This window comes from Nonomuraea rosea (genome assembly GCF_039539705.1).
GTDB lineage: Bacteria > Actinomycetota > Actinomycetes > Streptosporangiales > Streptosporangiaceae > Nonomuraea > Nonomuraea rosea.
The window spans coordinates 1-53,234 of the sequence record NZ_BAABDQ010000033.1; the positions used below are offsets into that span (position 1 = coordinate 1).

At 71.3% G+C, this 53,234-nt stretch carries 62 protein-coding genes; 31 read left to right on the forward strand and 31 right to left on the reverse strand.

Going from position 1 to position 53,234, the window contains the following annotated elements; genetic code table 11:
* Positions 1-173: 173 nt before the first annotated feature.
* A complete protein-coding gene (locus ABEA43_RS47950) occupies positions 174-1,472 on the reverse strand; it encodes an MFS transporter (RefSeq protein ID WP_345572776.1) in 1,299 nt (432 codons plus the stop codon).
* Between the two features lie 54 nt (positions 1,473-1,526).
* Positions 1,527-1,817, reverse strand: coding sequence for a hypothetical protein (locus ABEA43_RS47955; protein WP_345572777.1), 291 nt, complete (start codon positions 1,815-1,817; stop codon positions 1,527-1,529).
* 148 nt (positions 1,818-1,965) lie between these two features.
* Here ABEA43_RS47955 and ABEA43_RS47960 point away from each other — a divergent pair, with 148 nt between their 5' ends.
* Genes ABEA43_RS47960 through ABEA43_RS47970 form a run of 3 tightly spaced genes read left to right on the forward strand, consistent with a single transcriptional unit; the run spans position 1,966 to position 3,925 of the window.
* Positions 1,966-2,409: a hypothetical protein gene (locus ABEA43_RS47960; RefSeq protein WP_345572778.1), complete on the forward strand. Its 444-nt coding sequence runs from the start codon at positions 1,966-1,968 to the stop codon at positions 2,407-2,409.
* The gene (locus ABEA43_RS47965; protein ID WP_345572779.1) at positions 2,406-2,726 is read left to right on the forward strand and encodes a transcriptional regulator; all 321 of its coding nucleotides are present in this window, start codon (positions 2,406-2,408) and stop codon (positions 2,724-2,726) included. The genes ABEA43_RS47960 and ABEA43_RS47965 overlap by 4 nt, the downstream gene beginning before the upstream one ends.
* Positions 2,723-3,925: a pyridoxamine 5'-phosphate oxidase family protein gene (locus tag ABEA43_RS47970; RefSeq protein ID WP_345572780.1), complete on the forward strand. Its 1,203-nt coding sequence runs from the start codon at positions 2,723-2,725 to the stop codon at positions 3,923-3,925. Before ABEA43_RS47965 ends, ABEA43_RS47970 begins: the two co-directional genes overlap by 4 nt.
* Before the next feature lie 164 nt (positions 3,926-4,089).
* Here the strand turns inward: ABEA43_RS47970 and ABEA43_RS47975 are convergent, their stop codons facing one another.
* Both ABEA43_RS47975 and ABEA43_RS47980 read right to left on the reverse strand, forming a co-directional pair.
* Positions 4,090-5,079 carry an SDR family NAD(P)-dependent oxidoreductase gene (locus tag ABEA43_RS47975; protein ID WP_345572781.1) on the reverse strand — a complete coding sequence of 330 codons (990 nt, stop codon included), beginning with the start codon at positions 5,077-5,079 and terminating at the stop codon, positions 4,090-4,092.
* 34 nt (positions 5,080-5,113) lie between these two features.
* Positions 5,114-6,166 (reverse strand): aldo/keto reductase, encoded by a 1,053-nt coding sequence (locus ABEA43_RS47980; protein WP_345572782.1) that lies wholly within the window; start codon positions 6,164-6,166, stop codon positions 5,114-5,116.
* Positions 6,167-6,294: 128 nt separating this feature from the next.
* On the opposite strand from ABEA43_RS47980, the gene ABEA43_RS47985 reads away from it, so the two are divergent.
* Both ABEA43_RS47985 and ABEA43_RS47990 read left to right on the forward strand, forming a co-directional pair.
* Positions 6,295-6,951, forward strand: a complete 657-nt coding sequence (locus ABEA43_RS47985; RefSeq protein ID WP_345572783.1) for a TetR/AcrR family transcriptional regulator — start codon at positions 6,295-6,297, stop codon at positions 6,949-6,951.
* A 207-nt stretch (positions 6,952-7,158) separates the two neighbouring features.
* On the forward strand, positions 7,159-7,989 hold the full coding sequence (locus ABEA43_RS47990; RefSeq protein ID WP_345572784.1) for a class I SAM-dependent methyltransferase: 831 nt from the start codon (positions 7,159-7,161) through the stop codon (positions 7,987-7,989).
* 2 nt (positions 7,990-7,991) lie between these two features.
* On the opposite strand, the gene ABEA43_RS47995 is transcribed toward ABEA43_RS47990, so the two are convergent.
* From ABEA43_RS47995 to ABEA43_RS48030, 8 genes are all read right to left on the reverse strand, one after another.
* The gene (locus ABEA43_RS47995; RefSeq protein ID WP_345572785.1) at positions 7,992-8,402 is read right to left on the reverse strand and encodes a VOC family protein; all 411 of its coding nucleotides are present in this window, start codon (positions 8,400-8,402) and stop codon (positions 7,992-7,994) included.
* A 5-nt stretch (positions 8,403-8,407) separates the two neighbouring features.
* A complete protein-coding gene (locus ABEA43_RS48000) occupies positions 8,408-8,857 on the reverse strand; it encodes a helix-turn-helix transcriptional regulator (RefSeq protein WP_345572786.1) in 450 nt (149 codons plus the stop codon).
* A 55-nt stretch (positions 8,858-8,912) separates the two neighbouring features.
* Positions 8,913-9,329, reverse strand: a complete 417-nt coding sequence (locus tag ABEA43_RS48005) for a VOC family protein (protein ID WP_345572787.1) — start codon at positions 9,327-9,329, stop codon at positions 8,913-8,915.
* Between the two features lie 10 nt (positions 9,330-9,339).
* Complete coding sequence (locus tag ABEA43_RS48010) at positions 9,340-9,777, reverse strand: helix-turn-helix transcriptional regulator (protein ID WP_345572788.1); 438 nt, start codon at positions 9,775-9,777, stop codon at positions 9,340-9,342.
* Positions 9,778-9,809: 32 nt separating this feature from the next.
* Positions 9,810-10,604: a VOC family protein gene (locus tag ABEA43_RS48015; protein WP_345572789.1), complete on the reverse strand. Its 795-nt coding sequence runs from the start codon at positions 10,602-10,604 to the stop codon at positions 9,810-9,812.
* Positions 10,605-10,713: 109 nt separating this feature from the next.
* The gene (locus ABEA43_RS48020; protein WP_345572790.1) at positions 10,714-15,894 is read right to left on the reverse strand and encodes a DNRLRE domain-containing protein; all 5,181 of its coding nucleotides are present in this window, start codon (positions 15,892-15,894) and stop codon (positions 10,714-10,716) included.
* 115 nt (positions 15,895-16,009) lie between these two features.
* Positions 16,010-16,963 carry a hypothetical protein gene (locus ABEA43_RS48025; protein ID WP_345572791.1) on the reverse strand — a complete coding sequence of 318 codons (954 nt, stop codon included), beginning with the start codon at positions 16,961-16,963 and terminating at the stop codon, positions 16,010-16,012.
* 126 nt (positions 16,964-17,089) lie between these two features.
* The gene (locus ABEA43_RS48030) at positions 17,090-17,701 is read right to left on the reverse strand and encodes a TetR/AcrR family transcriptional regulator (protein ID WP_345572792.1); all 612 of its coding nucleotides are present in this window, start codon (positions 17,699-17,701) and stop codon (positions 17,090-17,092) included.
* A 118-nt stretch (positions 17,702-17,819) separates the two neighbouring features.
* On the opposite strand from ABEA43_RS48030, the gene ABEA43_RS48035 reads away from it, so the two are divergent.
* Positions 17,820-18,185 carry an ester cyclase gene (locus tag ABEA43_RS48035; protein ID WP_345572793.1) on the forward strand — a complete coding sequence of 122 codons (366 nt, stop codon included), beginning with the start codon at positions 17,820-17,822 and terminating at the stop codon, positions 18,183-18,185.
* 216 nt (positions 18,186-18,401) lie between these two features.
* Here the strand turns inward: ABEA43_RS48035 and ABEA43_RS48040 are convergent, their stop codons facing one another.
* Positions 18,402-18,695 carry a DUF1905 domain-containing protein gene (locus ABEA43_RS48040; protein ID WP_345572794.1) on the reverse strand — a complete coding sequence of 98 codons (294 nt, stop codon included), beginning with the start codon at positions 18,693-18,695 and terminating at the stop codon, positions 18,402-18,404.
* Entirely contained in the window at positions 18,688-19,326 is a 639-nt protein-coding gene (locus ABEA43_RS48045; RefSeq protein ID WP_345572795.1) for a maleylpyruvate isomerase family mycothiol-dependent enzyme, read from the reverse strand. The genes ABEA43_RS48040 and ABEA43_RS48045 overlap by 8 nt, the downstream gene beginning before the upstream one ends.
* Before the next feature lie 84 nt (positions 19,327-19,410).
* Here ABEA43_RS48045 and ABEA43_RS48050 point away from each other — a divergent pair, with 84 nt between their 5' ends.
* Positions 19,411-20,052 carry a TetR/AcrR family transcriptional regulator gene (locus ABEA43_RS48050; protein ID WP_345572796.1) on the forward strand — a complete coding sequence of 214 codons (642 nt, stop codon included), beginning with the start codon at positions 19,411-19,413 and terminating at the stop codon, positions 20,050-20,052.
* A 54-nt stretch (positions 20,053-20,106) separates the two neighbouring features.
* Positions 20,107-20,958: a class I SAM-dependent methyltransferase gene (locus tag ABEA43_RS48055; RefSeq protein WP_345572797.1), complete on the forward strand. Its 852-nt coding sequence runs from the start codon at positions 20,107-20,109 to the stop codon at positions 20,956-20,958.
* Here the strand turns inward: ABEA43_RS48055 and ABEA43_RS48060 are convergent.
* Positions 20,893-21,651, reverse strand: a complete 759-nt coding sequence (locus ABEA43_RS48060) for an SDR family NAD(P)-dependent oxidoreductase (protein WP_345572798.1) — start codon at positions 21,649-21,651, stop codon at positions 20,893-20,895. The two genes, ABEA43_RS48055 and ABEA43_RS48060, sit on opposite strands and share 66 nt — an antisense overlap.
* A 197-nt stretch (positions 21,652-21,848) precedes the next feature.
* Positions 21,849-22,739, reverse strand: coding sequence for a winged helix-turn-helix transcriptional regulator (locus tag ABEA43_RS48065; RefSeq protein ID WP_345572799.1), 891 nt, complete (start codon positions 22,737-22,739; stop codon positions 21,849-21,851).
* Between the two features lie 24 nt (positions 22,740-22,763).
* Here ABEA43_RS48065 and ABEA43_RS48070 point away from each other — a divergent pair, with 24 nt between their 5' ends.
* The gene (locus ABEA43_RS48070) at positions 22,764-24,044 is read left to right on the forward strand and encodes an MFS transporter (RefSeq protein WP_345572800.1); all 1,281 of its coding nucleotides are present in this window, start codon (positions 22,764-22,766) and stop codon (positions 24,042-24,044) included.
* Between the two features lie 382 nt (positions 24,045-24,426).
* Entirely contained in the window at positions 24,427-24,669 is a 243-nt protein-coding gene (locus ABEA43_RS48075; protein WP_345572801.1) for a hypothetical protein, read from the forward strand.
* Between the two features lie 3 nt (positions 24,670-24,672).
* Here the strand turns inward: ABEA43_RS48075 and ABEA43_RS48080 are convergent, their stop codons facing one another.
* Complete coding sequence (locus ABEA43_RS48080; protein WP_345572802.1) at positions 24,673-25,020, reverse strand: DUF1330 domain-containing protein; 348 nt, start codon at positions 25,018-25,020, stop codon at positions 24,673-24,675.
* Positions 25,021-25,155: 135 nt separating this feature from the next.
* Positions 25,156-25,875, reverse strand: coding sequence for a TetR/AcrR family transcriptional regulator (locus ABEA43_RS48085; RefSeq protein ID WP_345572803.1), 720 nt, complete (start codon positions 25,873-25,875; stop codon positions 25,156-25,158).
* Positions 25,876-25,960: 85 nt separating this feature from the next.
* On the opposite strand from ABEA43_RS48085, the gene ABEA43_RS48090 reads away from it, so the two are divergent.
* Positions 25,961-26,488 carry a DUF1707 SHOCT-like domain-containing protein gene (locus ABEA43_RS48090; protein ID WP_345572804.1) on the forward strand — a complete coding sequence of 176 codons (528 nt, stop codon included), beginning with the start codon at positions 25,961-25,963 and terminating at the stop codon, positions 26,486-26,488.
* A 47-nt stretch (positions 26,489-26,535) separates the two neighbouring features.
* A complete protein-coding gene (locus ABEA43_RS48095) occupies positions 26,536-27,069 on the forward strand; it encodes a hypothetical protein (protein WP_345572805.1) in 534 nt (177 codons plus the stop codon).
* A 61-nt stretch (positions 27,070-27,130) separates the two neighbouring features.
* Here the strand turns inward: ABEA43_RS48095 and ABEA43_RS48100 are convergent, their stop codons facing one another.
* Together ABEA43_RS48100 and ABEA43_RS48105 are read right to left on the reverse strand one after the other, a co-directional pair.
* Positions 27,131-27,367: a DUF6289 family protein gene (locus ABEA43_RS48100; RefSeq protein WP_345572806.1), complete on the reverse strand. Its 237-nt coding sequence runs from the start codon at positions 27,365-27,367 to the stop codon at positions 27,131-27,133.
* 395 nt (positions 27,368-27,762) lie between these two features.
* Positions 27,763-28,080, reverse strand: coding sequence for a hypothetical protein (locus tag ABEA43_RS48105; RefSeq protein ID WP_345572807.1), 318 nt, complete (start codon positions 28,078-28,080; stop codon positions 27,763-27,765).
* Between the two features lie 240 nt (positions 28,081-28,320).
* Here ABEA43_RS48105 and ABEA43_RS48110 point away from each other — a divergent pair, with 240 nt between their 5' ends.
* Complete coding sequence (locus ABEA43_RS48110; RefSeq protein ID WP_345572808.1) at positions 28,321-32,034, forward strand: nSTAND1 domain-containing NTPase; 3,714 nt, start codon at positions 28,321-28,323, stop codon at positions 32,032-32,034.
* Between the two features lie 10 nt (positions 32,035-32,044).
* Here ABEA43_RS48110 and ABEA43_RS48115 read toward each other — a convergent pair whose 3' ends face one another.
* Positions 32,045-32,650, reverse strand: coding sequence for a TetR/AcrR family transcriptional regulator C-terminal domain-containing protein (locus ABEA43_RS48115; protein ID WP_345572809.1), 606 nt, complete (start codon positions 32,648-32,650; stop codon positions 32,045-32,047).
* A gap of 41 nt (positions 32,651-32,691) precedes the next feature.
* Between ABEA43_RS48115 and ABEA43_RS48120 the strand changes: the two genes are divergently transcribed.
* Positions 32,692-34,140: an FAD-dependent monooxygenase gene (locus ABEA43_RS48120; RefSeq protein ID WP_345572810.1), complete on the forward strand. Its 1,449-nt coding sequence runs from the start codon at positions 32,692-32,694 to the stop codon at positions 34,138-34,140.
* Here the strand turns inward: ABEA43_RS48120 and ABEA43_RS48125 are convergent.
* Entirely contained in the window at positions 34,118-34,894 is a 777-nt protein-coding gene (locus ABEA43_RS48125; protein WP_345572811.1) for an LLM class flavin-dependent oxidoreductase, read from the reverse strand. The genes ABEA43_RS48120 and ABEA43_RS48125 overlap by 23 nt on opposite strands.
* On the opposite strand from ABEA43_RS48125, the gene ABEA43_RS48130 reads away from it, so the two are divergent.
* A complete protein-coding gene (locus ABEA43_RS48130) occupies positions 34,893-35,030 on the forward strand; it encodes a hypothetical protein (protein WP_345572812.1) in 138 nt (45 codons plus the stop codon). The genes ABEA43_RS48125 and ABEA43_RS48130 overlap by 2 nt on opposite strands.
* 67 nt (positions 35,031-35,097) lie before the next feature.
* The gene (locus ABEA43_RS48135) at positions 35,098-35,790 is read left to right on the forward strand and encodes a leucine-rich repeat domain-containing protein (RefSeq protein WP_345572813.1); all 693 of its coding nucleotides are present in this window, start codon (positions 35,098-35,100) and stop codon (positions 35,788-35,790) included.
* 33 nt (positions 35,791-35,823) lie between these two features.
* Here the strand turns inward: ABEA43_RS48135 and ABEA43_RS48140 are convergent, their stop codons facing one another.
* On the reverse strand, positions 35,824-36,774 hold the full coding sequence (locus ABEA43_RS48140; RefSeq protein WP_345572814.1) for an NADP-dependent oxidoreductase: 951 nt from the start codon (positions 36,772-36,774) through the stop codon (positions 35,824-35,826).
* Positions 36,775-36,823: 49 nt separating this feature from the next.
* On the opposite strand from ABEA43_RS48140, the gene ABEA43_RS48145 reads away from it, so the two are divergent.
* Positions 36,824-37,438 carry a TetR/AcrR family transcriptional regulator gene (locus ABEA43_RS48145; RefSeq protein ID WP_345572815.1) on the forward strand — a complete coding sequence of 205 codons (615 nt, stop codon included), beginning with the start codon at positions 36,824-36,826 and terminating at the stop codon, positions 37,436-37,438.
* Between the two features lie 48 nt (positions 37,439-37,486).
* On the opposite strand, the gene ABEA43_RS48150 is transcribed toward ABEA43_RS48145, so the two are convergent.
* A complete protein-coding gene (locus tag ABEA43_RS48150; protein WP_345572816.1) occupies positions 37,487-38,680 on the reverse strand; it encodes an RNA-guided endonuclease InsQ/TnpB family protein in 1,194 nt (397 codons plus the stop codon).
* 33 nt (positions 38,681-38,713) lie between these two features.
* On the opposite strand from ABEA43_RS48150, the gene tnpA reads away from it, so the two are divergent.
* Entirely contained in the window at positions 38,714-39,130 is a 417-nt protein-coding gene (tnpA, locus tag ABEA43_RS48155) for an IS200/IS605 family transposase (RefSeq protein WP_345572817.1), read from the forward strand.
* A 136-nt stretch (positions 39,131-39,266) separates the two neighbouring features.
* Here the strand turns inward: tnpA and rox are convergent, their stop codons facing one another.
* The gene (gene rox / locus ABEA43_RS48160) at positions 39,267-40,694 is read right to left on the reverse strand and encodes a rifampin monooxygenase (protein WP_345572818.1); all 1,428 of its coding nucleotides are present in this window, start codon (positions 40,692-40,694) and stop codon (positions 39,267-39,269) included.
* A gap of 253 nt (positions 40,695-40,947) precedes the next feature.
* On the opposite strand from rox, the gene ABEA43_RS48165 reads away from it, so the two are divergent.
* Positions 40,948-41,505, forward strand: a complete 558-nt coding sequence (locus ABEA43_RS48165; protein WP_345572819.1) for a DinB family protein — start codon at positions 40,948-40,950, stop codon at positions 41,503-41,505.
* Between the two features lie 17 nt (positions 41,506-41,522).
* On the opposite strand, the gene ABEA43_RS48170 is transcribed toward ABEA43_RS48165, so the two are convergent.
* Positions 41,523-41,759 (reverse strand): aromatic-ring hydroxylase C-terminal domain-containing protein, encoded by a 237-nt coding sequence (locus ABEA43_RS48170; protein ID WP_345572820.1) that lies wholly within the window; start codon positions 41,757-41,759, stop codon positions 41,523-41,525.
* Positions 41,648-42,073: an FAD-dependent monooxygenase gene (locus ABEA43_RS68350; RefSeq protein ID WP_425570537.1), complete on the reverse strand. Its 426-nt coding sequence runs from the start codon at positions 42,071-42,073 to the stop codon at positions 41,648-41,650. Before ABEA43_RS68350 ends, ABEA43_RS48170 begins: the two co-directional genes overlap by 112 nt.
* Between ABEA43_RS68350 and ABEA43_RS48175 the strand changes: the two genes are divergently transcribed.
* Positions 41,974-42,639 (forward strand): TetR/AcrR family transcriptional regulator, encoded by a 666-nt coding sequence (locus ABEA43_RS48175; RefSeq protein ID WP_345572821.1) that lies wholly within the window; start codon positions 41,974-41,976, stop codon positions 42,637-42,639. The two genes, ABEA43_RS68350 and ABEA43_RS48175, sit on opposite strands and share 100 nt — an antisense overlap.
* Here ABEA43_RS48175 and ABEA43_RS48180 read toward each other — a convergent pair.
* The gene (locus ABEA43_RS48180) at positions 42,597-43,073 is read right to left on the reverse strand and encodes a hypothetical protein (protein WP_345572822.1); all 477 of its coding nucleotides are present in this window, start codon (positions 43,071-43,073) and stop codon (positions 42,597-42,599) included. The genes ABEA43_RS48175 and ABEA43_RS48180 overlap by 43 nt on opposite strands.
* A gap of 163 nt (positions 43,074-43,236) precedes the next feature.
* Here ABEA43_RS48180 and ABEA43_RS48185 point away from each other — a divergent pair, with 163 nt between their 5' ends.
* Together ABEA43_RS48185 and ABEA43_RS48190 are read left to right on the forward strand one after the other, a co-directional pair.
* Positions 43,237-43,836, forward strand: a complete 600-nt coding sequence (locus ABEA43_RS48185; RefSeq protein WP_345572823.1) for a hypothetical protein — start codon at positions 43,237-43,239, stop codon at positions 43,834-43,836.
* 70 nt (positions 43,837-43,906) lie between these two features.
* The gene (locus ABEA43_RS48190) at positions 43,907-44,734 is read left to right on the forward strand and encodes a class I SAM-dependent methyltransferase (protein ID WP_345572824.1); all 828 of its coding nucleotides are present in this window, start codon (positions 43,907-43,909) and stop codon (positions 44,732-44,734) included.
* A gap of 7 nt (positions 44,735-44,741) precedes the next feature.
* Here ABEA43_RS48190 and ABEA43_RS48195 read toward each other — a convergent pair whose 3' ends face one another.
* Positions 44,742-45,089, reverse strand: coding sequence for a hypothetical protein (locus ABEA43_RS48195; protein WP_345572825.1), 348 nt, complete (start codon positions 45,087-45,089; stop codon positions 44,742-44,744).
* Positions 45,090-45,316: 227 nt separating this feature from the next.
* On the opposite strand from ABEA43_RS48195, the gene ABEA43_RS48200 reads away from it, so the two are divergent.
* From ABEA43_RS48200 to ABEA43_RS48230, 7 genes are all read left to right on the forward strand, one after another.
* Entirely contained in the window at positions 45,317-45,892 is a 576-nt protein-coding gene (locus ABEA43_RS48200; protein WP_345572826.1) for an FAD-dependent oxidoreductase, read from the forward strand.
* A 75-nt stretch (positions 45,893-45,967) separates the two neighbouring features.
* Positions 45,968-46,333 (forward strand): hypothetical protein, encoded by a 366-nt coding sequence (locus tag ABEA43_RS48205; RefSeq protein WP_345572827.1) that lies wholly within the window; start codon positions 45,968-45,970, stop codon positions 46,331-46,333.
* On the forward strand, positions 46,330-46,905 hold the full coding sequence (locus ABEA43_RS48210; protein WP_345572828.1) for a hypothetical protein: 576 nt from the start codon (positions 46,330-46,332) through the stop codon (positions 46,903-46,905). Before ABEA43_RS48205 ends, ABEA43_RS48210 begins: the two co-directional genes overlap by 4 nt.
* A gap of 122 nt (positions 46,906-47,027) precedes the next feature.
* Positions 47,028-47,354 carry a hypothetical protein gene (locus ABEA43_RS48215; protein WP_345572829.1) on the forward strand — a complete coding sequence of 109 codons (327 nt, stop codon included), beginning with the start codon at positions 47,028-47,030 and terminating at the stop codon, positions 47,352-47,354.
* A 4-nt stretch (positions 47,355-47,358) separates the two neighbouring features.
* A complete protein-coding gene (locus ABEA43_RS48220) occupies positions 47,359-48,432 on the forward strand; it encodes a DUF6745 domain-containing protein (protein ID WP_345572830.1) in 1,074 nt (357 codons plus the stop codon).
* Positions 48,433-48,445: 13 nt separating this feature from the next.
* Positions 48,446-49,333 carry an MBL fold metallo-hydrolase gene (locus ABEA43_RS48225; RefSeq protein WP_345572831.1) on the forward strand — a complete coding sequence of 296 codons (888 nt, stop codon included), beginning with the start codon at positions 48,446-48,448 and terminating at the stop codon, positions 49,331-49,333.
* A 104-nt stretch (positions 49,334-49,437) separates the two neighbouring features.
* Positions 49,438-50,385 carry an NAD(P)-dependent alcohol dehydrogenase gene (locus ABEA43_RS48230; RefSeq protein WP_345572832.1) on the forward strand — a complete coding sequence of 316 codons (948 nt, stop codon included), beginning with the start codon at positions 49,438-49,440 and terminating at the stop codon, positions 50,383-50,385.
* A 23-nt stretch (positions 50,386-50,408) separates the two neighbouring features.
* On the opposite strand, the gene ABEA43_RS48235 is transcribed toward ABEA43_RS48230, so the two are convergent.
* Positions 50,409-51,146: a GAP family protein gene (locus ABEA43_RS48235; protein WP_345572833.1), complete on the reverse strand. Its 738-nt coding sequence runs from the start codon at positions 51,144-51,146 to the stop codon at positions 50,409-50,411.
* 85 nt (positions 51,147-51,231) lie between these two features.
* On the opposite strand from ABEA43_RS48235, the gene ABEA43_RS48240 reads away from it, so the two are divergent.
* Positions 51,232-51,855 (forward strand): TetR/AcrR family transcriptional regulator, encoded by a 624-nt coding sequence (locus tag ABEA43_RS48240; protein ID WP_345572834.1) that lies wholly within the window; start codon positions 51,232-51,234, stop codon positions 51,853-51,855.
* 2 nt (positions 51,856-51,857) lie between these two features.
* Here ABEA43_RS48240 and ABEA43_RS48245 read toward each other — a convergent pair whose 3' ends face one another.
* The gene (locus ABEA43_RS48245) at positions 51,858-52,721 is read right to left on the reverse strand and encodes an alpha/beta fold hydrolase (protein WP_345572835.1); all 864 of its coding nucleotides are present in this window, start codon (positions 52,719-52,721) and stop codon (positions 51,858-51,860) included.
* 192 nt (positions 52,722-52,913) lie between these two features.
* On the opposite strand from ABEA43_RS48245, the gene ABEA43_RS48250 reads away from it, so the two are divergent.
* Positions 52,914-53,063, forward strand: coding sequence for a hypothetical protein (locus tag ABEA43_RS48250; RefSeq protein WP_345572836.1), 150 nt, complete (start codon positions 52,914-52,916; stop codon positions 53,061-53,063).
* Positions 53,064-53,234 lie beyond the last annotated feature (171 nt).

Here is a 53,234-nt window from a genome sequence, read left to right on the forward strand (position 1 = left end):
TCGGCAGCCGATCGCCCTCGCGCAGCACGCCGAGCCGTAGCGCGTGGCGTACCTGCTGGACGAGCTGCAGATACGGCGCGACACCGGACTTGCCGTCCAGATGGAACTCGATCACCGGTTCCTCCATGCATCTAATGTCCTAGGACCTTAGATATTTGCATGTATGGAGCCGGTTAACGAACACCCCGCTTCAGAACGCTCACCGCCGCGATGGGCACCAGCAGCAGGGTGAGGAGGCCCGAGACGACCAGGCCGGTGCCGGTGCCGGTGAGCTGGATGAGCGGGCCGCCGGCCACGAGGCCCAGCGGGGCAGCGAGCGCCGACCCCGTCGTCCAGAGCGTCACGACCGGCTGCTGCTCGCTGGGCCGCAGGCCGGACTGCAGGAAGCTGTACGAGACAGGGGTGAACGGCGCCCAGACCAGGCCGCCCAGCGCGAACACGATCATCGCGGCGGTCAGGTCGTCCACGGCGGCCAGGGCGATCGGGCACAGCGCCCACAGGCCGATGATCGCGACCAGCAGGTGGCGCTGGGGGAGGCCGCGCATCAGGTTGACCAGGGCGGCGCCCGCGATCGCGCCGGCTCCCAGGGCGCCCCAGAGCAGGCCGAGGCCGGACGCGCCGCTGTGCAGGGTGCCCTGGACGTACAGGGGGAGTGCCACCTCGATCGGCATGTAGAGGAAGTTGAAGAAGAACACCACGACCAGCAGCCGGGCGGCCACGGGGCGGCGGCGCAGGATGCGCCACCCGGACTCGTCCTGCCGCGCGTCCGCGGAATCCGTCGGCGCCGCCGTCCCTGCCGTCCTCGCCTCCGCCGTCCCCGTTCCTGTCTCCGCGTGGGCCCCCGTTCGCGGCACCCAGCGCAGTACGCAGGCCAGGAGCAACAGCGCGCCGCACGCGTCGGCGAACAACACGACGCCGGGGCCGCCGGCCGCCACCAGGAGCCCGCCGGCCACGGGCCCCAGCACGTAGAGTGCGACGTTGCCGTTCAGGCCCAGCAGGGCGTTGACGCCGTACCGTTCCGGCTCCTCCGCCATCGAGGTGGCGAGCAGCCGGCGGCTGCCGGCAGCGGCCATCCGGCAGGCCGCGCCCAGCAGCAGCCCGCCGATCAGCAGCGACAGGCTGAGCCTGCCGGTCACGGCGGCCAGGCCCAGGCCCGTGAAGGTCAGCGCCCGCAGCACGCAGTCGGCGATCAGCAGGGTGCGGGGCGGTATCCGCACCCTGCCCAGGCCGATGCCGAGTGCCACGACCGTGGACAGGATGAACGGCGCCGCCTCCACCATCCCGATGGCGATCGCCGGGGGTATGCGCCCGTGGATGCGCAGGGTCTGCACGGGCATGGCCACGATGATCATGCCGGTGCCGATGTTGGCCAGCAGGTCGCCGAGGAGCAGTCCGGCCACGCGCTTGTTGCGCAGCACGTCACGATACGAGCGGTTCGCCGTCGCGGAGGGAACGCCGGTCGACTTGGACACGTGGTGGGACTCCTCACCGGTGGAGTTCGCGAGCAGGGTACCGGTCCGATCGGCTCAGTGCTCGTCGACGACCCGGCCGTTCTGGGCGGTGGCGTCCTTGGTGAGGGCCATGGCCGGCGGCGCCTCCGCGAAGGTGCTGATGGCGGCCAGCGCGGCGGCCAGCTGCTCGGCGCGCTCCCAGTACCAGGTGTCGGTGTACGTGCCGTCGTCGAGCCGGATCAGCGCGACGCGGGTGAGCCCGGGATGTCCCTTCCTGATGGCCGTGACCAGGGACCTGCGGCGGGCCAGGAACTCCTCCAGGTCGGCGTCGGCGACGGAGTAGCGGTGCGAGCGGACGGCGGTCATGTCGGCGTCTCCTTCTCTCGGTTCGTGTGACATCAGGGTGGCCGCCGGGATCAATACATTCGCTATGCGTGGACGATGTGGCGGTGGCGAGGCCTGACCTGGGGTCGCGCATTGACTTTCCAAGTTGGAATGTGATTGACTTTCCATTATGGAAAGTAATGGTGCCGAGAGTCTTTCCGTCATCGCGGAAGCCCGTGCGGCCGTCGCCGACCGCCTGATCACTCCGTGGTGGTATCACCCGACCTACGGGCTGCTGCTCGCCGGTTGCGTGCTCGCGTGCGGGTTCGGCGGCACCGCGGTCAAGGTCGGGGGCGTCGTGCTGCTCCTCGTCGGCAGCGGTGCGCTCACTCGCGTCTATCGCAGCCTGACCGGGGTCTGGGTGTCCGGCTTCGAAGCCGGGCCCGCCGGGCGGTGGCTCGCCGCGATGGGCGGGTTGACGGTCTTGTCCGTCGTCGCGGCTCTCGGCCTCGGGACCCTGACCGGCCTGCGGTGGCCGGTGTGGTGCCTGGCTGTGGCAGGGTTCGCCGCCACGATCGTCCTCGGCCGGCGGTTCGTCACCGCGGTGCGGGCCCATCTGCGGGCGGGCGCATGAGCGAGCGGTTCGACGAGGTGGTGCACGCGCCGAACCGGTTGCGGATCTGCGCGGTGCTCGCCGCCTCGTCCAGCGCGGAGTTCGCGGTGCTGCGGGACGTTCTCGGCGTGGCCGACTCCGTGCTGAGCAAGCATCTGAAGGTGCTGCAGGATGCCGGTTACCTCACGATCTCCAAGCCGACCGGCCGGGGCCGGGTGCGGACCTGGGTGAGCCTCACCGCCGAGGGACGGCGCGCCTATGCCGGGCACGTCCAGGCGCTCAAGGCGCTTTTCGACGCTCCGGGCGTACCGGCCGGCTCACCGGACGCGGCCGGATGAACCTGATCACGACCGTGGCGCAGCTCGAAGCGATCATCGGCCGCCCGCCGGCGCTGGTGAGGATGAAGGAGCTCCCGGAGCTGGACGAGGCCTGCCGGCGCATGCTCGCCCTCGCACCGCTCGCGGGCTTCGGCTACCGCGACGGCGACGGGCGGCCCCGGACGACTGTGGTCGGCGGGAGGCCCGGCTTCGCCGAGGTCGAATCGCCGGCGCGGATCGCCTTCGACTCCGATGCGGAGGCGTCGGGCGCGGTCTCCTTCGTCTTCCTGCTGCCCGGCGTCGGCGAGACCCTCCGGGTGAACGGCTCGGTCGCCGGGCGATCCCCCGGCCGGATCGTCGTCGCCGTCAGCCAGGCGTACGTCCACTGTGCCCGCGCGATCCTCCGATCCCGGCTGTGGTCCCCGATCGTTCCGCCCACGTCCGCCGCAGGACCGCCGACTCCCACCGCCGACGATGACGGGCTGTTGTCCGGCGCCGCCGTCGCCGACGGGTGGCTGTCTGGCGCCGCCGTCGCCGACGGGTCGCTGTCTGGCGCCGTTGTCCCCGGTGGCCCGTTGTCCAGTGCGGGCGTCCTCGGCTTCCTGCGGGCCACGCCGTTCTTCGTCGTGTCCTCCTGGGACCGCGACGGCGGCGGCGACACGAGCCCGCGCGGTGACACGCCCGGCTTCGTCCGGGTGATCGACGGGCACACGCTGGCCATCCCGGACCGGCGCGGCAACAAGCGCGCGGACACCTCCCACAACCTGCTCGCCGACGACGGGTTCGCCGCGGCGATGCTCGTTCCCGGCCGTACCGACGTGCTGCACGTGAGCGGCACCGCCGTCGTCACGGACGACGCGACGCTGCTGGCGGACATGGCGCTGGGCAGCGCCGTCCCGCAGACCGCCCTCATCGTCACCGTGGAACGGGCCGAAGTCCGGCCGAACCAGGCCGTCGCCGCCGCGAACGTCTGGGACCACGCCAACCGCGCCGACGCGGCCACGCGCTCCGAGCTGATGGCGGCGACGACCCGGCAACTCGGCGTGCAGAAGCCGGCGCTGCGCTGGCTGGCCAGGTCGCTGGCCGTGTTCGCCCGGCCGATCCGGCGGATCATGGACGCCGCCTACCGCCGTGCGCTCAAGAAGGAGGGCTACGACGCCGCGCCCGACACCCCCCGGGCGGCCGGTACGGGCGACCGACCTGATCCGGGAGACGCCTGATCCAGTCACGTGGGATCCGGGAGGCGTCTGACGCGGTCACGCGGGATCCGGGAGGCGCCTGACGCGGTCACGTGAGGTCCGGGAGGCGCCTGACCCGGTCGTCGGCGCCTTCGGCCGCATGGCCGCCGCGGTGGGCGCCGCCGCCTACTGCGTGGCGCAGGACGTCACGCCTTGATCAACTCTTCGCTCAGCTCCCAGAGCCGCTGGGCGGACCGCGGGTCGATGGAGTGCGACGTGATGTCGGCCGGGACCTCCGCGTCGGGGCCGACGGGGAAGGGCTTCGGCTCGTCGTCCAGCGGTGAGATGTCGTTGTCCTTGAGGTAGACACCGCCGATCCCGGCGAGGAGCGGGCTGGCCGCCGCGAACACGATGGTGCCCGCCCCCTGCTGCGGGCTCTTCTTCCCGCGACCGGGGTCGATGATCGGCCGGCCGGACTCGTCGATCAGCCCCATGGCCCGCAACTGCTCCTCGCCCGCCGTGCTGTTCAGGGCCGTGCCGGCGACGATGCCCGGATGCACGGCGTAGCCGCGGATCCCGTCGTCGGCCCAGCGGCGGTCCAGCTCGACGGCGAACAGCACGTTGGCGGTCTTGGACTGGGCGTAGGCGGCCTGACCGTCGTACCCGGTGGTGAAGTGCGGGTCGTCCCAGCGGATGCCGGAGAACCGCTGGGCACCGGACGACACGTTGACGACCCGGGCGCCGTGGGCGGCGCGCAGCGCGGGCAGCAGGCCCAGGGTCAGCTGGAAGTGGCCGAGATGATTGGTGGCGAACTGCGCCTCATAGCCGCGCGCGTCCCGGATCGGCCCGCCGGAGCCGGCGAGGGCGGCGTTGTTGACCAGGATGTGCAGCGGACGGCCGGAATCGAGGTAACGGGCCGCGAAGGCGTCGATCGACGCGGGGTCGAGCAGGTCCAGCCGGCTGACCTCGACGCGCTCGATCCCGGCCAGCGCGACCGCGGCGCGGTCCGGGTCGCGCGAGCCCACGGTGACGGAGGCGCCGGCGTCGCTGAGCGCCCGGGTGGTCGCCAGGCCGAGCCCGGCGTGGCCGCCGGTGACGATGACGTTCGTGCCGGTCAGGTCGATGCCCGCGAGGACGTCGGCGGCCGTGGACGCGGCGGTGAACCCGGTCCCGATGGGGTGCTGCTTGTGGGTCATGAAGATCAGTCCTTCCGAGCTGGGCGTGCGGCGGTCAGGCGGCGGCGCGTTCGCCGGCGGGCCGGCGGCGCAGGTGCGCGTGCACGATGGCGGGCGGGTTGTAGGCCATGTCGAGCGTGCCGATGTCGGTGCCGGGCGGCACGATCTCGTCGATCCGGTCGAGGATCTCGTCGGTGAGCGTGACGCCGAGGCCGCCCAGGAGGTCGTCGAGGTGCTCCATGGTGCGCGGCCCGATGATCGCGGACGTGACACCGGGGTGGGCGATCGCGAAGGCCAGGGCCAGGTGGGTCAGCGGGATCCCGGCGTCCTGGGCGAGCGGGATGAGCTGTTCGACGGCGTCCAGGCGGCGCTCGTCGCTCAGGTGCCGGAAGCCGAACCGGGAGCGGTGCGTGGCGTTCTCCTGGTTCTTGCGGTAGCGGCCGGTGAGCAGGCCGCCCGCGAGCGGGCTCCAGACCAGGGCGCCCATGCCGTACTCCTGGACCGCGGGCAGGACCTCGCGCTCGATGCCGCGGTTGAGGATCGAGTACGGAGGCTGCTCGGTGCGCAGCCGGGTCAGGCCACGCCGCTCGGCGACCCAGTGGGAGCGGACGATGTCCGAGGCGGGCAGGGAGGAGGTGCCGACGGCCCGGACCTTGCCTGCGCGGACCAGGTCGGTGAGCGCCGAGAGGGTCTCCTCGATGTCGGTGTCGGGGTCGGGCTGGTGGATCTGGAACAGGTCGATGTAATCGGTGCCCAGGCGGTGCAGCGAGTCGTCCAGGGCGCGGATCAGCCAGCGGCGTGAGGCGCCCGACCGGTTGGGGACGACGGGGGTGGCGCCTCTGGGGTCGAAGTCCACGGGGAACCGGGCCTTGGTGGCGAGCACGACGTCGTCGCGGCGCCCCTTGAGCGCCTTGCCCACGATCTCCTCGGACTCGCCGCTGGAGTACATGTCGGCGGTGTCGATGAAGTTGATCCCCGCGTCCAGGGCCCTGTGAATGATCTTGATCGAGTCGTCGTGGTCGGGGTTGCCGACGGCTCCGAACATCATGGCGCCGAGCGCGTACGGGCTGACCTTGATGCCGGTCCGGCCGAGGGTGCGGTACTGCATGCGGTTTCTCCTGAAGAGTGTGGTCGAGGTGTGGCAGGTGTTCTTGGATGCCGTATCCTGGACCGAAGTGGAACGTCTTTCCGGAACTATACGGAAAGGCTTTCCGGTTATGCAAATGGAGGAGGGTCGTGACGGAGAACACGGCGCCGGCCGGCTCGATAGGTCAGGGCGTGGGCCAGGGCGTGGGTCAGGATGCACTCGGACGCGCGCCGCGCAGGCTGCGCGCCGACGCGCAACGCAACGTCGACTCCCTGCTGGAGGCGGCGAAGGCCGTCTTCGCCACGTCGGGCGTGGACGCGCCCGCGAAGGAGATCGCGGACCTGGCCGGCGTCGGCGTCGGGACCCTGTACCGGCACTTCCCGCAGCGCTCGGACCTGGTCAAGGCCGTGTTCCAGCGCGAGGTGGACGCCTGCGCCGACGCGGCCCCGGCGCTGAGCGCGGCGCACGAGCCGGGGGAGGCGCTCGCGAGGTGGCTGCACCGCTACACCGAGTTCCTGGCGACCAAACGGGGGCTCGCCACGGCCCTGCACTCGGGCGATCCGGCGTTCGACGCCCTGCCCGGCTACTTCATGCAGCGGCTCGGACCCACCCTCGGGTCGCTGCTCGACGCCGCGGCGGCCAACGACGAGATCCGGGCCGACTTCAGCCCCAGAGACCTCCTGTACGCCGTCGCCCACCTGTGCATGCCCGTGGCCGAAGAGGGAGTCACGTACAGCAAGCGCATGGTCGCGCTCCTCGTCGACGGGCTGCGCTACGGAGCCGATCCGAGCCGCCCGCGCTCCTGAGCTCGGGCGAGGCTACTTCCCGCGAGGTAGGCGGGCGATTTCTCCTCCCGGTGTCGTAGCGGCCGGAGTCTCCCCTGGCAGGACGCCCGGCGGCCCGCGACCGGCGATCATTGCGGACACGCGAGCCGTCGCCGGGCGCTCACATCGCGATAAGCGCCGCAGGGTCCGCGAGATAATAAGCCTTACCTAACTCATCTAGGGGTGGGTATGACCGAAGACAAGATCGACGGAACGACTCTCGACGGCGTGGCGGCCACCTGCCTGTGGACGCTGCGCAACCGCGCGGAGGAGTCGATGCACCCCGGCTCCGCGTTCCACGACCCGCTGGCGGAGCGCCTCTACCGCAGGATCGACTACGACTACGAACAGTTCGGCAAGCCCAGCCAGACCCATCCGCTGCGCGCCCTCGCCCTGGACATCGCCATCCGCGCCTACCTGGACCGGCATCCCGCCGCCACCGTGGTCGCACTCGGCGAGGGCCTGCAGACCACCTACTGGCGGCTGGGACAGCCCGGCGTCGACTGGCTGTCGGTGGATCTGCCACCCGTCATCGGCCTGCGCGGACGCGTGCTCCCTGAAGAGCCGCGGATGACCGCGATCCCGGCCTCGGCGCTGGACCGCACGTGGATGGACGCCGTCGATCCGGCGCGTGGCGTGTTCATCTCGGCCGAGGGCCTGTTCATGTACCTCGAACGCGACCAGGTGATGTCCTTGATCGCCGACTGCGCCGCGCGCTTCCCCGGCGGCCGGCTGTTCTTCGACTCGATCCCCGCCCCGTTCCGGAACCGGACGATGAAGGGCTACCGCACGTCCGACCGCTACACCGTGCCGCCCATGCCGTTCAGCCTGTCGGTGTCCGAGGCCGCCCGCCTGCCCGCGCAGATCCCCGCCGTGGCCACCGCCGAAGACCTGCAGCCGCCGCCCGGCCGCAAGGCCTGGGGGTCGAGAACGCTCAGGAAGATCTCGGTCCTGCCCGGCCCGCGCGATCTGCGCCCGTCGATCACCCTGCTGAGCTTCGCCGCCCGCCGGGAACAGTAGGCTCAGCGCAGCTGCTGGATGCGGATCATGTTGCCCGCCGGGTCGCGGAAGGCGCAGTCGCGCACCCCGTACGGCTGCTCGGTCGGCTCCTGGACGACGTCGGCGTCGCCGGCCTGCAGCCGCTCGAACGTGCCGTCGAGGTCGGCGGTGGCCAGGAGGATGCCGGCATAGGTGCCCTTGGCCATCATCTCGGTGATGATGCGGCGCTCGTCCTCGGTGATGCCGGGGACGGCGGCCGGCGGCTCCAGGACGATCGACATGCCCGGTTGGTCGGCGGGCCCGACCGTGATCCAGCGCATCCCGTCGTAACCCACGTCGTCGCGGACCTCGAAACCCAGGACGTCGCGGTAGAAGGCCAGGGAGGCCTCCGGGTCGCTGTGCGGGAGGAAGGTCGCGTGAATGGTGATGGTCATGCCGATCAGGCTAATTGCGGCTCGGTGACCGGCGCTTCTCGATTCCTGACCGGCCTGGTCACCTGCTTCGCCACGCACGACGGCATCCCCGCCGTGGTGCGCGCCGCCCGGCGCCGGTAGACGCTCGGCGGCACGCCGACCAGCTCGGTGAAGCGGGTGCTGAAGGTGCCGAGCGACGAGCAGCCGACCGCGAAACAGACCTCGGTGACGCTGAGGTCGCCACGACGCAGCAGCGCCATCGCGCGCTCGATGCGCCGCGTCATCAGATAGGAGTAGGGGGACTCGCCATAGGCGAGCCGGAATTCGCGGCTGAGGTGCCCGGCCGACATGTTCACGCCCCGGGCGAGCGCCTCGACGTCCAGCGGTTGCGCGTACTCCCGGTCCATCCGGTCGCGGACACGGCGCAGCCGCGCGAGGTCGCGCAAGCGTTGCACCGCGGCGGGTCTGCTGGTCACCTGCGCGATCGTGCCACGTCGCACCGGAGTTGCCAAGCGCCCCCCTTTCTCCGCTCTACGACGACGCCTTGGGCGCCTGCTGGAGCCGGATCATGTTGCCCGAGGGGTCACGGAACGCGCCGTCGCGCGGCCCCCAGGGCTGATCGATGGGCTCCTGCAGCACCTCGGCGCCGGCCGCCCTGACCCGCTCGAAGGTCGCGTCGAGGTCGTCGGTGCTGAAGATGGTCATCGGCAGGACACCCTTGATGAGCAGCTCCTGCAGGGCGTCGCCGTCGGCCTGCGAACGGCCGGCGTGCGGCTCCGAGAGCACGAGCTCGACACCCGGCTGCGTCGCGCTGCCGAGGGTGACCCAGCGGAACCCGCCGGAGGCGACGTCATTGCGTACCTCGAAGCCGAGCCCGTCACGGTAGAAGGCGAGCGACTCGTCCACGTCGTTGACGGTGATGTGGCAATACTGGAGTGCGATGGTCATGCCGCCCACGTTATGCGGCGGCGTGGCCCTCTTCGCGGACCTTGCCCGGCACGTTTCTCGTCGGCCGCGTGCGCACCTTCGCCACGCACGTGGGCATCGCCGCCACCGCCTGATGGTCGCGGCCGCGGTACGCGCTCGGCGTCTCACCCACGACCTCGGTGAACCGCGAGCTGAACGAGCCGAGCGAGGTGCAGCCGACCGTCATGCACGCGTCGGTCACGCTCATGCCCCCGCGCAGCAGCGCCATCGCCCGCTCGATCCGGCGGGTCATGAGATAGCTGTAGGGGGTCTCGCCATAGGCTGCCCGGAATCGCCGCGAGAAGTGCGACGGCGACATGAGCGCGTGGCGGGCCATCGTCGGCACGTCGAGCGGCTTGGCGAAATCCCGGTCGATCAGGTCCCGCGCCCGGCGCAGGCGCGCGAGATCGGCGAGGTCCTCCCTGGTCATGGAAAAACGCTATCACCGCGCCGCCGGTGTCCTCACGCGGAGACCACCTTCCACAGGAAACCGTCCGGGTCGGTGAAGTGCCCGGAATAGCCCTGCTCCGTCTCACCGGCCGCGACGGCGACACGGCCGCCCGCGGAGACCGCCGCCGCCACGAGGGCGTCCACCTCCGCGCGGGACCCGGTCTCGCACGTGAGGACCATCGCGCGGAAGCCGGTGCCGGCCTCGCCGACGCCCGCGTCCTTCGCGAGGACCTGGCGGGGCAGGAGACCCAGCCGGCACGTGCCAGGGGCCAGGCGGAAGTCGACGTACTTGCTGCCGTAGTCCCTGTCGACGATCATGCCCAAGGCCGTGTAGAAGACCTTGGACACGTTCGGCTCGGCGACGCCGAGGAAGAGCGCGGTCTCGGTCGGCAGCGGGGGCTCTCCCGCGGGACCGGTGTCCTTCCTGATGGGCGCCGCCAGCTTCCAGATGGCGCCGTCCGGCGCCTGGTAAACCGCGGAGAAGCCGGCGAACAGCGACTTCTTCGCCGGCTTGAGGACCCTCGCGCCGTTCTGGAAGGCGGCGTTCAGTACGGTTTCCACCTCCCTGGGCTGGCTGACGATGAAGGACAGGACGTAGCCGCGGAAACCCGAGGTCGCGGGCTCCGCCTGCGCGTCCGCGGCCAGCGCCTCGATCCCGTGCAGAGCGACCTGTCCGGCACCGTGCAGGTCGAGGCGCACGTGCCGGCCGTGGTCCGCGGCGGTGGGGGAGAACGCGGCCTTGTAGAAGATGTGCGCGGCCTGCACCTCCGGCACGCCGAGCGTGACTACGTCGAGCGAGAGCGTCATGGTCGTCTCCTCAGGGGCCGTCGGACGGTGATGTCCATGACGATCACGCTAGGTGCGGCCAGGTGACCGGCGCTTCTCGATTCCTGACGAGCCGGTCACCGCGAAGCTGTCAGTACGGCCGCTGCAGGAAGCGGCCCAGCGACGGATCGTACAGACGCCCCGCCACCAGGACGGTCCCGTCCAGCGTGGCCGGGTTGAGCGCGCCTCCCCGCCAGCCGTAACGGCGCGGCTGGGAGGCCACCCCGAACTCGTCGTAGCCGATCACGGTCGCCAGGCCGTCGTCGAGCGCCAGCTCGGTGCCGACGTGCCCGTCGACGGTGAGCAGCTGGAGGCGTACCGCCCCGGTCGCGCCCGTGAGTGCGGCCAGGTCGCCGCCGGGGCCGGCCACGTGCCGGACGACCGCGCCGCTCGCCACCGCCCAGGACGGCCGGTCGCCGTCGGAGCCGTAGTGGTGCACGGTGACCGCGCCCGCCTCCGTGGTCTCCGACCTGATCCGGCCCGCCGGGTCGCGCGTCCACGTCAGGGTGCTCCCGCCGGAGGTCTGCTTGGCGGGCAGGCCGTCGGCGAAGTAGCCGACGCTCCGCCCGCCGGGCAGCGAGGTGGTGCGGCCCGCCGGGTCGTGGCCGTAGCCGTCGCCGGTCAGCCGGCCGTCGGCGGCGTAGGCGTACGCCGTGATGCTCGCGGCGGAGTCGTCGGCCACCGGGCAGTCCTCGTCCGACGCCTGTACGGCCAGCCGGACCCGGTTGCCCGCGCCGTCGTGGTCGTAGCGGCGCAGCGTGCACATCGGGAACGCCATCTCCAGCGCCGAGGTGAGCTGGCCCGCCTTGTCGTAGCCGGACTGCCGCTCGATCATGGCGTCCGTACGCATGCGCAGCAGCTCCTGCCCGTGGACGTTCCGGCCGATCTGATCGATCATCACCGGCCCCTCGAGGCCGTCCCGCGTGTAGATCTGGGCGTAGATCTGCCCGCGCTCGTCGTACGGCGACTGCACGTGCAGCCCGCCCGGCAGGCCGCCCTCGATCTGGCGGCCCTCGGCGTCGTACCGGGCGGTGAACGTGCCCGCCACCGAGTCGGTGACCGACGTGAGCAGGCCGCGCGGCTCGGCCGTGTGGTCGTAGGCGTAGACGCGGGTGGACGGGGCCGAGTCGATGACCTTGGCCGGGCGGCCGAGGTCGTCGTACTCGGTGCGGGTGGCGCCGCCGTCCGCGTCGGTGTGGGAGACGGCCCGGCCCAGCCGGTCGTAGGCCGTCACGATCTTCTCCGTGCCGCGCCACCGCTCGGCGGGCCGGCCGGACGCCGGGCTGTAGCCGATGGAGATCGCCGCCTCGCCGCCGGCCTGGATCGTGACGGGCCGGTCGGCCTGGTCGCGCCCGATCGTGGTGACCGTGCCGCCCTCGGTCACCGTGCGCGGCAGGCCCGAGGCCGTGTAGGTGTAGGTCCGCCCGCCGTCCTGGCAGACCAGGCCGGCCCACTCGGCGTGCCCGCCGCAGGGTGCGGCGCCGGTCGCCGTGTAGAGCGCGGGGGCGGCCGTCTCGGCGGTGACCGCCAGGCCGCCCGGGTCGCGGACCGTCCTGAGCCGCCGTCCCGTGGCCCAGTCGTAGGCCATGGCAGTGGTCCTGACGTCCACGTCCGGCTTCGACTCACGCCCGACGATCACCGCGCCGGCCCTGGTCGTGGTCGGCAGGTCGCGCGCCGCCGCGGCGGCAGGCCGGCCCTCGTCGTACGTGCTGACGGTGCGGATCCTGGCGCCGATGGCGTACCCGGCGGGCAGGTCGTCCACGTCGGACTCCAGGTTCACGATGTGGACCGGGCCCAGCTCCTCCACCTTGCGGCGGCCGGTCGCGTCATAGGCCGAGAGGGTGGACAGCAGCTCGGCGCGTTCGTCCGGGCCGTAGCCGGTGATGGCCAGCTCGACGAGCCGGTAGTCGGTCTCGGGCCGCTGCGACAGCTCCCTGTTCGCGGCGGTGAGCACGCGCACCGGGTGGCCGTGCCGGTCGTAGCCGGTGGCGGACAGGTGCCCGCCCGGGGTCAGCACGTTGACCGGCCGGCCCGATTCGTCGAGGTAGGTGACGGTGGGGCGGTTCGTGGAGCCCGGCGGGTGGATCGCGGTGGCGGTCACGGGCGCTGCGGTCTGGCCCCAGGCGGCCACGTGCCGGAGCGTCACGTCCGCCGGGCCGCCGCCCGCCGTGGTGAGCGGCACGCCGTACCCGATCACGGTCTTCGCCTCGCCCGCGACCTGGTCGGCGGTGCCGGGCTTGAGCGTGGCGCGGGCGACGGAGCGCAGGCGGCCGTCGGTCTCGTACGCGAAGGTCCACGGCAGCTCGCCGGGCGGGGTCAGCGTGGCCAGGCGGCCGGCCGCGTCGTACCCGTAGAGCGTTTTCAGCGGCGGGCTGAGCCGCGGGTCCCACGCCTCGGCGAGCCGGCCCGCGCCGTCGTAGCCGTACTGGGTGATCACCGCGCCCTTCAGCGAGACGGTGGCCAGGCGGCCGGCGGCGTCGTAGCCGAGCTGGAGGGTGTGCCCGGAGCGGGTGAGCGACATGAGCCGGTCGCCGGCCTGCTCGTAGGCGTGGCCCTCGGGGACGTACACCTGCCCCTGCTTGGTGAAGGCGGTGACCTCGCCGCGGGCGTCGGTCAGCGTGTACGCGCCGGTGAGGGTCAGGTCCTCGGCCCCGGGCTCCGGCCGCCAGCCGTCCCTGGTCCTGGTGAACTGCACCAGCGTGCCATCGGCCCTGGTCAGCTCGACGGAGGTGGCCGTGGTCTCCTTGAGCTGGGTCAGGACCGGCGACCACGCCGTGCCGGGGTCGCGCGAGGAGGCCGCGCGGGTGAGCGTCAGGCCGAAGGGGCCGCCCGCCGTGGTCCGGAGGAGGTAGTCGCCGGTGAGCAGGTTCAGCACGCCGGGGCCGACCTCGCCGGTGGCGGCCCGGGTGGCGCGGCGGTCCACGACGACCTCGGCCGTACGGGACTCCACCGGATCGCCGGACGCGCCCGAGACGAGCGCCCGCACCTGGACGGCGGCGTCGCCGAGCTGCGTCCCGGCGTCCCAGACCAGGCCGGACACCCCGTTGGGGGCCGCCACGGGCCAGGCGGTCAGCGGCTTGCCGTCGGCGCCCGTGACGTTGGCCACCGGCAGGTCCGCCCAGGCGTCGGTATCGGACCGGCGGTACTGGAAGCTGACCTGGGTGAAGCCCGTCCCCGTCACCGCGAGCGGCACCTTGCCGATGCTGCGCAGGCCGTCCGAGGGCGCGGCGAGCGAGGCCACGGCCGCGCCGGAGCCCACGTTGAAGGTGTGGGCCGTGACCGGCGAGGCGTTGCCCGCCTTGTCGATGGTGTGCACGCTGAGCGTGTGCGCGCCGGTCGTGGCCGGGGTCAGCGTGGCGGTGACGGCCGCGCCGGTGGTCAGCACCTTCGTGGTGGCGGCGCCGTCGAGCTTGTACGCGATCCACCCGGTGTCGGTGCTCGCCGGGGTGAGGGTGAACGTGCCCGCCTTGCCCGCGTCACCGTGCCAGCCGCCGTCGTCCGGATAGAGGGCCGAGGTCACCTTGGGCGCGGGCGGCTTGGCCGTGTCCACGGAGAACGCCTTCGTCTGGTACGCCTTCGAGGTCAGCGAGCCGTCGTCGGCCCACGACCGGATCGTGTACGTCTTGCCGTTCGCCAGCTTGCCGGCGGGCACGTTCGCGCCGGAGAAGCCGTTGCTGGCCACGTACCCGCCGTAGAGGTTGTCGATCAGCAGCGTCGTGCCCGCGTACACGTCGAACAGGCCGCGCACGTTGCCGCCGTCGGGGTCGCGCACGTGATCGCGCAGTTGCGGGGTGAGCGAGCTGGTCCAGTGGGTGCCGTCGTAGTCGCTGAACGGCGAGACCCAGGTCGAGACCGGGGTGCTCGGGTAGGAGTTGTACGTGAGTGAGACGACCGGCACGTGCGACGAGGCGTTGCCCGAGTTGAACCGCTTCCAGGCGTACTCGTCGGTCTCGCTGGTGGCCCGCAGGCCCATGCCGGACTCCTTGTAGGCCATGTCCGCCCAGTGCTGCGCCAGCGAGGTGACGTTGGCGGTGACCCAGCCGTCGGCGCAGCCGGTGCCGTACCCCTTCGTCTGGCTGGAGGAGGCGTACTCCTTGACCATGGCAGGGCCGGGCCAGCGCGACGCCGTGGAGGACTTGTTGGCCGACCACACCTCCCACGAGCGGGCGCCGCACGACCACGAGTGGTGGTTCCAGAGCTTGAGCGTGGCCGAGAGGATCTTCTTGCCTGCGATGCCGGGCGTCTTCCACGTGATGAACGACCGGGCCACCTGGCCGCTGCCGTTGTCGCCGATCTTGAGCTCGGTGGCGCCCGACTGGTCGGTGCCGTAGCCCTCCTGCACGAACGTGTCGAAGACCTGGCCCAGGTTGAGCGACGGGTCCACGGTGACGGGGTACGTCGTGGCCGGGTCGTTCAGGAAGGCCGGGTCCGGGGTGAGGACGAGGTCGCGGCCGGAGACCTTCATGGCCACGGGGACGCGGCGCAGGTGCTCGCCGGAGACCGGATGCGTGGAGGCGTCCCACATGACCGGCGCGGGGATGGTGACGGCGGTCCTGCCCGAGGCGTCGACCAGCGCCACGCCGCCGTCCGCCGACCGGCGCGGTTCGAGGCCCGGGGCCTTCAGGCCCAGCGTGTACGTCAGCGGCGCGGCCGGGCGAGACCTGAGCGACAGGAACTGCTCGGCGCCCGTCCTGGTGGCGGTGACGACCAGGTCGGCGCCCGGCATGACGTCCGGGTACGTGGCCGTCTCCCCGGACAGGCGCGGCACGGGCAGCGCGCCCTTCCACTGCAGGGTCACCTTGGTGGCGCCCGCGCCGATCGTGATCAGGTCGGAGGCTCCCGCCGCGCCGGCGGTCCGCGCCGCGCCCGTGCGTCCGCCGCCGAGCCGGAGCGCCCGGCCGTGGCCCTTGGTCACGATCTCGCCCGACGCCGCCCTGGTGAGCGAGATGTCCACCGGGGCCCACGCGCCGTCGCGGCGGAACCTCACGGGACCGGCGAACGAGTCGGCCGTGAGCGTGCCGTCCGGATTGGCGTAGGTGGTGGTGGTCTCGGTGCGGGCGTCCGCGACCTCGACCCGGCGGCCGGTCAGGCGGGCCGACAGCCGGGCGGAGGGCTCGTCGGGCGCGCTCGGCTCGGCCGCGAGGGCGGCGGGGGCGCTCGGATCGTCGCCCGGCTTCTGGATGGGGACGGCCGCGGCCGATGAGGGCGCCGCCAGGGGGAGAAGCAGGAGGGCGAGGCCACCGGCGAGGGCCCGTGACAGGAGGGCAGGCATGGGTGCTCCGGGAGGGAGTGCGCGTAAGCGGACGGGGCGCGCGTAAGGGGAGGGAGGGCGCGCGTAAGGGGACGCCCCCGCCGGACCCGGGCGGGGGCGTCAGGACGGTGCGGGCCTACTTGCTCTGGCAGCTCTTCTTGCGGACCTCGTACCAGACGATGCCCGGCGCCTGGAACCGGACGGCGAAGCACTGGTTCTTGTTGGCGGCTTCACGGACCTTGTAGATGGCCGACGCGCCACCCGCCGTGTAGGCGATCTTGCAGATCAGCTTGGCCTTGCCCTTGAGCTTGTCGCAGGCGCCCTTCATCGCCTCGATGGCGCCGGCGACGCCGGCGACGAACCAGGCGCCATAGATCTTCTTGGTGAGCTTCTTCGAGAAGATGAGCCGGCACATGGCCTTCCACCACTCGCACTGCAGCTTGAGCGCGGGGTCGGCGACCACGGGGTACGCGGCGCCCACGTGGCTGACCGTCTGGACGAGCGTCATGCCCTCCACCCGGTACGAGGTCGGGACGGCGTTACCGGCGGCGTCCTTGGCCCAGGGCAGGTCGATCTCGGCGAGATAGAAGTCGTTGTTGTAGATCAGGACGGTGCCGTCGTCCTCCTCGACCTCCAGCATGCTGCCCTCGGGGGCGGAGATCGGGAACCGGTACTCGGTCGGCGCCGAGGCGTCCTTGATGATGGTCATCGCCCGGGCGATCTGGCCGGTGCGCTGGTGCGCGAAGGCGACACTGGGCGACTTCGCGGCGTAGGTGACCAGGCCGGGCAGCGGCTGGTTGCCGGTGCCCGCCGCCTCCGGCATGCCGATGCCGATGTCGCTCTCGCCGACGGTCGCGACCAGGGTGCGGTCGGGGTCCGTCGCGACGGCGAAGGGCCGCTGGACGTCGCCGTCGGGAATCTCGGTCGGCGGGGTGGTCCTGGCCTCCTCGACGATCTCGGGAACCACTTGGGTGAGGGCTGCCAGGGCGGGGTCCACGTCCGCGAAGGCCGGGGTGCCGGCCACGTTCGCGGAGCTGAGAACCAGGCCCGTCGCTAAGGCGACGATGAATGCCCGAGCGGAAATGCGCATTGATGTCCTTCCACGTGCGGTGGGGGGCATTGCACAAACGTCGTAAACGTAAAGATCACCAGCGTCCAACCGGGTGATCTTGGATGGATGATCCGTAAACGTTTGCCGTCTACCCCGCGGGGGCGGTCAGGACGTGGTGCGGGGGCGCAGCCCGTCGAGGATGAGCCGGGCGATGCGCGCCGAGCGTTCGGGGCTGCTTTCGGCATTGGCGTGGCGGATCGCGGCGAAAGCGCCGGCGACGAGTGCCATCACCTCGTCGGCGGTGAGGTCGGGGCGCACGACGCCCACCGCGTGCGCGCGGCCGAGCAGGTCCGCGACCCGGCTGGTGAGGTCGGCCGCGACGTCCGGGGCGGCGGTGCGCACGTCGAACTCGGCGGCCAGGAGCGCGCTCTTGACGGCCGCGTTCTCGGCGCCGCTGGACATCATCCGGGACAGCAGCGTGAACAGGGCCGCGGGATCGCCGGTGGCGGCGAGCGCTTCGCCCTCCGCCGCCAGCTGCTTCAGCTGATCGATCGAGACGGCGAGATACAGGGCTTCCTTGCTGGGGAAGTGCCGGTGGACGGTGCCGGGGCCGACGCCCGCGCGGCGGGCGATCTCGTCCAGCGAAACGCCGAGACCCTCCGCCGCGAACAACCGCTGCGCGGTGCGGAGAACCTGCTCACGATTGCGGCGCGCGTCGGCTCGCAGCTCGCGGTCACTCCCGGGAGCTGCCGGCGGCTTCGGCGATCGGCTGGCCATCGTGTTCCTAGCATAACCGGGGCGGCGCACCGTATACTCCGGAAAGGTAACCGGGGCGGCGCACCGCTTAGAGGCTCGCGCCGCTCGCCGATCCACCGGCCTTGAGGAGATCACGCCCATGACCACACGCGAGGACGCACGGGCCCTGGTGCAGCGGATGCAGGAGTGCTTCAACACCCGGCAGTTCGACCAGGCCGCCGATCTGTTCACCCCCGCCTACTTCAGTCACCCGCTCGGCACCACCGGGTTCGAGGCGGGCAAGGACGTCTGGCGCCAGGTCACCACGCAGTTCCCCGACATGCGCGTCGTCGCGGAGGACATCCTGGTCGACGGCGACCGAGTCGCCATCCGCTCGACCGTCGAGGGGATCGCGGCCCCGGGCGGCGATGCGCGGCCGACGCTGATCGAGATCTTCCGCATCGACGACGGCCGCCTCGCGGAGATGTGGGGGATCACCGAGGGCCCCGACCCCCGTCTCGGCTGACCTCGGCCCGTGATCGTTTAATATCTCGGGAGTGGCGGACATACCTGAAGATCTCGCACTGCCCACGGCCCTGGCCGAGGTGGCCCGGGCCGGCACGACCGGCCCGGCCGCCGCCGTGACCCCGCCGCGATCGTGGCCGCCGCACGAGCCGAGTTCCCGCACTTTTCCGACCTCATCGACGCGATGTGCCGCTGAACGCGCGGCCGGGAGGCCCGCTCAGGAGAACCGGTGCGTCAGGTGCACCGTCACCTCGTCGCCGAGGTCCTTGCCGATGGCCTTCCTGAAGGGTGCGCGAAGCGGCAGCATGTGCGTTCCTCCGCCGATCGGCAGCAGGGTCGCCGCATAGGCGTGCCCGTCCACGGTGCCCGCCACCTTGACGGCCTTGCCGGTGCCGAAGACGTCCGCGGAGCCGGGCAGCCGTACGCATGGCCAGCCGCTGTTGGCATCGGGAACGATCGAGGCGGTGAACGTGGCATCGAGGTCGCGCGACGTTCTCCGGGTGTCAACCATGGTGAAGCCCTCCATCTCGGGTCAGTGCCGGGGCGCCGGGCCCCGTGAGCTCATCTGCGTGAACGGGCCGCCCGGACACGGCCAGCAGCAGCGCCAGAGCGGTGCCGCGCACCTCGGGACCTTCGCCGGTGTCGGAACCGGCGTCGGTCACGATCAGGCGCAGCCCGCGTGCGCGCTCCTTGCCGCCGCCGAACGCCACGGCGGTGCCGAGCTGGAAACGCAGCGCGGTGGCGACGTGCGCGGCCGGATAGTCCCGGCTGAGGCCGAGCGGCCGCCGGATGTCCTCTCCGTGGACGAACGCCTCGACCAGCCGGCTGGCCTCGGCCACCGGCGCGCTGGTGGTCCGGTGGCTCGCGGCGCGGAACGAGGCGAGCGTGAGCAGCGGGTCGCCGGCCCGCTCCCGCGTGACTCCCGCGTTGTTGTAGCGGTCGAAGTCGAAGCGGGCGGCGGCGAGGCGGAGCAGGAAGCTCAGGCGGGTGGTCTTGGCGTCATCGGTGAGATGGGCCATGACGTCGTGAACGTCCCACCCCGCACACAGCGACGGTGTGGCCCACCGCTCGGCGGGAAGGGCCTCCAGGTCTCGGATCAGCGCCGCGCGTTCGGCGTGGACCACGTCCCAAATCTCGCTCACGTTCATCCTTTCCTCTAACTGAACTGAACAGTACAGGACAGTTGATCCTGTACTCAAGAGTTCAGTTAGAGGTAATATGCGGATGTGGGCAGAGACAGCGCCAGGTCGCCGGCGCCGACGGGCAAGCGCGCCGAACGCAACCGGCAGGCCATCGTTGCCGCCGCGCGCGAGACGTTCATCCGCGAGGGATACGACGCCGGCATGGACCTGATCGCCGCGGCGGCGGGCGTGTCCAAGGTGACCGTGTACAACCACTTCGGCAGCAAGGAAGAGCTGTTCACCGAGGTCGTCGGCCAGGCGATGGGGGAGGCGCACACGACGATGGCGGAGGTCCGTACCAGCCTCGCCGGCACCGGGGACATCCGCGAGGCCCTGCTCCACACCGCCCGCGCCCTGACGGTCGCGGCCACCGATCCGTCCAGGATGGCGCTGCGCAACCTCGTCACCGGCGAGCTGCGCCGCTTTCCGCAGCTCGGCCAGGCCTATCAGGAGCACGGCCCGGCCCACTCCGCCGTCGCGCTGGGCGAGCTGTTCGGCGATCTGTGCGCGCGCGGCCAGCTGGCGATCGCCGACATCGAGCTGGCCGTCCTGCAGTTCTTCAGCCTGACCATCTACCCTCATCTGATCGTCGGCTCGATCGGCGCCGGCCTGCCCCGGGATCTCGCCGACCGCCTCCTCACCGACGGTGTCGACCTGTTCCTGGAGCGGTACCGGCCGCGCCGCTGAGGGCGTTAAGCCTTTGCCCGCGATCTCCGCCCTCCGGCATGATCGAGTATGGCGATGACGAAAGAGCTGCTCGCGTACTACGAGCAGGACAGAGAGCACGACCGCCTTCGCGAAGGCCGCGGCCGGCTGGAGTTCTGGCGGACACAGGATGTCCTGCGCCGGCTGCTTCCTCCTGCGCCGGCACGTGTTCTGGACGTGGGCGGCGGCCCGGGCGTGCACGCCGAATGGCTGGCCGCCGACGGCTATGACGTCGAGTTGCTGGATCCGATCCCGCTCCATGTGGCGCGGGCCGCCGAGCTGACCGGGGTGACGGCGCGGCCCGGCGACGCCCGGCACCTGCCGGCGCCCGACGAGAGCGCGGACGTGGTCCTGCTGCTGGGCCCGCTCTACCACCTGCCCGACCGGGCCGAACGGGTGCTGGCTCTCACGGAGGCGCAACGGGTGGTGCGGCCCGGCGGTCTGGTGGCGGCGGCGACGATCAACCGCCACGCGGCCGTACTCGACACCGTACACCTGGGCCATTACCTGCACGAACACCTACGGCAGGCCGCCCACGCGGCCGCCGCGAACGGCATCATGCTGTCGCCTGTCCGGGGCTTCAGCGCTTACCTGCACGACCCGGACGAGGTCCCGGGCGAATTCGCCGACGCCGGGTTCCCCGTCGTCGAACGCTACGGGCTGGAGGGAGCCTTCTGGCTGTACGGCGACGTCAACGACTGGCTTGACGACCCGGAACGCCGGGCACTCCTGCTGGACGCCCAGCGCTCCATGGAATCGGTGCCGTCGCTGCTCGGGGTCAGCGGGCACCTGCTCACCATCACCCACCGCGCGGTGCTGCCCTCAGACCAGCACCGCGCCACCGGCGATGTCGATGATGACGCCGGTGATCCAGCTCGAATCGTCTGATGCGAGGAACAACGCGGCCCGGGCGACGTCCTCAGGGGTGCCGAGCCGCCGCAGCGGGTGCGCCTCGGCGAGCGAGCGCTGGACGTCGGCCGGTATCCACCGCTGGTTCGTCTCGGTGAGGACCGTCTCGGGGGCGAGGCAGTTGGCACGGATCCCGAACGGCCCCACCTGGGCGGCCAGATCCTGCGTGAAGACCTGCACGCCCGCCTTGGCCGCGGCGTAGGCGACGATCGTCCGTTCGCTCGGCTTGCGCCCGGCCGCGGAGGACAGCGTGATGATGTTGCCGGTACGGCGCCGCTTCATGTCGGGCAGGAACGTCTTCACGGTCAGGAACGTGCCGGTCAGGTTCCGGTCGACGTCGGCCCGCCAGCTCTCCTCCGTGATGTCCTCGATGGGGGTGGGCCGGCTGTCCGAGCTGCCGGCGTTGGCGACCAGCACGTCGACCTGGCCGTAGCGTTCGAGGATCTGCTCGCGGATCAGGGCGAGGTCGGCGGCCACGGTCACGTCGCCCCGCACGCTGGTGGCCTCGCCGCCGAGCCCGGCGATGCGCGCCTCGACCGCGGCGAGCGCGGCTTCGTCCCTGCCGTGCACCGCGACGCGGGCGCCGGCCTGCGCGAACGCGATCGCGATCGCCGCGCCGATCCCTCGTGAGCTGCCGGTGACCAGGGCCACCCGATCCTTGAGAGCGTTCATCAGCCGTCATTCCTCTCAGCGCCAGAAGACCGCGACCGCCGCGTTGAGCAGAGCGACGCCCACCCAGTGGATGTACCGCGGCGGCAGCCGAAGGAACTCCACACCGGCCTCCGCGTCTCAAAGCGATCGAGCGGCCAGAGCTTCGCATGCCACGGCTTCATCCCGGCTTCATCCCGGCTTCATCCCGGATCCCGCGATCAGCTGTGTTCGCGCTGCCGGCCGCGGAGGAGGGTGAGCATCTCATCCACCGACCCGGCCGGATCGCTGATGGGGAACTGCACCGCCCGGATGGTCGCGCCGGGATCGACCAGCAGGGAGAGGCGCTTGAAGCGGTCGACGCCGGCCGCCCGGAACGTCGGGAGCAGCAGCCCGGCCGCGAGCTTGCTGTCCTGGTCGGACAGGAGAGGGTAGGGCAGTCGCGCATGCGCGGCGAACGCGGCCAGCTGGTCGGGCCGCTGGGTGCTGACCCCACGGATCGAGGCGCCGGCCGCCTCGAAGTCGGCGTGCCGTGCGGCGTAGGTCAAGGATTCGAGGGTGCAGCCCGTGGCGCCCGGGATGTCGGCCCAGCCGGGCGGGTAGTCCTGGGCGCCAGGGGCGAAGGCGCCGGGGAAGAAGTAGAGGACGGTCCATGCGCCTCCCGGCGCGCCGGGCGCGACAGGCTCGCCGTCGTGCCGCCGCAGCACGACGTCCGGCACTCTCTTGCCGGCCAGATCGTGCACCCGGCGGGTCTCGGCGGATCCGTCCTCGCTGGTCGCGGTCATCGACCCATCGCCCATCACATGCCTGGTGCCCCAATCCTGCAGCGCGATGAGCGCCGGCAGCAGGCCCTCGCCCTTGGCGGTCAGCAGGTAGTCGTAGCGCGGCGGGCGATCGGAGTAGGGGCGCTTCTCCAGCACGCCGTGCGCGACCAGGCTCGCGAGGCGTTCGGTGAGGGCCCGGCGGCTGACGCCGAGCTCACGCTGAAGGCCGTCGAAGCGGGTGGTGCCGCCGGCGATGTCACGCACCACCAGGAACGTCCACCAGTCGCCGATCACTCCGAGCGCTTGCGCGATGCCGCAGTCGGCTTGGGGGAGATCGGTGCGCTTCACGTCTTCAGTATAGTGCGTTCCAATATGGAACTAACCACGAGAGGTGGCAGGATGGCGTTCGGCGGCACGCATGGTGCGAGTGTCTTCTGGCGGTGGTGGACGGCAGGCGCCACCAGCGCGCTCGGCTCGGCGGTGGGCGCGGTGGCGCTCCCGCTGACGGCGTTGACGGTGTTGGACGCCTCCGCGTTCGAGATGGGCCTGATCGTCGCCGCCAGCTACGTCGCCTGGATCGTGATCGGCCTGCCCGCCGGGGTGATGGTGCAGCGGCTCCCCATGCGAAGGGTTCAGATCGGCGCCGACCTGGCCCGCGCGGCGGCGATCGTCTCCATCCCGGTGGCCTGGTGGTCGGACGGCCTGACGGTCGCCCAGCTGGTGATCGTGGCCCTGGTGATCAGCTTCGCGAACGTCATCTTCGACGTCGCCAACGCGACCTTCCTGCCGTCGATCGTGAGCAGCGACCACCTGCAGTCCCGTAACAGCCTGACCTCCGGCACCCACGCCACCACCGAGCTCGGCGGTCCGTCCGTCGGCGGTCTCGTCGTCCAGGTGCTCGGGGCGGTCCCCACCCTCCTGGTCGACGCCGCGAGCTATCTCGTCTCGGCCCTGCTGCTGCGAACCCTGCCGGAACGCCGCGCCGAGGCCCCCGACCGCTGGCCGCCGATGCGGGCGATGATCGGCGAGGGCTGGCGGTTCGTCGTACGTCACCCGGTGATGGGCCCCTGCATGTGGACCGCCACCGCGGCGAACCTGGTGTGCGGGGCACAGCACACGCTCTACGCGCTGTACCTCGTGCGCGAGCTCCACGCCGAACCAGGCCTCGTCGGGCTTCTGCTGGCGGCGGACGGTGCCGGCACGCTGATCGGCGCGGCTCTGACGAACCGGATCACGGCCAGGCTCGGCACCGCCCGCGCACTGATCGCCGCCGGATTCGTCGCGGTCGCGGGGGCGCTCGTGGTGCCCTTGGGCACCGGCTGGCCGGCCTTCGCCGCCTTCGCCACCGGCAGCGCGGTCTTCGCCGCCGGCGTGGCGGTGCTCAGCGTGGTGACCCGCACCTACCGGCAGATCGCCAGCCCGCCCGAGCTGCTGTCCAGGGTGATGGCGACGGTCCGCTTCGTCTCCTGGGGCGCGATCCCGCTGGGCGGGCTGATCGCCGGAACGATCGCCGGGCTCCTCAGCGGACGGGCCGCCCTGGCCGTCTTCGTGGTCGCCGCCGCCGGCATGCCGCTGATCCTGCTGACCTCGCGCGTCCGCCACCTGCGCGACCTCACCGACCACCAGCAGAGCGGCGAACCGGCGGCCGCTTGAGCCGCACGCCTCATCGGAGGTCCGCCGTGTGGCCGGCCTGTGCGGGCCGCGTGAGGAGCAGCACCAGGACCAGCACGGCCGCGCCGACGAGGCCGACGACGTTGAAGGCGCCCGTGAAGGCCGCCCGGACGCTTCCCAGGAGCTGAACGGGCCGCCGAGCCGGCCGATCCGCGCGCCGCGGCCCTCCTCGCGGTGGCGCGGGCCTGGCATCAGGGCGGCCTGGAGCCCGCCCGCTCCGCCGTCGGCAGCGCTCGCGAATGCGGCGACCCCGTCGTTCTGCTGGGCGCGCTGGACGTTCTCACCCTCGCGAACGCGCGGGCCGGTCACATGCGCACCGTCCAGGAGATCTGCCAGGAGCGGCTCGCGCTCATCCTCCTCGCCGGTGCTGGCGGCCGTCGCCGCCTTCGCCGACGCCAGGGTCGCCGTGCACACCCGCGATCACGACCAGGCCGCCGCGCTGGTCGAGCGGGCCTTCGCGCCCTTCTCCATCCGCTGGTACGAGGCCGCGGTCGAACGGTGGACGTCGATCGACGCCCGGTTCGAGCGCGCCTGCACGCTGCGCCTGCTGCCCGGCCGGGAGCAGGAGGCCGCCGACGAGCTCCGGGCCATCGGTTGCCGGCCCTGACGGTTACTCGGCGGGCAGGGCGTCCCGCATCGCCTTCGCGGTGGAAGCCGGGTCGTAGCCCTCGGGGACGCCGTCGACCAGGATGATGTCGCCCTCGATGTGCCGGGAGCGCAGCGGCGCGATCTCCTGGTACGCGGGGGAGTCCCACCAGCTCCGCGCCTCGGCGATCCCGGGGAAGCCGATCACCACGACGTGCCCGGGCCAGCGGCCCTCCTTCACCTCGTGCTGCGTGACGTGCACGAGGAAGCGGCCGCCGTACGGCTCGAAGGTGCCGGGAATGCGCTCGATGTACTCGGCGATCTCCGGGTGCGGGGCCGCCTCTTGCAGGTGAGCTATGACGTAGGCGGGCATGGTGTCCTTTCGGCCGGTCGGGCTCCGTACACCGGCGATCATCGCAGGCGGACGCGCCGGGATCGATGACCTGACGGGTAAGCGTTCCCGGCGCGGCTGCTGACCTGCCGCTCCATCCACCGGTCGGTGCACCCGTTAAAGGCCCGCCAGCGCCGCGGCGATGCAGTCGAGGACGCGCTCCAGCCCGTAGCGGAAGTGGTCGTCACGGCTCATGTGCGGGGGGCGCGCCTGTGTCGCGATCTTGGTGAAGATCGGGTATTTGCCGCTGGCGAGCAGTTGCTGGAGGTAGGGGTAGCTGCGCGCCATCCACGCCGACTCGTCGAGCCCGCTGCGGCGGACCTCCTCGGCCCAGCTGACCTCGTCGCGGACGGCGCTCTCGACGTAGCCGTTCAGGATGGCCATGAGGCCGAGGTTCTCGTCGATGGGCACGTGAGCGTCGAGGACTCCCATGACCCGTTCGATCAGGAGCAACTGGTTGGGGCCGTAGCCGGGGAGCGACCGCCGCACGGTGGTGATCCAGGGGTGCCGCAGCCACATCGCCCGCTGCTCGCCGGCGTAGCGCGCCAGGTCCGCGCGCCAGTCGCCGGAGGGCAGTCCCGCGACGTCGATCTCGCCCATCAGCCGGTCGGCCATGAGCACGATGAGGTCGTCGCGGCTCGGGACGTACCGGTAGAGGGACATCGCGCCCGCGCCGATCTCGGCGGCGATCCGCCGCATGGTGGCGGCCTCCAGCCCCTCGGCGTCGGCGATCCGGACCGCCGCCTCGGCGATCTGGGCGCGGCTGTAGGCCGGTTTCGGCCCGCGGGCCGGGTGCTCGGGCCGCATCCAGATGCTCACGTACTCGGCGTCGGTCATGGTTTCACCTCCCAGTTGCGTACATCGTACTCAGTAACTAGTCTGGCGGCACATAACCGCGTACAACGTACCCAGTGGAGGGGTCATGACCGACCGCGACGCGGCCGTGCGGCGCCTGCAGGAGGCGTACGCCGACGGGCACTTCACCCACGAGGAGCTGGACGAACGCCTCCACCAGGTGCTCACCGCCGAGACGGACGGCGAGCTCGCGTCCGCGCTGGCCGCGCTCCCGGAGGAGGCCGCGGGCGCCACGGCCACGATCGCCGCGGTCGGCGGGCGGATCCGGCGGCGCGGCGCTTGGCGGGTGCCTCGGACCCTCAAGGTCGAGTCCGCGCTCGGGAGGGTGCATCTGGACCTGTCCCGTGCGGTCATCGAGCATCCCGTGATCGACATCGAGCTGCGACTCGGCACCGGCGGGGCGGTGATCACGGTGCCTCGCGACGCGATCGTGGACGTCGAGGGCCTGTACGCCGGGTGGAAGGACACGCGCTACAAGACCCGGCGGGGCGCCCGCTCCGGCGGGCCGCGGATCCGGATCTCCGGGGCCATGGGGATGGGGCGGTTGAAGATCCGGCACGCGCGGCGCCGGGGCCCGCAGCCGATCTTCCGGTAACCGGGGTTACCGCGCAGCACGCCGCCCCATGGCTACGATTCCGCCCCATGAAGGGACCCTTATCCATCGCGCTCTTGACCGCCGTGGCCGTCTTCCCCGCCGTCGTGCCCGCGCCCGCCTTCGCGGCGCCCAAGACGTACATGATCAGGAACGTCGGCACGAACACGTGCCTGACGTGGGGCCTGGCCCCGGCCGACAGCGGCGCGAAATACTCCCTGCGCACCTTCCACTGCCAGCCCAGAGGCACCAGGGACGGCTACGTGTGGACCAGGAACTCCCGCTCGGAGCTGCGCAGCCTCTACAGCAAGAACAAACTCTGCGCCGGCCGGCCGAACAAGGACCCGGCCCTGGTGCGGATGGAGCGCTGCGGCATCGACCTCAAGAACCACCGCTTCGCCTTCGTCACGGTGGAGAAGGCGTGGGGAGAGGACCGCATCGTGATCAAGTGGAAGGGGCGGCCGGTGAAGTGGCAGGGTCCGGTCCAGGAGACGTGCCTGCACGCCGGCCTGCGGAACCAGGTCTTCGCCAGCCCGTGCGACCCCGCCAACGGCGACCAGACCTGGACGCTGCGCCCATTGTGATCGAGCACGGTGTGATGCGGCGGCATCCGGCAGGGCCGCGCGCCCTGCCGGATGCCTTCTGTCAGGAGCAGGCGCTCGTCGACCAGTTGAGGTAGCCGGTGACCCGGCCCCAGGTCGAGACCTCGCCACTGCAGAATTCCGTCTTGACCCCGACCAGGTTGGTGCGGGCGGCGTCGGAGAAGAATTGGGAGTTGCACATGTAGCCGGCTCGGCAGGCGGGGAGGGCTTGAGCGGCGGTCGGTACGGTGGCGAGCACGGCGGTGGCCAGGGCCGCGACGGCCAGCACGCGACGGATCATGGATCGTCCTTCCTGATCGCGGGAATGCGGGGGGAATGCCGTAACCGGCGGGTTGGGCGACGAGGGTCCGCTCGGAGAAGGGCCGGTCGGCAGAACGACGAGGGTGGTGGCGGCCTGGGCTGCGCCGACAAGCGCGCGACGGATAATCAATGGTCCTTCCTGAGCACGAAACAGTACGAAAGTCCCGCGACTTCATGGGCGGCCCAGCCGATGATCGAAATGATCCGTCCTGGGCGAAGAAAACGCAAGAGGGGCTCATATTCGACCACGCCCTGTAGAACGACGATCACGCTTATTGTATTTACCGCGACATATCCATTGGCACGTCGGCCGGGCCGGGCGGCGGCTGCTGGCCACCGCCCGGCCCGGCTGATCACGCGGGCCGGCTCGCGACGCTAGTCGGCGTGCAGGTCGGTCTTGCCGTTGCTCGGGTTGTACGTGCAGTAGGTGTCCAGATGGTTGACCTCCCGGAGGCGCACCGCTTTGGCGAGGCAGTCGTAGCAGTTCTCGAAGTTCGGGGGGATCCAGATGCTGCCCGGGTTGGCGTAGGTCCGCAGGTTGCAGCGGTTGGGCGCGAGGAGCGTCGCGGCGCTCGACGCGGACGCGGACGCTGAGGTGGCCGCGGACGCGGGGGTGTACATGGTCACCGTGAAGGCCGTGGCCAACAGGGCGGAGGTGAGGAGCCCCAGTCCTCTGGCTGCTGGAATTTTCATGCTTTCCTCCCGTGAACGTTGGTTCGCGGATCGACCGCGATACCGGCGTTGGACCCTCCCAGTACTAGCCGCCGCCAGAGTTGTCCAGTTCGCGGCGTTCTCGTGGACAAACAACGGCTGGCGCGCCTGACCTGTCGTCCCTGCATAGACGGTGGCGGGGATTTGTCCGGGACCTCTGATTTGGCGGGCAGTTTCGCGGAATCAAGCAATTCGGTATGGTTCGTCCAGCGAGTTCGCGATGTGCTGGACAAACAAACCGGGGACGACATGGGGCGCCCTGAACGCCGCTTGGACTCCGAGGCGGGACCGGTCCAGCGGTTCGCGCACGAGTTGCGCGCTCTGCGTGATTCCGCGGGCCGGCCGAGTTACCGCGAGCTGGCCCGGCGCGCGCATTATTCGGTCACCGCGCTGTCCGACGCCGCGGGCGGGGAAAGGCTGCCGTCCAAGGCCGTCACGCTCGCGTACGTCCAGGCCTGCGGCGGCGATGTGGCGGCGTGGGAGACGCGCTGGCACCAGGTCACGGCCGAGCTGGGCGAGGCCGCCGGGAGCGATGACGGCGGGCGGTCACCGTATCTGGGGCTCACCACGTTCGAGCCGCACGATGCCGCCCTGTTTTTCGGTCGTGCGGAAATAGTCGGGGAGCTGTGCGAACGGCTGGCCGATTCGCCATTCGTCGCGGTATTCGGCGCGTCCGGAAGTGGCAAGTCGTCGATATTACGGGCCGGCCTGCTGCCCGCGGTGTGGAACGGCGTCGTCGCCGGCGGCGGCACGTGGCGGACCATCCTGCTGACTCCGGGACGGCATCCCGTGGAGGAGCTGGCCGTGCAGCTCGGCAACGCGGTCGGCCTGTCCGCCGGCTCCGTCCAGGCCGATCTGGCCAGGCAGCCCGCCACGGTGAACCTGGTCGCGCGCCAGATCCTCGCCGCGCGTTCTGCGGAGTGTGTGCTGATCATGGTCGACCAGTTCGAGGAGGTCTTCACGCTCTGCCCCGACGAGCGGGAGCGGGCCGCGTTCATCGGCTGCCTCGTCGAGGCCGCGGCCGGACAGGACGCCTCGGTACGGGTGGTGCTCGGCGTACGGGCGGACTTCTTCGCCCGCTGCGCGCAGTACCCGGCGCTGGTCGCGGCCCTGCGCGACCGGCAGGTGCTGATCGGCCCGATGGAGGCCGCAGGACTGCGGGCGGTCATCCGCGAACCCGCCGCCAGCGCCGGCGTGAAGGTCGAGGCGGCGCTGGTCGAGGCGATCATCGCCGACGCCGAAGGCGAACCGGGCGCGCTGCCGCTGGTCTCACACGCGCTCTACGAGACATGGAAGCGGCGCACCGGCGACACGATGACACTCGCGGCCTACCGCCGCGCCGGAGGAGTGCGCGGCGCCATCGCCCAGTCGGCCGAGCGGGTGTACGAGGCGCTCGACGCCGACGCGCGAACGTGGGTGCGCAACATCTTCCTGCGCCTGACCGCGCTGGGGCAGGGCACCGAGGACACCCGCCGCAGGGTGGCCAGGAACGAGCTGACCGGGGAGAACGTGCTGGCCGAGCTCGTGGCGAGCCGGCTGGTGATCACGAACGAGGACACGGTCGAAGTCGCGCACGAGGCGTTGATCCGATCGTGGCCGCGGCTGCGCGCCTGGCTGGCGGAGGACCGCGAGCACCTGCTCACGCACAGGCGGCTGACCGACAACGCCATCGAATGGGAGCGTCACGGCCGCGATGACGGCGTGCTGTACCGCGGTGCCCGGCTGGCGGCATGGGAGGGCCTGGACACCGGCGCGCTGAACCAGCTGGAGCTGGACTTCCTGGAGGCCGGCCGGCGGCGCGCGGCGGCGAAGCGGCTGACGGCCAGGCGCAGGACCCGGCTCGCGGTGGCCGCCCTCGTGACGGCCGTGGTGACGCTGACCGTGCTCACGATCGTCGCGCTCGACCAGGCCGGCCGGGCGGCGGCCGAACAGCGGCTGGCCTTCACCCGCCAGCTCGTGGCCGACGCCCGCGCGCAGCTGTACCTCGATCCCGAGCTCGCGCTGCTGCTGGCCGGACGCGCGTACGCGATCCGGGCCGGCGAGGAGACCGAGGCCGTCCTGCGGCAGGCCACGCTGGAATCCCGGGTCCGGTTCGTCGTCGCCGGCCACGACGGAATGATCAGCGGCGTCTCCTACAGCCCGGACGGGCGGCACGTCGCCACGAGCGGCCGGGACGGTGCGATCCAGGTCTGGCGCAGGGAACCCGACGGCGCACTGCACGATCCGGCCGTGCTCAAGGGCCACGTGAGCGACGTGTGGAGCCCGGTCTTCAGCCCGGACGGCAAGCTGCTCGCCGCGGCCGGCATCGACGGCGCGGTCACGCTGTGGGACTGGGCGTCCGGCAGGAAACCGCTGACGTTCACCGGCCACGAGGGCAAGGTGTGGAGCGTGGCGTTCAGCCCGCGCGGGGACCGCGTGGCCAGCGCCGGCGACGACGGGACGATCCGGTTCTGGAACGTCGGCGGGACACCGGGGCCCGTGCTGCGGGGCCACGACGAGCGCACGCTGGGCGTGGCGTTCAGCCCCGACGGACGGCGGCTGGCCAGCAGCAGCGGCGACCGTACCATCCGGATCTGGGACCTGGCCGGAAGTCGGCCGCCGGTCGTGCTGCGCGGCCACCAGGACTCCGTGGAGGCCGTCGCGTTCAGCCCGGACGGGCGGAACCTCGCCACCGCCAGCACCGACGGCACCGTCCGGGTGTGGAACCCCCGTGCTCCCGGCGAATCGCTCGTGCTCGGCAGCCACGACGGCACCGCGGAAGGCATCGGCTACAGCCATGACGGCCGCCGGATCCTGAGCACCGGCAACGACGGGATCGTCCGGATCTGGGACGCGACACGACGTTCGCGGCCCCTGCTCCTGCGCGGCCACCGCGGCACGGTGACCGCCGCCGCGTTCAGCCGGGACGGCCGCGAGCTGGCGAGTGCCAGCGAGGACGGCACCGCCCGGATCTGGGACGCGACCGAGGTCGGGGGCCCGACGATCCTGCGCGGTCACGAAGGCGCCGCATGGAGCGCGGTCACCGGGCGGGACGGCCGGGTCGCCAGCGTGGGCGCCGACGGCACCGTGCGGATCTGGGACGCGCCCCGCCCGCTCGTCCTGCGCGCTCATGAGGGCGACAGCGTCGGCGTCGCCTTCAGCCCCGACGGCCGCCGGATCGCCAGCACCGGCCGGCTGGACCACCTGGTCAAGGTGCAGGACCTCACGGCGAAGGGCGAACCGGTCGTGTTCCGCGGCCACACGGAGCCGGTGTGGACCGCCTCCTTCAGCCCGGACGGCCGGCGCGTGGCCACCGCCTCGAACGACGGCACGGTCCGGATCTGGAGCATGACCGGCGAACCCGCCGTCGTCCTGCGCGGCAACCAGGGCTCGGTCAGGGGAGCGGCGTTCAGCCCGGACGGCGCCCGGGTCGCCGGCGCGGGCGCGGACGGCACCGTCCGCGTCTGGAACGCCTCGGGCGCCGGAGATCCCGTGATCCTGCCCGGTCACCGCGGAATGGTGTGGACCGTGGCCTTCTCGCCGGACGGCAAGCTGCTCGCCAGCGGGGGGAACGACGGCTCCGTCCGCATCTGGCCGCTGGACGGGGGAGGCGACGCCGTGGTGCTCAACGGCCACCAGGGCATCGTCTGGAACGTGGCCTTCAGCCCGGACGGCAAACTGCTGGCGACCACCGGCAACGACGCCACCACCCGCGTCTGGAAGACCACGGGAACCAGCGAGCCCCTGGTGGTGCAGGGCTTCGGCGCCTCGGTCGAGACCGCGGCGTTCGCCTCCGCGGACCGGCTGGTCAGCACCCACGACGACGGGACGGTCCGGGTCTGGTCGTGCCAGGTCTGCGGTCCGATGCGGGAGGTGCTCCGGACGGCGGCCAAGCGGGTGACCAGAGACCTGACGGACCAGGAACGGGTCAAATACCTGCACGAAACCACCGGGTGACAGGTGCGCCTCAGGCGAGGATGCGGTCGAGGCCGTCCTCGAAGCGTTCACCGAAGGTGCCGTCCGTGAGGTGTTCGAGGGCTTGCCGCAGGGCGGGGAGGGGACCGGCGGCCACGGCGGCGCGCAGCCGGGCTTCGTCGGCCTCCGCCAGCCCCTGCTCCTCCTGCGTGAGCCCGAGCGTGAAGTACACCATCGCGGTCAGCGTCCACGCCGCCTCCCGCGGCGTCGCCCCGTCGTCGAGCAGGGCCGCGATGACCGCGTCCGAGAAGCGCAGGGTGGCGGGCTCGGCGGCGTAGGTGCCGGCCACGAGCGCGGCTCCGTCGCGATGTCCGAGCAGCGCGCCGCGATAGCGCCGCATCAGCTCCCTGACCTGCTGCGGCGCCGGCTCCGGCAGGCCGTCCAGGGAGATCTCGGCGGCAATCGCGTCGGCCATCAGCTCCAGCAGCCTGGCCTTGGTCTTGACGTGCCAGAGCACGGTGTTCATGCGCACCCCGAGCAGGCCCGCGACCGCGCGCATGGTGACGGCCTCCAGCCCTTGCCCGTCCAGCAGCCGCAGGGCCGCTGCCACGACGGCGCCGGGGTCCAGGCGAGAGGTTGTGGTTTGCGTATTGGTCACTGACCTAGTTTACTCTTGGTCAGCGACCAAGGAGGTTGGAGATGGATCCTGTCATCATCGTCGGCGCCGGGCCGACGGGACTGTGGCTGGCGGCCGAGCTGCGGCTGCACGACGTACCGGTGACCGTGCTGGAGACCCGCGAGGAACGGAACCCGCACTCCAAGGCGATCACCATCCACCCCAGGACACTCGAACTGCTGGCCATGCGCGGGATCGCCGGCCGTTTCGTCTCGGCCGGGACGCGGATCCCGACGGGGCACTTCGGCTCGCTGTCCCAGCGCATGGACTTCGGCGTCCTGGACACCGCGTACCCGTTCACGCTGTTCCTGCCGCAGGTCCACACGGAGGAGCTGCTGGAGGAGCACGCGACGGCGCTGGGCGCGACCGTGCTGCGCGGCCACCGTGTCACCGGGCTGGAGCAGGCCGCGGACGCGGTGACCGTACTGGTGGCGGGCCCGGACAGGCCGTACTCCCTGCGCGCCTCCTACGTCGCCGGCTGTGACGGGACGCGCAGCACGGTCAGGCGGGCGGCCGGGATCGGCTTCCCCGGGAGCGAGGCCACGGTCTGGGGCTGGCTGGGCGACGTCGTCCTCGACGAGCCTCCCGCCGGGCCGCTGAGCGTGTCAGGGCCGGAGGGAGGCGTGATGGCGTTGCCCCTGCCCGGCGGGGTGCACCGGTTCGTCGGCATGACCGTCGACGACCTGCGTTCCGACCGTCCCGGCGAGCTGACGCTGGAGGAGGTGCGCGCCAAGGTCGTACGCGTGCTCGGCCGCGACTTCGGCATGCGCGATCCGCGATGGTTGTCCCGGTTCGGCAACGCCGCCCGTCAGGCCACCGACTATCGCCGGGGCCGGATCCTGCTGGCCGGGGACGCCGCGCACATGCACTTCCCCGCCGGCGGCGTGGGGCTGAACGTCGGCCTCCAGGACGCCGCCAACCTCGGCTGGAAACTGGCCGCCACCGTACGCGGGACCGCGCCCGCCGGCCTGCTCGACACGTACCACGCCGAACGCCATCCGGTCGGCGCCGAGCTGCTCCGGCACACCCAGGCGCAGACGGCGCTCTTGACGGCCTTCTCCGACGACGGGCAGGCGTTGCGCGCGCTGCTCAGCTCGCTCATCGCCGAGGTGCCCGAGCTGTCGCGGACGCTGGCCGAGCGGCTGGCCGCGCTCGACGTCCGCTACGACCCACCGGACCCGGGGACGGCCCACCCGCTGACCGGGACCCGCGCCCCGGACCTGGCCTTCGCCGACGATGACCGCACGCTGTACGCGCTGATGCGGACGGGCCGGCACGTCCTCCTCGACCTGACCGACGACGCTCCGCTTGAGGACAGCGCTCCGCCTGAGGGAGGTGCCACGTCCTGGAACGCCGACCGCCATCGCGTCCGGCTCGCCGACCCGGCCGGGGCGTGGGCGACGGCGCGTGCCGTGCTGATACGCCCGGACGGGCACGTCGCCTGGGCCGTCAGCGCGGCGGCCCGGCGGTGATGGTCGCGAGGGCCTCCGCGGTCCCGCCGCGCCACCAGCCCATCGCCTCCACCCACCACGTCATGCCGGCCGCCGCGTACGCGTCCACGAGGCCGTCCGCGGCGCGCCCCTCCAGCGCGATGTCGTACCCGTCCAGCGATCCCCGCTCCGCCGCCAGGAACTCGACCACCTGGGCGAACTCCGCGACCGGCACCGGCCGCTCCTGCCCGTAACGGTGGAAGGTCGGCATCGCCCCGTCCCACCTGGCCGCCCGCCGGAACCCCGCCCGGGTCGGCCATCGTCCCGGGCACCAGATCGGGATCCGCGGCTGCTGGACCGGCGCCGGCGGCAGCTGCTTCCAGAGCCGCGTCAGATCCTCCAGAGCGCCGTCCAGCTTGGCGGCGCGCACCTTCAGATCGGGGTCCTCGCCGAAGTCGGCGTACTCGGCGTCCATCGATCCCAGACCGGCGCCGAAGACCAGCCGCCCGCCGGACAGCCGGTCCAGCGTCGCGGTCTCCTTGGCCACCATCTGGGTCCGCCGCCGCGGCAACGCCGCCATCAGCACACCCACGCGGATGCGGTCGGTGCGCGCCGCGATGCCCGACAGCACCACCGTGGGGCTCACGACCGGCCAGTCCGGATCATGGTAGAGGAGGTGATCCCACACGAAGACCCCGTCCCAGCCGTGCTCCTCGGCGGCGACGGCCAGCTCGATCAGCAGTGAGGGATCTCCGAACTCGCCGACATTCGGCAGCCCAACGGCATAGCGCACCATGAGCCCAGGCTATGTCGCGCCGCCGCCGATCTTCGAGGAGCTTCCGGACACCGGCGTTTCCGCCTCGGGTCAGCCGCGCAGAGCGAGCAACGCCGCCCCGACCTCCATCGCCAGGCGCCAGGCGGGCCGGTGGTGAGCTCCCGGCGGCCTCCTCCATTCTGATCTTTGTCGGTAGCCTGGCGTGATTCTCCGAGGAGGCATCGATGGCGGCAGAAGCCGACAAGCGGATAAACGACGCGTTACGCACCAGCGCTCCCGTCCTGGACCTCTCCGCCCTGAAGCTCCGCACCCTGCCCGAAACGCTGGCGGGGCTCACCTCGCTCACGCACCTCCGCCTGAATTTCAACGAGCTCGGCGAATTACCGGAATGGCTGGGCACGCTCACCTCGCTCACCCAGCTCGAATTGGCCGGCAACCGCCTCCACGAGCTCCCCGAATCCCTGCTCCGCCTTGGCGCTCTCCAGGAACTCGGCCTGGCCGGTCACCGCCTGAAGGAATTGCCCGAGTGGTCAAGCGGCCTCCATTCGCTGACCAGCCTGGATCTTTCCGATGGTGAGCTGGAGGAGCTGCCTGAGTGGATGGGAAACCTCACCTCCCTCAGAATGCTCGACGTCCACGGCAACAACCTCAGCGAGCTGCCCGATTCACTCGGGAGCCTCGCCTCGCTCACCCGGCTCGATGTGGCCGGCAACCCCATCAGCGAGTTGCCGGACTCACTGGCCACCCTCCACGCCCTCGCCGAACTCGACCTCACCGACACGTACCTGAGCAAGCTGCCGAAATGGCTGAAGAAGCTTCCCTCGCTCGAACGGATCGATCTGAACGGGGACGACTTCGACAAGATCCCCAAGTGGGCCGCCCACCTGGTCGTGGATGGTGCTGATTTCCCCGCCTAGCGTGCCGGCACCCGAGCAGCGAGACCCGGCTGGTCAGTTCACCAGCACGATCTTCCCGCGGGCGTGACGGCTCTCGCTCAGCTCGTGCGCGGCCGCGGCCTCGGTGAGCGGGAACGCCGCCGCGACCGGTACCCGCAGCCGGCCCTGCCCGGCGAGCTCGACCGCGATGCCGAGGCCGTGCACCGCCAGCGGGTCGGCGGCTCCGACGGCCGCCGCCGTGTCGCCGGCCGGCGCACCGTGCGACAGGTGCACGCCGAGGGCCGCCGCGGTGAGGTCGGGAGCGATGGTCACCACGCGCGCCGGGCTCCCGGCGATGGCGATCAGGTCGGGCAGCGCCCCTCCCGCGCAGTCGAACACCGCGTCCACCCCGCCCGGCGCCAGCGCGCGGACCCGTTCGGCCAGACCCGCCCCGTACGTCGTCGGCTCCGCGCCGAGCGAGCGCAGGAAGCCGTGGTTGTGCTCCCCGGCCGTGCCGATGACGGTGGCGCCACGGGCGACCGCGAGCTGCACGGCGACCGTGCCCACCCCGCCGGCCGCACCCTGCACCAGCACGGTTCGCCCGGCGCCGACCGCGAGCCGGTCGAGCACCCGGGTGGCCGTCTCGACGCTGCCCGCGGCGCCACCGGCCTCCTCCCAGCTCCACGCGGCCGGTTTCGGCGCCCAGGCGACCAGGACCGCGTGATCGGCGTTGGCGCCGCGCGCGGTCGTCGCGGTCATGCCGAACACCTCGTCGCCCGCCCCCACCCCCGTGACGCCGTCGCCGACCTCGTCCACGACGCCCGCGGCGTCGAACCCGGTCCGGTACGGGAACGTCACCGGCACCACGTCACGCATCCTCCCTGAGCGGATGGACGTCTCACCCGCCGACAATCCGGACGCCCGGACGGCGATGCGGATCGTCCCCGGCCCCGCATGCGGCTCCTCGACCTCGGCGACCTGCACCACGGCGGCCGGGCCGTACTCGGAAAACTGAACAGCTCTCATGCGCCGCACCGTAACGGAACACCCCGTCCGTTTGGCTAAAGTGAGAGCGGTGACGGCCGAAGTGAGTCAGAAGCTGCGCTCGGACGCCCGCGACAACCGCGCGCGCATCCTCGCGGTCGCCCGCGCGGCCTTCGCCGCCGAGGGCCTCGACGTGCCGATCCGGGAGATCGCCCGGCGCGCGCAGGTCGGCGCGGCCACCGTCTACCGGCACTTTCCCACCAAGGAAGCGCTGCTCAGCGAGGTCTTCGCCGAGCCGATGGCCATGTGCTCGGCGGTCGTCGAGGAGGGGCTGGCGGAGGACGACCCGTGGCGCGGGTTCTGCCTGGTGATCGAGAAGCTCATGGAGGTGCACGCCCTCGACCGGGGTCTCTCCGGCGCGTTCACCTCACGGCTGCCGTACTTCACCGCGGACCGCGACCGGACGATCCGGCTGCTGCTCCAGCTCATCCGGCGGGCGAAGGAGGCGGGTGACCTGCGGGCGGACTTCGTCCTGGAGGACTTCATCCTGGCGCTGATGGCGAACGAGGGCATCCGCGCCGAGTCACCCGAGCAGCGGGCGGCGGCGTCGCGCCGGTTCGCGGCCCTGATGATCCAGTCGTTCCGCGCCGACCCCGTCCGCGCGCCGCTCCCGCCGGCGGTCCGGCTGCTGCCGGTCCTTCATTGACGCGCTCCCCGGCGTATAGGCCGAGGATTCTGGCCTGTGCCGCGCCGTTCATGCGGCGGCACTTCCACGGCTTCCTGCTTCATCGGCCTGTGCCACCGCGAGCGATGGTCTTACCCGGCCTCCACAGGCGTTTAACCTCTCCGCCCGTCCAGCGGCGAGGATGTTGATCGCGGCGTTGACGTCCCGGTCGTGGTGTGCCCCACACGAGCAGTCCCACTCCCGAACCGCCGGCGGCATCTGCCCGGCGAGTGTCCCGCAGGCCGAGCAGAGCTTGGAGGAAGGGAAGAACCGGTCGATCCTGGCGAACGTCCGCCCGTACAGTTTCGCTTTGTACTCCAGCATGGCGGTGAACGCCGACCAGCCCGCGTCGTGGACGCTCTTGGCCAGCCGGGTGCGGGCCAGTCCGTTGACCGCCAGGTCTTCCACGAAGATCGCTTGGTTTTCGCGAACCATCCGGGTGGATTCCTGGTGGTGGAACTCGCGCCGCGCGTCGGCGACCCTGGCATGCTGGCGGGCGACCTTGATCCGGGCCTTAGCCCGGTTGGATGATCCCTTCTGCTTCCGGCTCAACGCCTTCTGCAGCGCGCCAAGTTTCTTCTCCGCCCGGCGCAGGAACCGCGGGGAGTCGATCTTCCGGCCGTCGGCCAGCACCGCGAAGTGCCCGAGCCCAAGGTCGATCCCGGTCTCGCTCTCCACCGGCGGCAACGGCTGCCGGTCGACCTCGACCACGAACGAGGCGAAGTACCGGCCCGCCGCATCCTTGATCACCGTCACGCTGGACGGGACCGACGGCAGGCGGCGCGACCAGCGCACCGCGATGTCGCCGATCTTCGGCAAGGTCAGTTTCTCCCCCACCTTGAACCGGGCGTTCCTGGTGAACCGGATCGCCTGCCGGTTGTCTTTGCGGGACCGGAACCGAGGCGCGGCGATCTTCGGCCCCTTCCGCCTCCCACGGAGACTGGCGAAGAAGTTGCGGTAGGCCATGCAGGCGTCAGCCAGGGCCTGCTGGAGCACGACCGCCGACACCTCGCCAAGCCACACCCGATCCGGGCGCTGCTTGGCCTCGGTGATGACGTGCTTGGACAGCTCCCCGTCACTGATGAACGGCAGGCCGTCCGCGTGCGCTTGACGACGGGCCGCGAGCGCGTCGTTGAACACCACCCGCGCGCACCCGAACGCCCGCGCCAGCGCGATCCGCTGGCCCGGGGTCGGGTCCAGCCGGAAGGAGTAACGAAGCTGCACGACCGCATCCTACAGTTGGCCTATGGATGGCCTATGGACGAATACAGCGGAATCAGGACCGGCAGACACTGCGTTTTCCTCCGCCACGCCCATGTGGTTTTCGTGACAAAGTTCCGGCACCGCGTCTTCACCGGCACCCACCTGACCCGCATGGAAGAGATCATGAGATCCGTGTGCGCCGGCTTCGAAACCCAGCTGAGCGAGTTCAACGGCGAGAACAACCACGTCCACCTGCTGGTCGGCTTCCCACCCAAGATCGCCCTCTCCAAGCTGGTCAACAGCCTCAACGGAGTGTCATCACGGCGGATGCGCCAGGAATTCCCCGAACTCGCCCGCCACTACTATCGGGCGAGCAAGCTGTGGTCGGGCTCCTCCTTCGCCGGGTCGCTGGGCGGCCCTCCGATCAGTGTCCTCCGCCAGTACATCGAACAGCAGAACCAGCCCATCTGAACCCGTGGACACCGATTCGCCTGGCGGCGGATCGGCTGTTCCTGTCCCGCTACGCGGGCTGGTCGGCTTCACCCCCGGCGTGAACGCCGGAGCACTGCCGACGAATCTGGTAGCGCCTCGGCACCCACAGGTGCTCTCAGCCGGCGGCCGCGCCGAACCACTGCGGCAGCCGTTCGAGCAGCTCCTGCTGATCGTCGCCGACCCACGCCACATGGCCGTCCGGCCGCAGCAGCGCCGCGGGCACGTCCAGCTCGTCGCTGACGTCGACGACGTGGTCGATCCGATCCGCCCAGCCCGCCACCGAGAGCTTGCCGGTCTGGTCGAGCAGCAGCCCGCGGCCGCCGCGCATCAGCTCGTAGAGCCGCCCGCGCTGCAGCTGGATGTCCCGCATCCGCCGGCCGAGCAGGTCAGGTCCGTCGCCGAAGTCGTAACGGATCCCGATCGCGGTGATCTTCTCGATCAGGAATCGGGTCACCTCCTCGAAGTCCATCAGCTCGGCCAGCATCCGGCGCACCGCCTGGGGACCCGGCTCCAGGGACATCAGCTCGGCCTGCGCGCGGGTGTTGTCCAGCACGTCGGCCGCCACCGGGCGCCGTTCGGTCTGATAGCTGTCCAGCAGCCCTTCCGGCGCCCAGCCGCCGATCTCGGCGGCCAGTTTCCAGCCCAGGTTGAACGCGTCCTGGACGCCGAGGTTGAGCCCCTGCCCGCCCAGCGGTGCGTGGACGTGCGCGGCGTCGCCGGCCAGCAGCACCCGGCCGGCCCGGTAGCGCTCGGCCAGCCGGGTGGCGTCGCCGAACCGCGACAGCCAGCGCGGTGAGTGCACGCCGAAGTCGGTGCCGGCGAACACCCGCAGCCGCTGTCTGACCTCGTCGAGGGTCGGCGGGACCGCGCGGTCCTCGGCCACCTTCTCGGCGGGCACGACCAGGCGGAACACCCCCTCTCCTATCGGCCCGACGCCGAACCCGCGATGGGTCTTGCGGATCTCCGCGACGACGGCGGTGATCGTCGCGGGGTCCTCGGTCGCCTCCATCTCGCCCAGCAGCCACTCGTTCTGGGCGGGCTCGCCGGGGAAGCCGATGCCGAGCAGCTTCCGTACCGTGCTGCGGCCGCCGTCGCAGCCGACGAGGTAGCGCGAGCGCAGGCGGGTGCCGTCGGCCAGCTCGGCGGTCACCCCCTGGTCGTCCTGGCTCAGCCCGACGAGCTCGGCGCCGCGCCGGAGCTCGGTGCCTAGCTCGACGGCGTGCTCGGCCAGCAGGCGGTCGGTGATGTTCTGCGGGATGCCGAGGAGGTACCCATGCGCGGTGTCCATGCGGTCAGGCTGCGGCTTGTCGATGCCGGCGAAGTGCCCACGGAGTGGGTATCTGGTCCCTTGCTCGAGGAATCGCTCCAGCAGGCCGCGCTGGTCCATCACCTCGATGCTGCGTACGTGCAGGCCGAGCGAGCGGACGATTCTGGCCGGCTCCGCGTCCTTTTCCAGCACGAGCGCCTGTACGCCCTGCAGCCGCAATTCAGCGGCCAGCATCAATCCGGTCGGCCCGCCGCCGGCGATGATCACGTCAATCATGAACCCCCCAGTGCATTTCGGCGGAGCACACCCGCGAGCAGGTCCCTCGCGGACCCCTGAGCTCCGCGGATTGCGGCTCCGGCCGGAAATTCTGCAACACGACCCCGGTCTTGCCGCAAGCCCCCCGGTGCGCTATATGTTGAGAGTGGCAGGGAGTGACAAGCTCTCTGCCTTTTGCTTTTGCCGCCCGGTGACCATTCGGCGGATTAAAACCGATGGCGGAGCGGGCATTTCGTCGGCCAGGATGACCAGGATGAGTGAGCAACCTGATCGATGGACCAAGGCGACCGTCTACGCGGACATGTGGGCTGACCCGGATGACGATCCCCGCAACAGCGACGGAGCCGCTCCGGACGGCGAGCTCCCGACGCTGCGGGACTTCCTGTCGAGCTATCGGCTGACGCTTCTGATGAAGTGCGAGGGCCTGGACCCGGAGCAGCTGGCTCGCCGGTCGGTGCCGCCCTCGACCATGTCACTCCTCGGCCTGCTCCGCCATCTCGCCGAAGTCGAACGCGACTGGAGCAACTGGATCACGTCGGAGGATCAGCTGCCGAGCCTGTACGGCAAGGGCGGTGACTTCGAAGGGGCCGTCGCCGAGCAGACGGTGGTCGACGCCGCCTACGCCGACCTGGCCCGTGAGCAGGCCGCGCTGGACGCCATGCTGGCCGGGCACGAGGACCTGGGCGAGCATGTGGGGAAAGAGAACATCGCCGTCAGGGAGTTGCTCGTTCACATGATCGAGGAATACGCCAGGCACTGCGGGCACGCCGACCTGCTGCGCGAATGCGTCGACGGCCGCGTCGGTCAGTGACGGATCGGGCAGCCGGTTCAGCCCGGGCTGAACCGGCGGGTGAGCGCGGATTTCAGGCTGCCGGGGTCCGCGCCCGCCCAGGCGACGTTGCCGTCGGGCCGGATGAGCATCGCGGGCGCGGGGGCGTCATCGGCGGTCGCGGTCACCCGGCGCACGAGGTCGTTCCAGGGCTCCGCGGTGGCGGCGAGGTCGTTCCCGCCGGTGAGGTCCACGAGCAGGGGGCGGGCGTCGCGCAGGAGCTCGGCGAGGCGCATCCGTCCGAACGGCGGGCCACGACGTCGACCTGGTCCTCGGTCTGGCCGAAGGACAGCACTTCCCAGTCTCGCCGGACGTCCGCACCGAGCTCCGCCGCGCGCTCGCTGAGCACCCGTTCAAGATCGCGCTGGTTGATACATCGGGTTCTGCTCGCCGAGCACGCGCAGCGGCAGCGGGAGGCCGCCGAATGGGTCGCCGCGATAAGATACGCAAGTGGATCGCAAGCATGAGCAGAGCCCGAGGGAGCTGCATGGCGGCGGAGCGTCCCGTCGGCGCGGCTCCGCGCTCGAGGACGCGATCCTCGACGCCGCATGGGACGTGCTGGTCGAGCACGGCTACCACGGCTTCACCTACGAAGCGGTCGCCGCCCGCGCCGGCACGAGCCGTCCCGTGCTCTACCGGCGCTGGCAACAGCGCGACGAGCTGTTGCTGGCCACGCTCACCAGGTTCTGGCAGCCGATCGCGGTGCCCGACACCGGCAGCCTCCGCGACGACGCGATCGGCTTCCTGCACAACGCGAACGCCGACCGCGCGGGCACGATCACGTTGATGAGCGTGCAGCTCGTGGACTACTTCCGCGACACCGGCACCAGCTTCAGCGAGCTACGCGACACCCTGGTCCCACCGGGCCAGGCGAGCCCGTTCGAGATGATCGTCGCCCGCGCGGTCGAGCGCGGCGAGCTGCCCGACGTGCCGCGCTCGTCCCGCATGGTGAACCTGCCGTTCGACCTGTTGCGCCACGACATGCTCACGACGATGCGCGCGGTCCCGGCCGAGTCGATCGGCGAGATCGTGGACGACGTGTGGCTGCCGCTGCTGGGGAGCACGGCTCCGGCTCAGTCGCAGGCCACGCCGCTCAGGTCGAGCCGGCCGTTGTAGTCGTCGCCGGGCCCGGTGTGGTCGCCGTGCTTGGCGTGGATGCTCACGCAGATGTTCTTGCCGTACACCTTGACCGGGCCGGCGTGGTACTTGAACCGGCCGGCGTCCTTGTCGTAGTTGTTCTTGTAGTTGTCCTCGGCCCACCTGGAGTTGTACATCTCCAGGTACATGGGCGTCTTCTCGCCGTACCTCTGGTGGCCGGAGCGCTTGGCCAGCACGGCGCAGTTCCACCCGGTGCGGGCGTTGTAGAAGAGCTTGACGTCGCTGATGTAGTACGTGCCGCCGTTGAGCTTGTCCTTCATCGGCACCTTCCAGCTGCCGACCTGCGCGCCGCTGCAGCCGTAGGCCGCGGCGTCCGCCGCCGGTGGGACGGCCAGGTGCAGGCCCATGGCGGCGACCCCGGCCAGGGAAACGGTCAGCGTCTTCTTCAGCATGGCTAAACCCCCGATTGGTACGAATTTCCGCAAAGTCCCTAACCGCTCCCCACGGGGGGCCTAACCACCCGCACGCCGGTCGTTACCTTTTCGTAATCGAGAGTCTCGTCAGACATGACAAGGTCTGTAGGGTCGCGGCGTGGACTGCGGAGGAAAGCTACGGATGCGCATGAAGAGCCGGCAGGCGCTGGCCGGGATGTTGGTGTTGTTGTCGGTGACGGCCTGTGGTGGGGAGGATCCAACGGTCGCGCGGGCGAGCCCCGCCCCGTCGGCATCGAAGCCGAGCGCCACCCCGGCGAAGGGCTACTCGTACGAACTCCGCAAGAGCGACATTTCCTGGAACGGCACCGGAGACCCATACAACGACCTGGTCGAGCTGGACGACGGACGGCGGGTCGCCATGCACTACCGGCGCGGCAGCGGTCTGTACGAGCAGCACTCCGACCCGCAGGGCAACGGCTGGACGCGGCCGCACCTGATCTACGGCACGAAGACCGAGGCCTGCCAGGGCGTCCACCTGAAGGCCTTCGGCGAAACGGTCACGGCCGTGGCGGACTTCGGCGTCTACTGCTCGGACGGCGAGCCGCCGATGGAGTCCATCGCGGCCGTGGCCTCGGGGGACCTGCGCACGTGGGACCACCACCTGACGAGAAGCTTCGACGGCTGGGAACGGGTCTCGGCGGGGGACGGCGGCAAGGAGATCATCTTCCGGCGTGGCTCCTCCACGTTGCAATGGAGCAGGACCGGCGGCTTCCCGAGGTGAGCGATCGCCGGGGCGTTCCCGGCTCGGGGCGGGTTGAGGCGCGGACGCTACGGGACGACGGGAGCGGACAGTGAGCCAGGGAACGGGTGGAGCGGGTCTGCCCGGCAGGGTGCGGGAGCTCGCGGCGTCGTTCCAGGACCCCGATGTGGTCGCCGCCTATGTCCATCGGCCGCCGTACCCGGCCGAGGTGTTCGACATCCTTGAATCCCTCATGGCCGGCGGGCCGCGCCGGGTCCTGGACCTCGGAGCCGGCGAGGGAGCGCTGGCCAGGCCCTTGGCCGCTCGGGTCGATCACGTCGACGCGGTGGAGATCTCGCCGGCGATGGTCGCGGCGGGCCGATCGCGGCCGGGCGGCGATCGGCCCAACCTGAGCTGGCACGTCGAGGCGGCCGAGACCATGAGCGTGCGCGGCCCGTACGCGCTGGTCACCGCCGGGGCGAGCCTGCACTGGATGGACTGGGAACCGACGCTGGCCCGCGCCGCCGGCCTTCTGGCGCCCGGCGCATTCGTGGCCATCGTCGACCAGCACCACCTTCAGCTGGAGTGGCGCGACGCGCTCCGCGAGGTGATCGTCCGGCATTCCCGGAATCCGGGCTACGATCCCGCGTTCTCGCTGCCGGACGAGCTGAGCCGGCTGGGGTTGTTCGAGATCCGCGGACGGCGCGAAACCGCGCCCACGGTGTTCCGCCAGCCGATGGACGACTACATCGAGCACTTCCACTCGACCGCTTCCCTCGCCCGCGCCCTGATGCCGCCGCAGGAGGCCGCCGAGTTCCGCGCGGAGGTCGAGGACGTGGTCGGTGAGCACCGGGACGCCAACGGCGAGCTGGTCCTGCGAACCGCGGCTTCGATCGTCTGGGGGCTGGTCGTCCCGCAGCAGCCGGCCGGGCAACCGTAGGACGCCGTCAGCCCGTGCCGGGATGGACGGTGGTCCAGCCGTGTTCGAGCAGGGCGAAGATCGCTTCGGCGGCTTGCCCGGGGGCGGGGTGGCCGTGGATGAGGTGGGCGGCTTCGAGGGCGAACCGCGCGAAGGCGGCGCAGGTGAGGTCGTCCTCGGGGACGCCGGCCTCCGCGGCGAGGGCGGCTTCGTGGCGTGGCCACATGCGGCGGGCGTAGTCGCGGAGGGCCGGGGTGCTCTCGATCATGCTGGTGACGGCGGCGGTGTGGGGGAAGGCCGCGACGTCGATCGCTCGCGCGAGGATGTGCTCGCGCAGGGCGTGCGGAATGGACCGGCCGGCCTCACGGTCGCGCACCGCGGCGACCAGCTCGGCCTCGATGCCGTCGTCGAGGTCGAAGACCAGGGCTTCCTTGCTGGGGAAGTACGCGAACAGGGTGCGCCACCGCGGACGTCGACCTCGTCATCGGCGCCGACGGCGCCTGGTCCCGGGTCCGGCCCGCCGTCTCGGACGCCGTCCCGCGCTACACGGGCGCCACGATCCTCGACTAGGCCGACGTACGCCACCCCGGCCTCGCCCGCTGGGTGGGGCCCGGCACGCTGGCGGCGCGAGCCGACGGGAAAGTGATCTCGGCCCAGCGCAACAGCGGCGCCCACATCCGCATCTACGCCGCCTTCGACGCACCGGCCGACTGGTACGTCACCGCCGGCCTCGACCTCGGCGACACGGCGGCGGTGTGCGAGCATCTGCGCGGCGTGTTCGCCGGCTGGCACCCCATGGTCCTCGACCTCTTCCGCGGCAACGACAGCGGATTCGTCAACCGGCCCCTGCACGTCCTGCCGGCCGGGCACACCTGGGACCACGTCCCGGGCATCACCCTGCTCGGCGACGCCGCCCACCTCATGCCGCCGTTCGGCATCGGCGCCAACCTCGCCCTGATCGACGGCAGCGACCTGGCCACCGCCATCGCCACCCACCCCGGCCTCGCCGCGGCCACCATCGCGTACGAGAAGGTCATGCTGCCCCGGGCGGCGGCGGCCGCAGAAGCCTGCGCGGAGCTGATGGACACCCTGGCCCAGAACACCACCACCGACGTCGACAGCGTGCGACGCGACCTCAACGACCGTATCCGCCGAGCTCAGGCCGCCATTCAGGGATAAACGCATTCGCGACGTGGTCTTGCGCCATGATGGGGGCGGGCCTGCCACGAGAAGCGCGACGACGAGGGGGCGCCTATGCGGCGTCTGCGTGAATGGGTGCGCCGGGAGCCTGTCTGGGCGGGCGTATGCCTGACCGTTCAGCCGCCGCCGACGCCACGTGAGAGCGCGGAACGGGAAACAGAGCCCGCGACGTCGGTGCCCAAAGCACTGGTGGGCCGATGGAGCGGCGGAGGCAAGCAGCGCGCCGATGACGATTTCACGCATCAGGTGGACGTCACTCTGACGGCCGGTGCGGAGTTCACCCTGAGTTTCGGCGGGGGAGCCCGGCTTCGGCGGATCGCCGGTGCGGCCCATTCGCACTCGCTCTTGAGAGGGATGCGCCGGATCGCCCATGGCGGCGATGTGCGGGACACCCCGGAGAGCCGACGATCTACCTCATGAACTTGCGCTCCCCTTTCATCGCCGCACCCCTGCTCGTGCTCGCCTACGGCGTGATCCGCATCCTCGACGGCCTCGATGGCAGCCGTGGCCCCGGCCTGGCGTGGACCACCGGCCATCTGGCGTTCATCGCGGCTCTCGTCCTGTTCGTCCCCATCTTCTGGCGTATGCGGCGCATGGCCGGGCGCGACACGGTGTCCACCGTCAGCGCGGTGGCCGGGACCGCCGGCGTCGTGGTGCTGCTGGCGCAGTTCGGGATCGACATCGCGGTCGGGTTCCTGTCCGCCGACCACGCGGCCATGGGCGTGCTGTTCGACCAGGTCCAGGCGGTTCCCGGGGTGCGGTTCGCGGTCTACGACGTCCTCCCGTTCCTGTTCTACGTGGGCCAGGTCGCGCTCGTCGCCCGGCTCGCGGCCCTGCGCCTCGTCAAGTGGTGGACGCCTGTCCTGGTCCTGCTCGACATGGTCCTGCCCTTCGCCGACAAGAACCTCATCCCGCTCGGCGCCCTCTGCCTGCTCGTCTCGTTCCTGCCGTTCGCCCGCCGGACCGCGGTGCCGGAGGCCGTCCTCGTATGACGGCGGCGACTCGCCTCCGGCGCCCGGCCCGGACGAAACTGGGGAGCAGAGCGCTCGCGATGGCTTGCGTCTCACTGGTGGTGGCGGGATGCAGCACGTCGGAGTGGCGGGACGTCAAGAACGTGACGCTGTCACCCGATGGGCGGACGCTGACTGTGCGGGTCCTGTTCAGCCGCCCTCCTTCGAGTCCCGAGCCGTGCGAGCGCGTGGCCGGCACCATGGTGGAGGAGTCCGCGTCCACGGTCGTCATCGGTGTTCTCGTCGATGAGGACATCTGCGACCGGCCGTGGCCATGGGAAGAGCCGACGATGTACGAGACGTTGGCCGCGTATGCGCATCCGGTGCGACTCCGGTTGAAGGCACCGCTGGGTGGCCGGGTCGTGGTGAATGCCGAGAAAACTGTCGCGGTGAAATCGGATGTCCCGTCGCCGGGGTCGCTGCCAGAATGATCATATGAGCGACAAGGTGCCCCGCCTCACGAAGCTCTCCGCCGAACACCTCGCGATCCTGTCGGAGACGCGGGAGAAGTGGCGGCACGTCCCGGAGGCCACCGGCCCGGCCGATCGGGAGCAGGCGGAAGCGGGTGTCGCCGACGCCTACCGGCTGGCCGGGCTGCCCGAACCCGGCCAGATCGAATGGGCCGATTCCCCGATGGCCGCCACCATCGCCATGACCCGCCATCAGGAGGACGAGGTCAGCCGCGAGGTCCAGGCCGTGGGCGGCTGGCCGGAGTGGCGCGACCTCTGGGAGACGACCTGGTGGAAGATCTCCGAGGCGGTCGAGACACCGCTGCGGACCGGAAAGCGCCTCGGCGAGGTGATCAAGGACGAGGTGTACGAGCTGCTCACCACGGTCCGCTGGAAGGACCTCGGCCTGCCGAAGAAGGCGCACCGGCCGTCGGAAGTGGGGATGCTGCAGGACGGGGCCATCCTGGGCCAGCACGACGTGGCGCGGCTGGCCATGCAGGAGTCGTTCCGCGGCCTCGGGCTGATCGACGCGCCGCCGGCCGACGGGCTGGCACGCGTCGCCCGCAGCGCCGGATGGTGGTGGGCGCTGCGCGGCGTCGCCGTACTGACGGAACGGCCTGTCGAGCTGCACCTCGACGAGTACGGCCGGCCGCACAACGCGCACGGGCCCGCGGTGGTCTATCCGGACGGGTTCGGGGTGCACGTGTGGAAGGGCACCCGGGTGCCCGCGCACGTCATCACCGGCCAGGTCACCGGCGCCCAATGGCGGGCCGAGCCGCGCGGCCAGGTGCGGCTGATCATCGCTGAGCGCATGGGCTACCGGTGGCTGCTGAAACAGGTCCCGAAGACCAGGGTGGGCGCACGGCTGTGGCGCGTCACGGACCCCGGCAGCAGCGGCTACGGAGTGAGCAGGTCGTGGGTGATGCCCGAGGACATCTGGCTGCTGGAGACGGAGGACGGGCCGCGCCGCGTCCCGCCGGACGTCAAGAACGCGGAGGCCGCCGCCGCATGGCTGCGCAGGTCAGACGCGGACTACCGCCCGCCGACCCCGAGCTGCTGAGGAAGACGTGATCATGATTCCGTCCCGGTTGGAGCGCAAGCACCCGTTCCGCCAGTGGAAGACCTGGACGATGCCGGGCGGGCTGACGCTCACCGGATACTCGCGGGCCAACGACAAGACGTTCTTCCACGTACCGGAGCTGAAAGTGGCGCTGGACGCCGGGCTCGTGGAAGGCCGTCAGGTCGACACGGTCCTGCTCACGCACACCCACCTCGACCACTCCAAGGACCTCGACTTCCTGGCGACCAGGCCCACCGGGGTGGACATCTACGCGCCCGCGCAGGCGGTCGGCTACGTACGCGACTACCTGCGCGCCACGACGGCGCTGAACCAGACCGCCGCCTTCGACCCGGCCCAGGCCGAGGGCGTGCGGGTGCACGGGGTGCGCCCGGAGGAGGAGTTCGCCATCGGCAAGGGCGGCTCGCACACGGTCCGGGTGGTCGCCACGGAGCACAAGGTGCCCAGCGTCGGCTACTGCGTCGCGGAGAACCGGCGGGCGCTGGCCCCCGAGTACGCCTCGCTCAAGGAGAGCTTGAGCCCGGCGGAGTTCGGGCGGCTGCTCGCCCGGGAACGCGCGGACGGCCGCGAGGTGGAGCGGCCGGTCCGGCGGCCGCTGTTCGCCTATCTGGGCGACACCCACGCCGACGCGCTGCCGCGCACGCCCTGGCTGACCGACTATCCGGTGATCATCACCGAGTGCACGTACCTGGACGACGCGGAGCTGGACCGGGGCCGGCGCGTGGGGCACACGGTGTGGAGCGAGCTGCGGCCGTTCGTGGTGGCGCATCCGGACCACCTGTTCGTGCTGACCCACTTCAGCCTGCGCCACTCGGAGGAGGACGTGATCACGTTCTTCGAGAAGGAGGACCTGGCCAACGTCCTGGTGTGGGCGGTCAGGTGAGCGGGGGCCCTGCCACGGCCGCAAGCGAGACGAAGTCATCGGCAGTTTTCTCACTTCGCGCGAAGGGGATGACCTCGTCCGATTTCGGCTGCTAGAAGTGCGGCATGGCTCCCACTTCGATGCTGCTTGCGACCTATGACCGGTACGGTCCTCCTGAGGTCCTGTCCGTGACCACCGGGCCCGTCCCGCGACCGCGCCCCGGCGAGATCCTGGTACGGGTGCGGGCGGTGTCCGTCAACGGCGGCGAGCTGGCGATGCGTGCCGGGCGGCTGCGCCCGTTCAGCGGCAGGCGGTTCCCGAAGCGCGTGGGGATCGATCTGGTCGGCGAGGTCGTCGCGCCCGAGACCGGCAGGTTCGCGGCGGGCGACCTGGTCTGGGGGGCGCTGGGCCGGCGGATGGGGTCGGCCGCGGAGTACGTCGCGGTGCGGGCCGAGCTGCTCGATCACGTCCCCGCCGGGCTCGACGCGGTGCAGGCCGCCGCGCTGCCTGCCGGGACGACGGCGATCACCGCGCTGCGTGACCTGGCCGCGCTCGCGCCCGGCGAGCGGCTGCTGGTCCGGGGCGCGACCGGCGGTGTCGGGTACGTCGCCGTGCAGCTCGGCAAGGCGATGGGGGCGCACGTCACCGGGCTGGCCGGCGCGGCCAACCTGGACCTGGTACGCGAGCTCGGCGCGGACGAGGCGATCGACTACCGCGCGCCCGGGAACCTGGGCCGTTTCGACGTCATCCTCGACACCGTCGGCACCGGCCTGCCCGCCTTCCGCCGGTTGCTCGGCCGGCGCGGGCGGATGGTCGCGATCGCGTTCGATCCCGGCCGTCCGGTCAGCTCGCTGGGCTATATCGCGGCACACGCGCCGCGCCGCCGCCGCTGGGTCCGCTTCTTCAGCGGCAACCCGACCGCCTCGCTGTTCGCCGAGCTCGGCCGCTGGGTCGCGGCCGGGGCGATCCGCCCGCAGGTCGACCGGGTGTTCCCGCTGGCCGACGTCGCCGCCGCGCACCGTGCGCTGGAGCAGGGCGGCGTACGGGGCAAGATCGTCATCGAGGTGCCCTGAGCGAACGTCATCGCGGCCGGCGATCAGCTCAGCACGCGCTCGATGAGGTCGCCGGCGTGCCTCGTCACGTCCGCACTGTGTGCTCCCCACGGAGTGCCGACGCTCACTTCCGGAAACAGCGTGTCCGCCGCTCCCAGGAGGATCAGAACTCCTGCGATCCCGACGACCCAGCGCAGCGCCGTACGGGATCCGGCGGAGAGCTTGACCTGCCACCGCTCGAACCGTTCACGCATCCGTTCGCCCAGGGCCGCCCACGCGGCGAAGAGCAGGAGGCCGGGGAACACCATGATGAGCACGTACGCGCCGAGGAGCGGCGACCATTGGACGGCGGGCAGCCCGGCCGAGGTCATGATGGCGATCGCACCGAAGTACGGCACCGCGGTGGCGAACTCGAACAGCCACGTTCCCAGCCCCAGCAGCAGCATCGAGCGCATGGTGAAGGACCGGGCCCCGACGGGTCCGCGTCCGGGCTTCCTGTCCGGGATGAAGAAGCTCCCTGCCAGGAGCGCCGCGCCGACGACGGCCTGTCCCCAGGCCCATGCGCGGCCGTCGACGAGCGGCACGACCGCGCCCAGGACGAGCATGAGCAGGACGCCTAAGGCGAAATACGCGATCGCCACCGATCCGACGTAGACGCCGAGCAGCGCGCCCACGCGGTGCGGCCGGGCCAGCAGCAGGTAGAGGGTTATCCCGATCACGGTGGGGCTCAGGGTGTCGAGCAGCGCAAGCCCGAGCACCGCGCCAATCGTCTCGATCGACAAACCTGTCTCCTTCGGCCGGGAGCCAGCGAGCCGTGGTGACACGCCCGTGTTAGCTAAGCTAGCACACACGTGTTAGCATGTGGACGTGCCGCGACTCGTCGATCATGACCAGCGACGGGCCGAGCTCGGCGAGGCCGCCATCCGGGTGATCCTGCGCGACGGTCTCGCCGGCGTGACCGTCCGCGGCGTCGCCGCCGAAGCCGGCTGGTCCACGGGGTCCCTGCGGCATTACTTCAGGAATCAGTACGAGTTGCAGGCCTACGTCGTACAGGCCACCATCGAGACCCTCCGGCGACGGGTCGTCCCACGCGTCCAGCGGCCCCGCACCCACGGTTCGGTGGTCGAACAGGTCGCCACGATCGTGGAGGAGATGCTGCCGCTCGACGCCGAGCGGCGCGAGGAATACGCGCTGTGGTCGGCCGTCGTCGCATGGGAACGTCAGCATCCTCCGGAAGGGGGCTCGGTGGCGTGGAAGGACCAGCGGGCGCTGCACCGCCAATGCATCGCCGCCCTGCGCGGCTACGAGCCGGTCCGCGAGCCGGGCCAGGCCACGCTCCCGCACCCGGACGCGCAGGTCGAGCTCTGGGCGGGGCTCCTGCACACGTTCGTCGACGGACTCGCCTCGCAGATCATGAACACCCCCGGTGAGATGCCCGCCGGCACCGCCGCACACCTGCTCCGCTCACTGCTGGAACAAAGCAGGGCTTGATCTCATCCCTGGCCGGCCGGGCCTCGTGCACCCCGGATGATCTGGGCGATTTCCGGGGCGTGGGTGAAGACCAGCCGGTGGTCGGCGTCGAGCCAGTGTGTGGCGACGTGCGGCTGCTCACGGACGAGCCGCTCGACGCCGGCCCGCCAGTTGCGATTGAACCGCGGCGCGTGCCCTTCGCCGCTGTCACCGGCCATCGAAGTCGACATGATCATGCTGATGGGCAGGTCGATCTTCCTGTACCGGTCGAGGATCCCGGACCGGACCGCATCGATCTCGACGTTCAGGTCGAGAATCTCCTGGGCGGTGAGCAACACCTGACGCGCGGTGCCCCGCTCGGCCTCCTGCTGCGCCGCCTGGTCCGCCCACATCGCGCGAAAGCCGGGCAGGACGTCCTCGGTGACGAACGGTTCTGGCACGGGGTTCGCCCCGTCGATGAGAACGAGCCCGGCGACGGCGCCAGGATGCTCGGCGGCATGGTGCACGGCCAGGTCCGCGCCCAGCGAGTAGCCCGCGAGCACGGGCGCGGCATCCGGGCCTTGGCGCCGCAGCTCCGCCAGCACGGCGGCCAGATCGGTGCGGAACGCCTCGAAGGAGTACCGGCCGGCGGCTGAGGCGAGGCCGTGGCCCCGGAGGTCGAAGGTCACCACGTCATGGTCGCTCCGGAGCAGCTCGGCCAGCTCGTGCAGGTCGGCCTGGGTGGAGTTCAGCCCGGGGCACAGGACCAGCGGTCGTCCCCGGCCGCCGCGAGCCACCGGGATCGTGACGCCGTCGTGGTGAATCGTGAAGTGCCGCATCGTCCTGTCGCCTCTCTCGGCCCGTCCCCTATGGTCGGCGGCCTCGATCGCACTGGTTTTCGTGGTCATGCCACCATGCTCCGAGGTTGACCCTGCGTCAGGGTCAACTCCGGCGGGTTCATAACCTCCGGAGGAGGAGCCGCCCGGCAGAAGCATGCTCTCCCCGTAGCTCCGCGGTTAGCGCGCTGTTCGGCTACAGCATGGGCGCCTGGGTGGCGGCGGTACTCCTGCGATCACCCCCTGCGGACCTAGCGTGGAGGCATGAACCAGTTCCTCGGGAGCGTCCTGATCATCCTGGGCTTGGTGGCCGCGATTTCGATCGGAAACATGTCCGGCTTGGCGATAGGCCTCGTGTTGTGGGCGGTCGGATTTGCGGTCTACGTCAAGAACATCGACGGCCCGTCCTTGTGATCGAGGCGGGCGGCCACAGCCCCCTGAGTTGAGCGCCTCGCCCGTTCATGGCCAGTAACGTCCCCGTACGCGTCCACCATCCGAACATCCACGGCCTGCGCAGGCTGCCCGTCGCCGTCAAGGCCCGCTAGCGTCCTGCGTCGAAATTCGATGGATCAATCAGCACTCGGA

Excerpts from the sequence above, each read along its gene's own strand:
- ABEA43_RS47955 (WP_345572777.1), bottom strand. The coding sequence starts at position 1,817 with ATGACCGCCGTCCGCTCGCACCGCTACTCCGTCGCCGACGCCGACCTG.
- ABEA43_RS47960 (WP_345572778.1), top strand. The coding sequence starts at position 1,966 with ATGGAAAGTAATGGTGCCGAGAGTCTTTCCGTCATCGCGGAAGCCCGT.
- ABEA43_RS47965 (WP_345572779.1), top strand. The coding sequence starts at position 2,406 with ATGAGCGAGCGGTTCGACGAGGTGGTGCACGCGCCGAACCGGTTGCGG.
- ABEA43_RS47970 (WP_345572780.1), top strand. The coding sequence starts at position 2,723 with ATGAACCTGATCACGACCGTGGCGCAGCTCGAAGCGATCATCGGCCGC.
- ABEA43_RS47975 (WP_345572781.1), bottom strand. The coding sequence starts at position 5,079 with ATGACCCACAAGCAGCACCCCATCGGGACCGGGTTCACCGCCGCGTCC.
- ABEA43_RS47980 (WP_345572782.1), bottom strand. The coding sequence starts at position 6,166 with ATGCAGTACCGCACCCTCGGCCGGACCGGCATCAAGGTCAGCCCGTAC.
- ABEA43_RS47990 (WP_345572784.1), top strand. The coding sequence starts at position 7,159 with ATGACCGAAGACAAGATCGACGGAACGACTCTCGACGGCGTGGCGGCC.
- ABEA43_RS47995 (WP_345572785.1), bottom strand. The coding sequence starts at position 8,402 with ATGACCATCACCATTCACGCGACCTTCCTCCCGCACAGCGACCCGGAG.
- ABEA43_RS48005 (WP_345572787.1), bottom strand. The coding sequence starts at position 9,329 with ATGACCATCGCACTCCAGTATTGCCACATCACCGTCAACGACGTGGAC.
- ABEA43_RS48010 (WP_345572788.1), bottom strand. The coding sequence starts at position 9,777 with ATGACCAGGGAGGACCTCGCCGATCTCGCGCGCCTGCGCCGGGCGCGG.
- ABEA43_RS48015 (WP_345572789.1), bottom strand. The coding sequence starts at position 10,604 with ATGACGCTCTCGCTCGACGTAGTCACGCTCGGCGTGCCGGAGGTGCAG.
- ABEA43_RS48020 (WP_345572790.1), bottom strand. The coding sequence starts at position 15,894 with ATGCCTGCCCTCCTGTCACGGGCCCTCGCCGGTGGCCTCGCCCTCCTG.
- ABEA43_RS48025 (WP_345572791.1), bottom strand. The coding sequence starts at position 16,963 with ATGCGCATTTCCGCTCGGGCATTCATCGTCGCCTTAGCGACGGGCCTG.
- ABEA43_RS48030 (WP_345572792.1), bottom strand. The coding sequence starts at position 17,701 with ATGGCCAGCCGATCGCCGAAGCCGCCGGCAGCTCCCGGGAGTGACCGC.
- ABEA43_RS48035 (WP_345572793.1), top strand. The coding sequence starts at position 17,820 with ATGACCACACGCGAGGACGCACGGGCCCTGGTGCAGCGGATGCAGGAG.
- ABEA43_RS48040 (WP_345572794.1), bottom strand. The coding sequence starts at position 18,695 with ATGGTTGACACCCGGAGAACGTCGCGCGACCTCGATGCCACGTTCACC.
- ABEA43_RS48055 (WP_345572797.1), top strand. The coding sequence starts at position 20,107 with ATGACGAAAGAGCTGCTCGCGTACTACGAGCAGGACAGAGAGCACGAC.
- ABEA43_RS48060 (WP_345572798.1), bottom strand. The coding sequence starts at position 21,651 with ATGAACGCTCTCAAGGATCGGGTGGCCCTGGTCACCGGCAGCTCACGA.
- ABEA43_RS48070 (WP_345572800.1), top strand. The coding sequence starts at position 22,764 with ATGGAACTAACCACGAGAGGTGGCAGGATGGCGTTCGGCGGCACGCAT.
- ABEA43_RS48080 (WP_345572802.1), bottom strand. The coding sequence starts at position 25,020 with ATGCCCGCCTACGTCATAGCTCACCTGCAAGAGGCGGCCCCGCACCCG.
- ABEA43_RS48085 (WP_345572803.1), bottom strand. The coding sequence starts at position 25,875 with ATGACCGACGCCGAGTACGTGAGCATCTGGATGCGGCCCGAGCACCCG.
- ABEA43_RS48090 (WP_345572804.1), top strand. The coding sequence starts at position 25,961 with ATGACCGACCGCGACGCGGCCGTGCGGCGCCTGCAGGAGGCGTACGCC.
- ABEA43_RS48095 (WP_345572805.1), top strand. The coding sequence starts at position 26,536 with ATGAAGGGACCCTTATCCATCGCGCTCTTGACCGCCGTGGCCGTCTTC.
- ABEA43_RS48100 (WP_345572806.1), bottom strand. The coding sequence starts at position 27,367 with ATGATCCGTCGCGTGCTGGCCGTCGCGGCCCTGGCCACCGCCGTGCTC.
- ABEA43_RS48105 (WP_345572807.1), bottom strand. The coding sequence starts at position 28,080 with ATGAAAATTCCAGCAGCCAGAGGACTGGGGCTCCTCACCTCCGCCCTG.
- ABEA43_RS48120 (WP_345572810.1), top strand. The coding sequence starts at position 32,692 with ATGGATCCTGTCATCATCGTCGGCGCCGGGCCGACGGGACTGTGGCTG.
- ABEA43_RS48130 (WP_345572812.1), top strand. The coding sequence starts at position 34,893 with ATGAGCCCAGGCTATGTCGCGCCGCCGCCGATCTTCGAGGAGCTTCCG.
- ABEA43_RS48125 (WP_345572811.1), bottom strand. The coding sequence starts at position 34,894 with ATGGTGCGCTATGCCGTTGGGCTGCCGAATGTCGGCGAGTTCGGAGAT.
- ABEA43_RS48135 (WP_345572813.1), top strand. The coding sequence starts at position 35,098 with ATGGCGGCAGAAGCCGACAAGCGGATAAACGACGCGTTACGCACCAGC.
- ABEA43_RS48140 (WP_345572814.1), bottom strand. The coding sequence starts at position 36,774 with ATGAGAGCTGTTCAGTTTTCCGAGTACGGCCCGGCCGCCGTGGTGCAG.
- tnpA (WP_345572817.1), top strand. The coding sequence starts at position 38,714 with ATGGACGAATACAGCGGAATCAGGACCGGCAGACACTGCGTTTTCCTC.
- rox (WP_345572818.1), bottom strand. The coding sequence starts at position 40,694 with ATGATTGACGTGATCATCGCCGGCGGCGGGCCGACCGGATTGATGCTG.
- ABEA43_RS48165 (WP_345572819.1), top strand. The coding sequence starts at position 40,948 with ATGAGTGAGCAACCTGATCGATGGACCAAGGCGACCGTCTACGCGGAC.
- ABEA43_RS48170 (WP_345572820.1), bottom strand. The coding sequence starts at position 41,759 with ATGCGCCTCGCCGAGCTCCTGCGCGACGCCCGCCCCCTGCTCGTGGAC.
- ABEA43_RS68350 (WP_425570537.1), bottom strand. The coding sequence starts at position 42,073 with ATGCGGCGTCGAGGATCGCGTCCTCGAGCGCGGAGCCGCGCCGACGGG.
- ABEA43_RS48180 (WP_345572822.1), bottom strand. The coding sequence starts at position 43,073 with ATGCTGAAGAAGACGCTGACCGTTTCCCTGGCCGGGGTCGCCGCCATG.
- ABEA43_RS48185 (WP_345572823.1), top strand. The coding sequence starts at position 43,237 with ATGCGCATGAAGAGCCGGCAGGCGCTGGCCGGGATGTTGGTGTTGTTG.
- ABEA43_RS48205 (WP_345572827.1), top strand. The coding sequence starts at position 45,968 with ATGCGGCGTCTGCGTGAATGGGTGCGCCGGGAGCCTGTCTGGGCGGGC.
- ABEA43_RS48210 (WP_345572828.1), top strand. The coding sequence starts at position 46,330 with ATGAACTTGCGCTCCCCTTTCATCGCCGCACCCCTGCTCGTGCTCGCC.
- ABEA43_RS48220 (WP_345572830.1), top strand. The coding sequence starts at position 47,359 with ATGAGCGACAAGGTGCCCCGCCTCACGAAGCTCTCCGCCGAACACCTC.
- ABEA43_RS48225 (WP_345572831.1), top strand. The coding sequence starts at position 48,446 with ATGATTCCGTCCCGGTTGGAGCGCAAGCACCCGTTCCGCCAGTGGAAG.
- ABEA43_RS48230 (WP_345572832.1), top strand. The coding sequence starts at position 49,438 with ATGGCTCCCACTTCGATGCTGCTTGCGACCTATGACCGGTACGGTCCT.
- ABEA43_RS48245 (WP_345572835.1), bottom strand. The coding sequence starts at position 52,721 with ATGACCACGAAAACCAGTGCGATCGAGGCCGCCGACCATAGGGGACGG.
- ABEA43_RS48250 (WP_345572836.1), top strand. The coding sequence starts at position 52,914 with ATGAACCAGTTCCTCGGGAGCGTCCTGATCATCCTGGGCTTGGTGGCC.